Source organism: Streptomyces sp. NBC_01216, assembly GCF_035994945.1.
In the GTDB taxonomy this organism is placed as follows: domain Bacteria; phylum Actinomycetota; class Actinomycetes; order Streptomycetales; family Streptomycetaceae; genus Streptomyces.
Map to the genome: position 1 here is coordinate 5,193,451 of NZ_CP108677.1, position 55,873 is coordinate 5,249,323.

At 71.7% G+C, this 55,873-nt stretch carries 54 protein-coding genes, 1 tRNA gene and 1 pseudogene (2 of these 56 running past the window's edge); 32 read left to right on the top strand and 24 right to left on the bottom strand.

The genetic code is table 11. From position 1 onward, the window contains the following. The 3 genes in view from OG393_RS23225 to OG393_RS23235 are tightly spaced (at most 49 nt apart) and all read left to right on the top strand, a layout consistent with a single transcriptional unit that may run on beyond the window. Positions 1 to 170 carry the 3' end of a DUF6421 family protein gene (locus OG393_RS23225; protein ID WP_327376621.1) on the top strand. Its footprint begins 943 nt before the window's first position, so the window shows 170 of its 1,113 coding nt (coding positions 944-1,113); its start codon lies off the left edge, out of view; it ends in the stop codon at positions 168 to 170. 6 nt (positions 171 to 176) lie between these two features. Beyond that, positions 177 to 791: a GOLPH3/VPS74 family protein gene (locus tag OG393_RS23230; RefSeq protein ID WP_327376622.1), complete on the top strand. Its 615-nt coding sequence runs from the start codon at positions 177 to 179 to the stop codon at positions 789 to 791. A 49-nt stretch (positions 792 to 840) separates the two neighbouring features. Then, entirely contained in the window at positions 841 to 1,683 is an 843-nt protein-coding gene (locus tag OG393_RS23235) for an EI24 domain-containing protein (RefSeq protein WP_327376623.1), read from the top strand. A gap of 127 nt (positions 1,684 to 1,810) precedes the next feature. Here the strand turns inward: OG393_RS23235 and OG393_RS23240 are convergent, their stop codons facing one another. Next, positions 1,811 to 2,770 carry a LysR family transcriptional regulator gene (locus OG393_RS23240; RefSeq protein WP_327376624.1) on the bottom strand — a complete coding sequence of 320 codons (960 nt, stop codon included), beginning with the start codon at positions 2,768 to 2,770 and terminating at the stop codon, positions 1,811 to 1,813. A 166-nt stretch (positions 2,771 to 2,936) separates the two neighbouring features. Here OG393_RS23240 and OG393_RS23245 point away from each other — a divergent pair, with 166 nt between their 5' ends. Next, positions 2,937 to 5,093, top strand: a complete 2,157-nt coding sequence (locus OG393_RS23245) for a M4 family metallopeptidase (RefSeq protein ID WP_327376625.1) — start codon at positions 2,937 to 2,939, stop codon at positions 5,091 to 5,093. A gap of 136 nt (positions 5,094 to 5,229) precedes the next feature. On the opposite strand, the gene OG393_RS23250 is transcribed toward OG393_RS23245, so the two are convergent. Then, positions 5,230 to 5,946 carry a carbon-nitrogen hydrolase family protein gene (locus OG393_RS23250; protein WP_327376626.1) on the bottom strand — a complete coding sequence of 239 codons (717 nt, stop codon included), beginning with the start codon at positions 5,944 to 5,946 and terminating at the stop codon, positions 5,230 to 5,232. A gap of 108 nt (positions 5,947 to 6,054) precedes the next feature. After that, positions 6,055 to 6,690: a TetR/AcrR family transcriptional regulator gene (locus OG393_RS23255; RefSeq protein WP_327376627.1), complete on the bottom strand. Its 636-nt coding sequence runs from the start codon at positions 6,688 to 6,690 to the stop codon at positions 6,055 to 6,057. A gap of 154 nt (positions 6,691 to 6,844) precedes the next feature. Between OG393_RS23255 and OG393_RS23260 the strand changes: the two genes are divergently transcribed. Next, entirely contained in the window at positions 6,845 to 9,295 is a 2,451-nt protein-coding gene (locus tag OG393_RS23260; protein ID WP_442817348.1) for a beta-glucosidase, read from the top strand. Positions 9,296 to 9,366: 71 nt separating this feature from the next. Here the strand turns inward: OG393_RS23260 and OG393_RS23265 are convergent, their stop codons facing one another. After that, on the bottom strand, positions 9,367 to 10,266 hold the full coding sequence (locus OG393_RS23265) for an SGNH/GDSL hydrolase family protein (RefSeq protein ID WP_327376629.1): 900 nt from the start codon (positions 10,264 to 10,266) through the stop codon (positions 9,367 to 9,369). A 261-nt stretch (positions 10,267 to 10,527) separates the two neighbouring features. Between OG393_RS23265 and OG393_RS23270 the strand changes: the two genes are divergently transcribed. Then, on the top strand, positions 10,528 to 11,022 hold the full coding sequence (locus OG393_RS23270; RefSeq protein ID WP_327376630.1) for a DUF3145 domain-containing protein: 495 nt from the start codon (positions 10,528 to 10,530) through the stop codon (positions 11,020 to 11,022). A 167-nt stretch (positions 11,023 to 11,189) separates the two neighbouring features. On the opposite strand, the gene fabF is transcribed toward OG393_RS23270, so the two are convergent. The 5 genes from fabF to fasR form a co-directional block, all read right to left on the bottom strand. Next, positions 11,190 to 12,452, bottom strand: a complete 1,263-nt coding sequence (fabF, locus tag OG393_RS23275) for a beta-ketoacyl-ACP synthase II (RefSeq protein WP_327376631.1) — start codon at positions 12,450 to 12,452, stop codon at positions 11,190 to 11,192. A 79-nt stretch (positions 12,453 to 12,531) separates the two neighbouring features. Next, a complete protein-coding gene (locus OG393_RS23280) occupies positions 12,532 to 12,780 on the bottom strand; it encodes an acyl carrier protein (RefSeq protein ID WP_147977854.1) in 249 nt (82 codons plus the stop codon). 56 nt (positions 12,781 to 12,836) lie between these two features. Then, positions 12,837 to 13,868 (bottom strand): ketoacyl-ACP synthase III, encoded by a 1,032-nt coding sequence (locus tag OG393_RS23285; RefSeq protein WP_327376632.1) that lies wholly within the window; start codon positions 13,866 to 13,868, stop codon positions 12,837 to 12,839. Positions 13,869 to 13,886: 18 nt separating this feature from the next. Next, positions 13,887 to 14,804: an ACP S-malonyltransferase gene (locus OG393_RS23290; RefSeq protein ID WP_327376633.1), complete on the bottom strand. Its 918-nt coding sequence runs from the start codon at positions 14,802 to 14,804 to the stop codon at positions 13,887 to 13,889. An 89-nt stretch (positions 14,805 to 14,893) separates the two neighbouring features. Then, complete coding sequence (gene fasR / locus OG393_RS23295) at positions 14,894 to 16,075, bottom strand: fatty acid biosynthesis transcriptional regulator FasR (RefSeq protein WP_327376634.1); 1,182 nt, start codon at positions 16,073 to 16,075, stop codon at positions 14,894 to 14,896. Between the two features lie 142 nt (positions 16,076 to 16,217). Between fasR and OG393_RS23300 the strand changes: the two genes are divergently transcribed. Continuing rightward, complete coding sequence (locus OG393_RS23300; protein WP_442817430.1) at positions 16,218 to 16,874, top strand: pirin family protein; 657 nt, start codon at positions 16,218 to 16,220, stop codon at positions 16,872 to 16,874. A gap of 66 nt (positions 16,875 to 16,940) precedes the next feature. On the opposite strand, the gene OG393_RS23305 is transcribed toward OG393_RS23300, so the two are convergent. Next, a complete protein-coding gene (locus tag OG393_RS23305) occupies positions 16,941 to 18,086 on the bottom strand; it encodes a L,D-transpeptidase (RefSeq protein WP_327376636.1) in 1,146 nt (381 codons plus the stop codon). Positions 18,087 to 18,323: 237 nt separating this feature from the next. Here OG393_RS23305 and OG393_RS23310 point away from each other — a divergent pair, with 237 nt between their 5' ends. The 5 genes from OG393_RS23310 (at position 18,324) to OG393_RS23330 (ending at position 24,149) form a co-directional block, all read left to right on the top strand. Further along, complete coding sequence (locus tag OG393_RS23310; protein WP_327376637.1) at positions 18,324 to 19,499, top strand: lipid II:glycine glycyltransferase FemX; 1,176 nt, start codon at positions 18,324 to 18,326, stop codon at positions 19,497 to 19,499. Then, positions 19,496 to 21,142: a murein biosynthesis integral membrane protein MurJ gene (gene murJ, locus OG393_RS23315; RefSeq protein ID WP_327376638.1), complete on the top strand. Its 1,647-nt coding sequence runs from the start codon at positions 19,496 to 19,498 to the stop codon at positions 21,140 to 21,142. The genes OG393_RS23310 and murJ overlap by 4 nt, the downstream gene beginning before the upstream one ends. A 210-nt stretch (positions 21,143 to 21,352) precedes the next feature. Next, positions 21,353 to 22,036: a response regulator transcription factor gene (locus OG393_RS23320; RefSeq protein ID WP_327376639.1), complete on the top strand. Its 684-nt coding sequence runs from the start codon at positions 21,353 to 21,355 to the stop codon at positions 22,034 to 22,036. Then, a complete protein-coding gene (locus tag OG393_RS23325; protein ID WP_327376640.1) occupies positions 22,033 to 23,520 on the top strand; it encodes a HAMP domain-containing sensor histidine kinase in 1,488 nt (495 codons plus the stop codon). The genes OG393_RS23320 and OG393_RS23325 overlap by 4 nt, the downstream gene beginning before the upstream one ends. Then, positions 23,517 to 24,149 carry a hypothetical protein gene (locus tag OG393_RS23330; RefSeq protein WP_327376641.1) on the top strand — a complete coding sequence of 211 codons (633 nt, stop codon included), beginning with the start codon at positions 23,517 to 23,519 and terminating at the stop codon, positions 24,147 to 24,149. Before OG393_RS23325 ends, OG393_RS23330 begins: the two co-directional genes overlap by 4 nt. 69 nt (positions 24,150 to 24,218) lie before the next feature. Here OG393_RS23330 and OG393_RS23335 read toward each other — a convergent pair whose 3' ends face one another. Beyond that, positions 24,219 to 25,034 (bottom strand): serine hydrolase domain-containing protein, encoded by an 816-nt coding sequence (locus tag OG393_RS23335; RefSeq protein WP_327376642.1) that lies wholly within the window; start codon positions 25,032 to 25,034, stop codon positions 24,219 to 24,221. 69 nt (positions 25,035 to 25,103) lie between these two features. Here OG393_RS23335 and OG393_RS23340 point away from each other — a divergent pair, with 69 nt between their 5' ends. Both OG393_RS23340 and OG393_RS23345 read left to right on the top strand, forming a co-directional pair. Beyond that, entirely contained in the window at positions 25,104 to 25,508 is a 405-nt protein-coding gene (locus OG393_RS23340; RefSeq protein ID WP_327376643.1) for a MerR family transcriptional regulator, read from the top strand. A 4-nt stretch (positions 25,509 to 25,512) separates the two neighbouring features. After that, the gene (locus OG393_RS23345; protein ID WP_327376644.1) at positions 25,513 to 26,523 is read left to right on the top strand and encodes an aldo/keto reductase; all 1,011 of its coding nucleotides are present in this window, start codon (positions 25,513 to 25,515) and stop codon (positions 26,521 to 26,523) included. A gap of 72 nt (positions 26,524 to 26,595) precedes the next feature. Here OG393_RS23345 and OG393_RS23350 read toward each other — a convergent pair whose 3' ends face one another. From OG393_RS23350 to OG393_RS23360, 3 genes are all read right to left on the bottom strand, one after another. Next, a complete protein-coding gene (locus tag OG393_RS23350; protein ID WP_327376645.1) occupies positions 26,596 to 27,462 on the bottom strand; it encodes a DUF4429 domain-containing protein in 867 nt (288 codons plus the stop codon). 66 nt (positions 27,463 to 27,528) lie between these two features. Beyond that, positions 27,529 to 28,749: an alpha/beta hydrolase gene (locus OG393_RS23355; protein WP_327376646.1), complete on the bottom strand. Its 1,221-nt coding sequence runs from the start codon at positions 28,747 to 28,749 to the stop codon at positions 27,529 to 27,531. Positions 28,750 to 29,023: 274 nt separating this feature from the next. Next, complete coding sequence (locus OG393_RS23360; protein ID WP_327376647.1) at positions 29,024 to 29,653, bottom strand: TetR family transcriptional regulator; 630 nt, start codon at positions 29,651 to 29,653, stop codon at positions 29,024 to 29,026. A 125-nt stretch (positions 29,654 to 29,778) separates the two neighbouring features. On the opposite strand from OG393_RS23360, the gene OG393_RS23365 reads away from it, so the two are divergent. Continuing rightward, positions 29,779 to 31,401, top strand: a complete 1,623-nt coding sequence (locus OG393_RS23365) for an MFS transporter (protein WP_327376648.1) — start codon at positions 29,779 to 29,781, stop codon at positions 31,399 to 31,401. 234 nt (positions 31,402 to 31,635) lie between these two features. Next, positions 31,636 to 32,145, top strand: a complete 510-nt coding sequence (locus OG393_RS23370) for a peptidase inhibitor family I36 protein (protein ID WP_327376649.1) — start codon at positions 31,636 to 31,638, stop codon at positions 32,143 to 32,145. Here the strand turns inward: OG393_RS23370 and OG393_RS23375 are convergent. Both OG393_RS23375 and aceE read right to left on the bottom strand, forming a co-directional pair. Continuing rightward, entirely contained in the window at positions 32,126 to 32,914 is a 789-nt protein-coding gene (locus OG393_RS23375) for a potassium channel family protein (RefSeq protein ID WP_327376650.1), read from the bottom strand. The genes OG393_RS23370 and OG393_RS23375 overlap by 20 nt on opposite strands. A 309-nt stretch (positions 32,915 to 33,223) precedes the next feature. Next, positions 33,224 to 35,956: a pyruvate dehydrogenase (acetyl-transferring), homodimeric type gene (gene aceE / locus OG393_RS23380; protein WP_327376651.1), complete on the bottom strand. Its 2,733-nt coding sequence runs from the start codon at positions 35,954 to 35,956 to the stop codon at positions 33,224 to 33,226. A 400-nt stretch (positions 35,957 to 36,356) separates the two neighbouring features. Between aceE and OG393_RS23385 the strand changes: the two genes are divergently transcribed. The 6 genes from OG393_RS23385 (at position 36,357) to OG393_RS23410 (ending at position 40,787) form a co-directional block, all read left to right on the top strand. Then, positions 36,357 to 36,779, top strand: coding sequence for a DUF3052 domain-containing protein (locus tag OG393_RS23385; RefSeq protein ID WP_327376652.1), 423 nt, complete (start codon positions 36,357 to 36,359; stop codon positions 36,777 to 36,779). Between the two features lie 99 nt (positions 36,780 to 36,878). Next, entirely contained in the window at positions 36,879 to 37,337 is a 459-nt protein-coding gene (locus tag OG393_RS23390; protein ID WP_327376653.1) for a peroxiredoxin, read from the top strand. Positions 37,338 to 37,465: 128 nt separating this feature from the next. Further along, complete coding sequence (locus OG393_RS23395) at positions 37,466 to 38,041, top strand: TerD family protein (protein WP_327376654.1); 576 nt, start codon at positions 37,466 to 37,468, stop codon at positions 38,039 to 38,041. Positions 38,042 to 38,182: 141 nt separating this feature from the next. Next, positions 38,183 to 38,758, top strand: coding sequence for a TerD family protein (locus OG393_RS23400; RefSeq protein WP_327376655.1), 576 nt, complete (start codon positions 38,183 to 38,185; stop codon positions 38,756 to 38,758). A gap of 29 nt (positions 38,759 to 38,787) precedes the next feature. Further along, entirely contained in the window at positions 38,788 to 39,936 is a 1,149-nt protein-coding gene (locus OG393_RS23405) for a DUF475 domain-containing protein (RefSeq protein WP_327376656.1), read from the top strand. Positions 39,937 to 40,049: 113 nt separating this feature from the next. Then, entirely contained in the window at positions 40,050 to 40,787 is a 738-nt protein-coding gene (locus OG393_RS23410) for a TerD family protein (RefSeq protein ID WP_327376657.1), read from the top strand. Positions 40,788 to 40,796: 9 nt separating this feature from the next. On the opposite strand, the gene OG393_RS23415 is transcribed toward OG393_RS23410, so the two are convergent. Further along, positions 40,797 to 41,561: a TerD family protein gene (locus OG393_RS23415; RefSeq protein ID WP_327376658.1), complete on the bottom strand. Its 765-nt coding sequence runs from the start codon at positions 41,559 to 41,561 to the stop codon at positions 40,797 to 40,799. A 179-nt stretch (positions 41,562 to 41,740) separates the two neighbouring features. On the opposite strand from OG393_RS23415, the gene OG393_RS23420 reads away from it, so the two are divergent. The 3 genes from OG393_RS23420 to OG393_RS23430 are packed head-to-tail and all read left to right on the top strand — an operon-like array spanning position 41,741 to position 46,278. Continuing rightward, positions 41,741 to 42,916 carry an HpcH/HpaI aldolase/citrate lyase family protein gene (locus OG393_RS23420; protein ID WP_327376659.1) on the top strand — a complete coding sequence of 392 codons (1,176 nt, stop codon included), beginning with the start codon at positions 41,741 to 41,743 and terminating at the stop codon, positions 42,914 to 42,916. Positions 42,917 to 42,934: 18 nt separating this feature from the next. Next, complete coding sequence (locus tag OG393_RS23425; RefSeq protein WP_327376660.1) at positions 42,935 to 45,400, top strand: phosphoribosyltransferase; 2,466 nt, start codon at positions 42,935 to 42,937, stop codon at positions 45,398 to 45,400. 8 nt (positions 45,401 to 45,408) lie between these two features. Continuing rightward, positions 45,409 to 46,278: an HAD family hydrolase gene (locus OG393_RS23430; RefSeq protein ID WP_327378517.1), complete on the top strand. Its 870-nt coding sequence runs from the start codon at positions 45,409 to 45,411 to the stop codon at positions 46,276 to 46,278. A 231-nt stretch (positions 46,279 to 46,509) separates the two neighbouring features. On the opposite strand, the gene OG393_RS23435 is transcribed toward OG393_RS23430, so the two are convergent. From OG393_RS23435 to OG393_RS23445, 3 genes are all read right to left on the bottom strand, one after another. Further along, positions 46,510 to 46,725, bottom strand: coding sequence for an FmdB family zinc ribbon protein (locus OG393_RS23435; protein ID WP_327376661.1), 216 nt, complete (start codon positions 46,723 to 46,725; stop codon positions 46,510 to 46,512). A 229-nt stretch (positions 46,726 to 46,954) separates the two neighbouring features. Further along, positions 46,955 to 48,256: a hypothetical protein gene (locus OG393_RS23440; RefSeq protein ID WP_327376662.1), complete on the bottom strand. Its 1,302-nt coding sequence runs from the start codon at positions 48,254 to 48,256 to the stop codon at positions 46,955 to 46,957. A gap of 179 nt (positions 48,257 to 48,435) precedes the next feature. After that, the gene (locus OG393_RS23445; RefSeq protein ID WP_327376663.1) at positions 48,436 to 49,203 is read right to left on the bottom strand and encodes a DUF4097 family beta strand repeat-containing protein; all 768 of its coding nucleotides are present in this window, start codon (positions 49,201 to 49,203) and stop codon (positions 48,436 to 48,438) included. Positions 49,204 to 49,378: 175 nt separating this feature from the next. On the opposite strand from OG393_RS23445, the gene OG393_RS23450 reads away from it, so the two are divergent. The 5 genes and pseudogenes from OG393_RS23450 (at position 49,379) to OG393_RS23470 (ending at position 52,312) form a co-directional block, all read left to right on the top strand. Continuing rightward, a tRNA-Val gene (locus OG393_RS23450) sits at positions 49,379 to 49,453 on the top strand. 150 nt (positions 49,454 to 49,603) lie between these two features. After that, positions 49,604 to 50,084 (top strand): annotated as a pseudogene (locus tag OG393_RS23455) (transposase family protein); the annotation flags it as partial. A gap of 76 nt (positions 50,085 to 50,160) precedes the next feature. Beyond that, positions 50,161 to 50,568, top strand: a complete 408-nt coding sequence (locus OG393_RS23460) for a hypothetical protein (RefSeq protein WP_327376664.1) — start codon at positions 50,161 to 50,163, stop codon at positions 50,566 to 50,568. A 94-nt stretch (positions 50,569 to 50,662) separates the two neighbouring features. Next, positions 50,663 to 50,953, top strand: coding sequence for an Imm32 family immunity protein (locus OG393_RS23465; RefSeq protein ID WP_327376665.1), 291 nt, complete (start codon positions 50,663 to 50,665; stop codon positions 50,951 to 50,953). Positions 50,954 to 51,748: 795 nt separating this feature from the next. Beyond that, positions 51,749 to 52,312, top strand: a complete 564-nt coding sequence (locus OG393_RS23470) for a flavoprotein (RefSeq protein ID WP_327376666.1) — start codon at positions 51,749 to 51,751, stop codon at positions 52,310 to 52,312. A gap of 118 nt (positions 52,313 to 52,430) precedes the next feature. Here the strand turns inward: OG393_RS23470 and OG393_RS23475 are convergent, their stop codons facing one another. The 3 genes from OG393_RS23475 to OG393_RS23485 all read right to left on the bottom strand — a co-directional run bounded on the left by OG393_RS23475 (position 52,431) and on the right by OG393_RS23485 (position 54,871). Then, positions 52,431 to 52,943, bottom strand: coding sequence for a hypothetical protein (locus OG393_RS23475; protein ID WP_327376667.1), 513 nt, complete (start codon positions 52,941 to 52,943; stop codon positions 52,431 to 52,433). A gap of 627 nt (positions 52,944 to 53,570) precedes the next feature. After that, a complete protein-coding gene (locus OG393_RS23480; protein ID WP_327376668.1) occupies positions 53,571 to 53,795 on the bottom strand; it encodes a hypothetical protein in 225 nt (74 codons plus the stop codon). Positions 53,796 to 54,112: 317 nt separating this feature from the next. Then, positions 54,113 to 54,871, bottom strand: coding sequence for a GntR family transcriptional regulator (locus OG393_RS23485; protein WP_327376669.1), 759 nt, complete (start codon positions 54,869 to 54,871; stop codon positions 54,113 to 54,115). Positions 54,872 to 55,063: 192 nt separating this feature from the next. On the opposite strand from OG393_RS23485, the gene OG393_RS23490 reads away from it, so the two are divergent. Both OG393_RS23490 and OG393_RS23495 read left to right on the top strand, forming a co-directional pair. Then, positions 55,064 to 55,285, top strand: a complete 222-nt coding sequence (locus OG393_RS23490) for a hypothetical protein (protein WP_327376670.1) — start codon at positions 55,064 to 55,066, stop codon at positions 55,283 to 55,285. A 233-nt stretch (positions 55,286 to 55,518) separates the two neighbouring features. Further along, on the top strand, positions 55,519 to 55,767 hold the full coding sequence (locus tag OG393_RS23495) for a DUF2277 domain-containing protein (RefSeq protein WP_327376671.1): 249 nt from the start codon (positions 55,519 to 55,521) through the stop codon (positions 55,765 to 55,767). On the opposite strand, the gene OG393_RS23500 is transcribed toward OG393_RS23495, so the two are convergent. Next, positions 55,727 to 55,873 carry the final stretch of a DedA family protein gene (locus OG393_RS23500; protein WP_327378518.1) on the bottom strand. It continues 468 nt past the right edge of the window, so the window shows 147 of its 615 coding nt (coding positions 469-615); the start codon falls outside the window, past its right edge — the gene reads right to left on this strand; the stop codon is at positions 55,727 to 55,729. The two genes, OG393_RS23495 and OG393_RS23500, sit on opposite strands and share 41 nt — an antisense overlap.

Below are 55,873 nucleotides of genomic sequence, written 5' to 3' on the forward strand. Positions count from 1 at the left end.
TCCTGGCCGAGATCGAGGCCGTGGAACGGCGCATCCGTACCGAGTCCGTGGCGGACGTGAAGGCCGGACTGCTCGCCTTCACCAACGCGTACACCGACTACGACGAGGATGCCAGGGACTACCGTCACATCCCGTTCTTCGCCGATGTCAAGCAGCGGCTGGGCGTCTGAGCCTCCATGGCTCCCTCGCCCGCGACACCCCTTTCCCTGCCCGCCCGGCTGGTCCTGGCCGCCCACGCGGACCGGCGGCTGCGCTCCCGGATGTTCCGGACGGAGCTGGGGTACGGCGCGGCCGGCGCGGCCCTGCTGGAGCTCGCAGCGGAGGAGCGGATCAGCGTCTCGCACGAAGCGATCGTGGTGCGCGACGCGCGGCGGGACGCCGATCCGGTCGTCGACCGCGTCCTCGGACAGCTGCTCTTCGCCGACCGGGGACGCGGGCCGCGCCGCTGGGTGGAACGTCTGGGACCCACCGTCCTCGACGGGACCCGGGACCGGCTGATCGCCGACGGGCTGCTGGTGCCCGTACGACGCCGGATCCTCGGAGTGTTCCCGGTCCGGGGCGACATGCCCGCCGGCACCCCGGCCGCGCCCGACCACGCCGTCGTCCGGCTGCTCGACGCGCTGCGACGGCCCGGTGCGGCGTTCCGCCCGGAGTGCCCGGGTGCCCCCGCGTGTCCGGACGCCCCCGGCCGCGCGGACTGTCCGGCCTGCCCCGACCGCGTGGACCTGGTGGTGCCGGCGGTCCGGGCCGCCGTGGCCGCCGCGGCCCTCCCGTTCGCCTGCTCCGGCTGAAAGCGGGGGCCGTCCGGCCGGCCCGCCACCCCCGGATACGCTGATCCGCATGCGTGATTTCGGGGTGGGTTTCGGATACCTGATGCGTGGCCAGCGATGGGTCGGCCGCCATGGACGGTGGTTCGGTTTCGGGCTGCTGCCCGGTCTGGTGACGCTCGTGCTCTACGTGGGGGCGCTCATCGGCCTCGGCTACGGCGCCGACGACCTCACCGGCTGGGCCACTCCCTTCGCCGACGACTGGGGCTCGCCCTGGCAGGGGCTCCTGCGCGGCTTCCTGACCGTGCTGGTCTTCTGCCTCGGACTGTTCCTCGCGGTGATCACCTTCACCGCCGTGACCCTGCTGGTCGGCCAGCCCTTCTACGAGTCGCTCTCCGAGCAGGTCGACCGCGCCGAGGGCGGTGACGTACCCGAGTCCGGTCTGCCGCTCTGGCGCGACCTGTGGATCTCGGCGCGGGACAGTGTCCGGGTCCTGCTGCGGGTCGCGTTCTACGGAGTCCTGCTCTTCGCGTGCGGCTTCATCCCGGTGGCCGGGCAGACGGCTGTCCCGGTGATCGGCTTCTGCGTCTCCGGCTTCTTCCTCGCCGAGGAGCTGACGGCCGTCGCCCTCCAGCGCCGCGGCGTCGAACTGAGGGAGCGGCTGCGGATGCTGCGGGGCAGGCGTGTGATGGCCCTCGGCTTCGGGGTCCCGCTCACCCTCGCCTTCCTCGTTCCTTTCGTCGCCGTGTTCCTGATGCCGGGTGCGGTGGCGGGCGCCACCCTGATGGCTCGCGAGCTGACCGGGGAGAGCGCCGCGGAGGAGGGTTCCGACGGCGACGGTGACGGCGCCCGTTCCGGCGGCGCGGAGGCCGGCCGGACCACCTCCGCGCGCGGCGGGACGCAGTCCGCCGGCTGAGAGCCTGCCGGGCGGCCTCTGACCGGGCGGTCACGCCCAGGCACGCGCGCGCTGCCGGAGTTGCCGGCATGCCCCGGCAGCTCCGCTACAGCGGAGTCCCGCCCCGCGGGGATCGGCGGCACGGCTCTCAGTCCAGCACCGGATGCAGTTCGGTGCGCGCCTCCCACCAGGCGCGGTGGAAGGCGTTGCGGCCCACGTTCGCCAGATAGGCCAGGGCCGCGGCCCGGAACAGCAGCTCCGCGTCCGCCGACGGGACCGCCGCCCGGTTCCACGCCAGCCGGATCCGGCCGGTGATCGGTTCGCCGTCCAGCGGCCGGAGCACCGTGCCCGGCGTGGGCGGCGCCGTCGGCTGGCTGAGCGAGATGGCACGGCCTGAGGAGATCAGGTCGTAGTGCATCTTGCGGTCGGCGATCCGGTAGCGCAGCACGGGGGTGAACCCTGCCTTGGCGCAGGCGTCGACGAGTGCCTCCGGGCCGCCGTCGTCGTCCTCCACCAGGGTCATCCAGGTCTCGCCCGCCAGGTCCGCCAGCGTGATCCGCCGGCGCTCGGCCAGCCGGTGGGTGGCCGACATCCGCACGCAGAACGGTTCCTTCGGGACGAGTGTCCGTGCCAGCGTCCCCTCCGGCAGGGGCACTTCGTGGTCGTTGACCTCGCCGTAGACGATCGCGTCGTAGCGGCCCGCGCCGAGCATCCGGGTCAGCGTGGTCACCGAGTGCTCGACGCTGACGGCGATCTCCCGGCCCGCCATCACCGGCTCCAGCTGCTCGATCAGCCCGTCGACGAGCACGAGCAGGATGCATCCCAGCCGCAGCGAGGGATGCGGCGCGGCGGCCCGCGCCCCGGCCGCCAGCGCGTCCATCTCGCCGAGCACCCGGCGAGCCCGGGAGAGGACGAACTCACCGAGCGGGGTGGGCCGTACACCCTCCCTGCCACGGAAGAAGAGCTCGCCGCCGGCCGCCCGCTCGATGCGGCGCAGCTGCGCCGAGAGTCCGGGCTGGGAGACGCCGAGACGCACGGCAGCGCGCCCCAGGCTTCCCGCGTCGGCTATCCGGCAGACAGCCTCTAGATGCCTCAACTCCAGCTGCATCAGGGCAGCGTACGCAGGGTGCGGCGGCGGCACCATAACGCGGGACTTATGCCCGGTGGGATGTCCCGAACTGGCCATGTCCACGCCCATACTCGGCGCGACGATCCGTCTCCCCCACCCTGAAACGGAGCAGACGTTGCACCCCACCAGAGTTACGGCGGCCGTGATGGCCCTCGCGCTTTCGGCGAGCCTCGCGACCGCCCTCGCCGGCACCGCCACCGCGGCCCCGAAGGCCCAGCCCGCACCGCCCGGGCAGGGCAAGTCGCTCGCCCTCGCCGCCGCCGACAAGGCCGCGGACAGCGGCCTCGACGAGCTGCGCCACGGTGTCGACGAAGACCTCGTCCGCACCTCGGTCACCCCGTGGGCGAACGGGCTGTACTACGCCGCCTACCAGCGCACCTACCGCGGCCTTCCGGTCGTCGGCGGGGACGCGGTGGTCCTGTCCGACAGCAAGGGCAGGGTCCGGGACATCGCCGCCGCCCCGGCCCCCGCCATCAAGATCCCCACCAAGGCCAGGGTGAGGGCCGCCGCGGCCCTGGCCACCGCCCGCGGTCAGCTGGCCTCCGTCGAGAGCGCGAGCACCCCGGAGCTCACCGTGCTCCTCAAGGGGAAGAAGCCGGTGCTGACCTGGCATACCCGGGTCGTCGGACGGACCGCGGCGGACCGGCCGAGCGCGCTGGACACCTATGTGGACGCGCGGACCGGGAAGGTCACGCAGGCCACCGACAAGATCCTGCACGCCGAGGGACGCGGCTACCACAACGGCAACGTCACCATCGACACCGCCGCCTCCTCGATGACGGACCCCAACCGCTCGGGTTTCCGGTGTGGCGGACAGAACGGCAGTGCCTACACCGGTTCCTCGCCCTGGGGGAACGGCGGGGCCAACGACCTGGTCACCGCCTGCGTCGACATCATGTACGCGGCGCAGAAGGAACACTCCATGCTCAAGGAGTGGTTCGGCTACAACGGCCAGAACGGCCAGGGAGGCATGGTCCCGGCGCGGGCCGGCCTGAGCGAGGTCAACGCCTACTACGACGGCACGAAGACCACCTACGGCCGAAACCAGAACGGTACCAACCAGCTCACCGGCATCGACGTCGTGGCGCACGAGTACGGCCACGAGATCTTCGACCGGACCCCGGGCGGCTCCGGTTCGAGCAACGAGAACGGCGGGCTCAACGAGTCCACCGGCGACATCTTCGGCGCGCTCACCGAGCACTACGCCGACAACCCCAACGACACCCCGGACTACACGGTCGGCGAGAAGCTGAACTTCCTCGGCGACAACAAGCCGATCCGCTACATGTACAACCCGTCGCTGCACAACAACGACCCCAACTGCTACACCCAGTTGACCTCGGGCACCGAGGTGCACGCGGCGGCCGGACCGCAGAACCACTGGTTCTACCTGCTCGCCGAGGGCTCCAACCCGGGCGGCGGCAAGCCGAGCAGCCCCATATGCTCCGGCGGTCCGTCCTCCGTGACCGGCATCGGCATTCAGAAGGCCGGCAAGATCTTCATGGGTGCCCTGCTGAGCAAGACGTCCTCCTGGAATCACCGGGCCGCCCGCAAGGCGACCCTGGCCAGTGCGAAGAACACCTACGGCAGCGCCGAGTGCAACGCGGTGAAGGCGGCCTGGAACGCGGTCGCGGTCCCGGCCCAGTCCGGGGAGACCGACTGCGGCGGCACCGGCACCCCGGACTTCTCCCTCGCGTTGAACCCGTCCTCCGGGTCGGTCCAGGCGGGCGCCTCGGTGACCTCCACGGTCAACACCAGCACCACGGGCGGCAGCGCGCAGACGGTGCAGTTGTCCGCGAGCGGCGCCCCGAGCGGGGTCACGGTCTCCTTCAGCCCGTCCTCCGTGACCTCGGGCGGCTCCTCCACGATGACGGTCCAGGTCGCCGGCGGAACGGCCAACGGCACCTACCCCCTCACCGTGACGGGCACCGGTTCCGCCACGCACACGGTGACGTACCAGCTGAGCGTCGGCACCACCACGCCGCCGACCGGCTGCGCCGACACCGAGTACACCTACCGGGGCACCCTGAGCTCCGGCCAGGCCCAGGCACAGCCGGACGGTTCGTACTACTACTCGGCCACCTACGGCACCCACGTGGGCTGTCTGCGCGGCCCGGCGGGCACTGACTTCGACCTGTACCTGCAGAAGTGGAACGGTGCGGGCTGGGCGGACGTGGCCGTGGGCGGCACCCCGAGCGCCGACGAGGACATCCGCTACAACGGGAGCGCCGGCTACTACCGGTACGTGGTCCACGCGTACAGCGGTTCCGGCGCCTACACCCTGGGCCTGAGCGCCCCGTAGCGGCGCCCGGTCATCCGTCCACGGGCAGGGGGGTTCGTGACGGGTGACGCGGAGACCGCCTCCCCGCGGTCGAAGCCCCTGACCGGGCGGCCGGTTCCCCCGGCCGCCCGGTCTCGGCGTGCTCCCGGCGCCCGCGTCAGGCCGGTATCTCCATCAGGACGTACGCCGGACCCGCGTCGCCCGCGTCGGCGATCCGCGTGCCGTCCGGCCCCCAGCCGCCCGCGTGGCCTCCGCCGGCCCCGTCCTCGTTGCGGCCGAGGACGTTGCCCAGCACCATGTACAGCCCGAAGTCCCGCGCGCGCACGGGGTAGACCTCTTCGAAGGCGTCGCTGCCGACGGACACCACCGAGCTGGCGAGACAGGCCCGGCAGCCGTCCGCCGCCGCCCGCGCGGCGAGTTCCGGAAAGCGGTTGTCGTAGCAGGTGGTCAGGGCGAAGCGGACACCGTCCACCGTGAACCGGCCGTCCTCCGTGCCCGCCGCGAACACGTCCCGCTCGATGCCGTGCAGGTGCCGCTTGTCGTAGCGCGCGAGCAGGCCGCCGTCCGGGCCGACGACCAGGGTGGTGATGCCGGGCCGCCCGTCCGCCGTCCGTACCGGCCCGTTGACCACGGCCGCCACGCGCGCCGCGCGGCACGCCTCGCGGACCGGCTCGAGGCGGGGGTCGTCCTCGGTCAGGACGATGCCCGGGGTGTCCCGGACCAGGCTCGGCTCGTAGCCCGACAGGACGAGCTCGGCGAAGACGATCACACGGGCGCCGTCGGCGCCCGCGGCCCGGATCAGTTCCGCGACGGAGCGGACGTTGGCCTCGACGTCCCCGGCGGCCGGGGCGAACTGGGTAGCTGCGACGATCATGGTCCTCATCATCGCCGGTCGGGGTACCGGACGGAAACCCCGGGTGCCGCGCGGAGGCCGGGGTGGCGGTACACGCCCGGCGGGCCCGCGCCGTGGCCGCCGGCGGACTCAGCCGTTCGGCCGGCCCTCCGTGTCCCGGCTCCTGGTCTCGGGCCGTCCGCCGGCCCCGGCCCGTCCGCCCCCGTCGTGCGTGAGCAGCCGCAGGAAGTCCCGGAACGCCTCCGGCATGTCCACCGCCGCCGGGTCCAGCAGCCATTGGTACTGGAGCCCGTCCAACACCGCGGTGAGCAGCGGAGCCGCCTGTTCCGGCGTGAGCCCGCCGGGCAGCCGCTCGCCGAACTCGATCCGCAGGACCTTGGCCATCTCCTCGCGGACCTGGGTGTAGCGCTCGGTGAAGAAGTCGCGCGCCGGGTGCCCGTCGGTCACGCTCTCGCCGAGCAGCGCGGAGAAGGTCTGCACGATCCCCGGCCGCATCGCGTTGTACTCGACGAGGGAGTCGAGCAGGTCGAGGCGCCAGCCTTCGCGCCCTCGCCCGCCGCTCGTGTCCCACCGGTCGCGTTCCTGCAGCACCGCGACGAGCAGCGCCTCCTTCGTGGGGAAGTAGTGCAGCAGCCCCTGCTGGGTGAGGCCGACCCGTTCGGCCACCGCGCCGAGCGACGCACCCCGGTAGCCGCGCTCGGCGATCACCTCGAGGGCCGCCCGGACGATGTCCGCGCGACGCTCCTCGCTTCTGGCCCGCACCACCGCCGTGGCCCCCTTTCGCGCTTCCCGTCGGACGGGAATCCGTCGCACAGGACCGTACGTCATTGGAAGATAACGAATGTATTACGTATCCTACCTGTCTACAGGGGGCGGGGTCAGGATGGCTTTCCCGGTACTTCGACGAGGAGGTACGGCCGTGGCGGAGAACAGCGCGGAGAACGTGCGTGAACGGGCCGTCGAGGCGGCGCTCGCCCGGCTCGACCTGGACACCAGGGCCCGGCTGCTCGCCGGCCGGGACATGTGGTCGCTGCCGGGCCTGCCCGCCATCGGGCTGCGGCCCCTGGTCATGTCCGACGGGCCGATCGGTGTGCGAGGCGTGCGCTGGACCGCCGACGACCCCTCCGTCGCCCTGCCCTCCCCGACCGCGCTCGCCGCCTCCTGGGACCCCGCGCTGGCCCGCCGGGCCGGCCGTCTGCTCGCCCAGGAGGCCCGTCGCAAAGGCGTCCACGTCCTTCTCGCGCCGACGGTGAACCTGCACCGCTCGCCCCTGGGCGGACGACACTTCGAGGCATACAGCGAAGACCCCTTTCTCACCGGCGAGATCGGCACCGGATACGTCCTGGGCGTCCAGGACGGAGGTGTCGGCACCACGGTCAAGCACTTCGTCGCCAACGACGCCGAGACGGACCGTTTCACCGTCGACAACCGGATCACCCCGCGCGCGCTCCGCGAGGTGTACCTCGCACCCTTCGAAGCGATCGTCGAGAACGCCCGCCCCTGGGGTGTCATGACCGCGTACAACCAGGTCAACGGTGTGACGATGACCGAGCACCGCCATCTGGTGAACGAGGTCCTGCGAGGAGAATGGGGTTTCGACGGCGTCAACGTCTCCGACTGGATGGCGGCCCGTTCCACCCGTGGATGCGTCGAGGGCGGACTCGACCTCGCCATGCCCGGCCCGCACACGGTCTACGGTGAGGCGCTCGCCGCCGCCGTCCGCGCCGGCGAGGTCGAGGAGTCGGCCGTCGCCGCCGCCGTCCGCAACGTGCTGCGGCTCGCCGCACGCGTCGGAGCCCTCGAAAGCGCCCCGCCGGCCGTCACCGAGCTCCCCGCGCCCCTCGACGGAGTGGCGCTCGCCCGCGAGATCGCCGTCCGCGGTCTCGTGCTCGTCCGCAACGAGAAGGAGGCCCTGCCGCTCGCCGCGCACGGCACCGTCGCTCTCAGCGGAGCCGCCGCCCGCGACGCCCGCGTCCTCGGCGGCGGCTCCGCCCAGGTGTTCCCCGACTGTGTCGTCTCCCCGCTCGACGGCCTCGCCGCCGCCCTCCCCGAGGGCGCCCTGACGTTCGCGGTCGGCGCCGACCCAGGCGACGAACTCGCCGCCGCGGGGCAGGGCTTCACCCTGCGCGCGATCTGCCGCGACGCCGACGGGACGGTCCTCGGCGAGGGCACCCTGCCCAACGGCCAGGTCCAGTGGATCGGCGACGACCTGCCGGTCGGTGTCACCCACGAGGAGCTCGCCTCCGTCGAGGTCGTCGGCACCTTCACTCCGCGCGAGACCGGCGAACACGCCTTCGGAACCCGCGGCCTGGGAGCCTTCGTCCTCACCGTCGCCGGACGCACCGTCTTCGAGGGCGTGCAGGCGATGGGCACGGAGAGCGACCCCTTCGAGGCGTACTTCGGCGCCCCCGTCGAACGCGCCGCGGTCGGACTCGTCGCCGGGGAGACCGTCGAGGTGTCGCTGCTGCACCCGCTGGACGAGGAGTTCGCGCCCCCGCTGCCCGCCGTGATGTTCTCCTTCGTCCACCTCGGTCCGCGCCGTGACCCCTGCGAACTGATCGCCGAAGCCGTCGAGGCGGCCCGTGCCGCCGACACCGCCGTCGTGGTCGTCGCCACCACCGAGCGGGTCGAGTCCGAGGGCTTCGACCGTGAGCACCTGGCCCTGCCCGGCCACCAGGACGACCTCGTCCGGGCCGTCGCCGCCGCCAACCCGAACACGGTGGTCGTCGTCAACGCCGGTTCGCCGGTCGAGATGCCCTGGCGAGAGGAGGTCGCCGCGATCCTGCTCGCCTGGTTCCCCGGCCAGGAGGGCGGCACCGCGCTCGCCGAGGTGCTCAGCGGCGCCGCCGAACCGGGCGGACGGCTGCCCACCACGTGGCCCGTCGCCCTCGCCGGGGTCCCCGTCAGCGAGGTCATCCCGTCCGAAGGCGCTCTCCGCTACACCGAGGGCGTCTTCATCGGCTACCGCGCCTGGGACCGGTCCGGAGCCGCCCCCGCCTACGCCTTCGGGCACGGTCTCGGCTACACCACCTGGTCCTACGACTCCCTGGAGGTCACGGGGGACACCGCCCGCGTCCGGATCACCAACACCGGCGACCGCGCCGGCCGCGAGGTCGTCCAGGTCTACCTCGCCCCGCTGTACGACACGGCCGGGCGCCCCGCCCGCCGGCTGGCCGGCTTCGCCTCCGTGGAGGCGGAGGCGGGCGGCTCCGTCGAGGTCGTGGTCCGGTTGCCCCGCCGGGCCTTCGAGGTCTGGGACGAGGAGCGCTCCGCCTGGACCACGATCCCCGGAACGTACGAGGTCAGGGCCGCGCACGCGCTCGACGACACTCGCCTGACGGCCACTCTGGAGGTCCGGGACCCCGCGTGAACGGCCCTGGCACGGAATCCGACGACCGTTCCGGGAACCGCCCGATCCGGACCGCCCGTCAGCCGCCTCCCCTACGCGGGCGGTTCCACCGCCGTCACCTGGCGGTGGGCGATCTCCGCGAGCCGGGCCTGCCCGTCCCGGCTCGGGTGGAACCAGTCCCAGGGGCTCAGCTGCCCGCCGTCGAACCGGAAGTCGAAGACCGCCCCGCCGTCGTACCGGCAGCGCGGATCGTCGGCACAGACCTCCTTCAGGGCCCCGTTGTACGCCACCACGCGGTCGCGGACCGTGGCGCGCCGCCGTTCGGCGGGTGCGCTCAGGTCCTCCGCGCCGGCCAGCATCGAGGCACAGATCCCCAGCTTCCAGACCTGTCGCCCCATCGGGCTGACCCGGCCCGTCGACCACAGTCGGCGCAGGTCCGGCACGCTCGCCACGTACACCTGTGCCGTGGGCGCGGTCGCCCGCAGCCGGGCCATCGCCGTCGCGAACGAGGCGCGGAACTCCTCGACCGGGGTCATCAGCTCCGGGGACTCCCGGCAGGCGTCGTTCGCGCCCATCATGACCGTCACCAGCTCAGGCTTGTGGGCCGCCGCCCGTGTCATCTGCGCGGGCAGCTCCGCCATCCGCGCCCCGGACCGGGCCAGGTTCCAGCTGTTCGCCGCCATCCGCCGCGTACCGAGCAGCCGCAGGGCGAGGCTGTCGACCGCGGCGTCCGTGCCGGTCGCCCAGGACGCCTCCGGACAGTCCGTCAGAACACCGCAGGCGTCGAAGGCGCGGGTGATCGAGTCGCCGACCGCGGCCACCGAGGAGGGCGAGGCGTCCCAGACGGGGGCCGGGCTGGGCTCCGGGGCCGCCGGCCGGGACGGCGCGGAGGCCCCGCGGCTCCCCGACTCGCAGCCGGACAGCGCGCCCACGCACAGCAGAACCGCCGCCACGGCCGCGACGGCGGTTCGGCATCCCTGTCCGGCGCGCATCGCGCGGTCCCTCCTCCGGTGCCCGTAGGGCGTCCTGGCGAGTGAAAGCTTGGTGTCCGGCGGGGCTCGTACCGACCGTACGTCATCCCGAGGGTGGTGCGGCACGGTAGCTTTTTCCCCGTCGAACCAGAGGCAGCTCTGCCCATCGGCTCCGGTAAATTACATCACGTCACATACTGTCCCTTTTGCGGAGTTTTGCTCCGGATGCTGTTTACTGAGGCCGCTGGGCAAGGCGAACCTCGTCCCACACTGGAGGTCCCGGTGACGACACGTGGAGTCCTGTACGTTCACTCCGCACCGCGTGCGCTGTGCCCGCACGTCGAATGGGCGGTCGCGGGTGTCCTCGGTGCGAGGGTCCAGCTCGACTGGATCCGCCAGCCGGCGTCCCCGGGTACCTGGAGAGCCGAGTTCTCCTGGCGGGGCCAGACCGGCACCGCGTCCAGACTCGCCTCCGCGCTGCGCGGCTGGCAGATGCTCCGCTTCGAGGTCACGGCGGAGCCGTGCCCGACGGCCGAGGGCGAGCGCTACAGCGCCACGCCCGAACTCGGGATCTTCCACGCCGTCACCGGCATGCACGGCGACATCCTCATCCCGGAGGACCGGCTGCGCGCCGCGTTGGCCCGCTCCGCGCGCGGGGAGACGGAGCTGGAGGCGGAGGTCGCCAAACTGCTGGGCAAGCCCTGGGACGACGAACTGGAGCCCTTCCGTTACGCGGGCGAGGGCGCCCCGGTCCGCTGGCTCCACCAGGTGGTCTGAGGACCCCGCCGCGCGCCCACGGGGCTCGCGGCCGCTCCGCCGTCGACGGCCGCCCGCGCATGTCCGCGCACAGCCCGCGCGTTTCCGCGTACCGCCACCCCTGGACGCACATGGCCCCCGCCGGTGTCGGCGGGGGCCATGTGCCAGGCGTCGGGGACGTCCGCGGGTCAGACCGTGCGGAACGCCAGGACCACGTTGTGGCCGCCGAAACCGAAGGAGTTGTTGATCGCCGCGATCGTGCCCTGCGGCAGCTCGCGCGGCTCTCCGAGGACGACGTCCGCCTCGATCGCCGGGTCCAGCTCGTCGACGTTGATCGTCGGCGGTGCCGTGCGGTGGTACAGCGCCAGGACCGTCGCGACGGTCTCGATGCCACCCGCGCCGCCCAGCAGGTGACCGGTCATCGACTTGGTCGCGGAGATCGCGACGTGGTCGAGGTCGTCTCCCAGGATCTGGCGCAAGGCTTTGATCTCGGCGACGTCGCCCTGGGGCGTCGAGGTGGCGTGCGCGTTGAGGTGCACCACCTCGGACGGCTTGAGGTCGGTCGAGTCCAGCAGGTTCCGCATCGCGGCGGCGATGCCCCGGCCGGTCGGCTCGGGCTGCGCGATGTGGTGGCTGTCGGCCGACAGGCCCTGCCCCAGCACCTCGCAGTAGATCTTCGCGCCGCGTGCCTTCGCGTGCTCCTCGGACTCGAGGACCACGACGCCCGCGCCCTCGCCGAGGACGAATCCGTCACGGCCGGTGTCGTACGGACGCGATGCCTTGGTGGGCTCGTCGTTGTTCTTGGACATCGCCATCATGTTGGCGAAGGCCGCGATGGGCAGGGGGTGGATGGCCGCCTCGGTGCCGCCGGCCACGACCACGTCGGCCCGGCCGGTACGGATCATCTCGACGGCGTAGCCGATCGCCTCGGCACCCGACGCGCAGGCGGAGACCGGGGTGTGGACGCCCGCGCGGGCGTTCACCTCCAGGCCGACGTTGGCGGAGGGGCCGTTCGGCATCAGCATGGGGACGGTGTGCGGGGAGACGCGGCGGACGCCCTTCTCCTTCAGCACGTCGTACTGGTCCAGCAGCGTGGTGACACCACCGATGCCGGAGGCGATGACGGTGCCGAGTCGTTCGGGCACGATCGTTTCGTCGTCACCGGCGGGCGCGGTGTACCCCGCGTCGGCCCACGCCTCACGGGCCGCGATCAGCGCGAACTGCGCCGAACGGTCCAGCTTGCGGGCGAGCGGACGGGGGAGGACCTCGCCGGGATCGACCGCGGCGGGCGCGGCGATCCGCACGGGCAGTTCCGCGAAGCGGTCGCCCTCCAGGGGCTTGACGCCGGAGCGTCCCGCCATCAGACCTTCCCAGGTCGATGCGGAGTCGCCACCCAGCGGAGTGGTTGCGCCGAGACCGGTGACGACCACGGTGCGATTGGTCGAGCTCACAGGAATTCTTTCTCCACGTGTGTGATGGTCGAAAAACGGCGCCACCGCCGGGTGGCGAACCGAATCAGCAAGGACCGAATCAGCCCTGGTGCTTCAGGATGTAGTCGGCAGCGTCGCCGACCGTCTTGAGGTTCTTGACGTCCTCGTCCGGGATCTTGACGTCGAAGCGCTCTTCGGCGGCGACAACGACCTCGACCATGGACAGGGAGTCGACGTCCAGGTCGTCGGTGAACGACTTGCCGAGCTCGACGTCCTCGGCCGGGATGCCGGCGATCTCGTTCACGATCTCGGCGAGACCTTCGACGATCTCTTCCTGGGTGAAGGCCATGTTGGCGCTCCTTCTGTGATTGCTTCGGTAAGGGGCTTCCGGGAGATCCGGTGTGCCTAGGGGAGGGTAACGACCGTCGCGGCGTAGACGAGACCCGCCCCGAAGCCGATGACGAGCGCGGTGTCGCCGCTCTTCGCCTTCCCGGTCGCCAGCATCCGCTCCATGGCGAGCGGAATGGAGGCGGCCGAGGTGTTGCCGGTGGTCTCGACGTCACGGGCGACCGTGACGTGCTCCGGCAGCTTCAGGGTCTTCACCATCGAGTCGATGATCCGCATGTTCGCCTGGTGCGGGATGAAGACGTCCAGGTCCTCCGGCGCGATGCCGGCGGCGTCCAGCGCCTGCTGGGCGACCTTGGCCATCTCGAAGACGGCCCAGCGGAAGACCGCCTGGCCCTCCTGAGTGATGGCCGGGAACTTGATCTCGCCCTTCTCGTTGAGGGGCAGCTTCGACACGTCGCCGAGCTGGAACTCGTTCCACGGCACGGTCTGCTTGATGGTCTCCGACTTGTCGCCCTCGGAGCCCCAGACGGTGGGGCCGATGTGCGGCTCGTCGGAGGGGCCGACGACCACGGCGCCCGCGCCGTCGCCGAACAGGAAGGCCGTCGCACGGTCCTCCAGGTCGGTCAGGTCGCTCAGTCGCTCGACGCCGATGACCAGCACGTACTCGGCCGAACCCTCGACGATCATGCCCTTGGCGAGCGTCAGGCCGTAGCCGAAGCCCGCGCAGCCGGCGGAGATGTCGAAGGCGGCCGGCTTACCCGCGCCGATCTTGTCGGCGATCTCGGTCGCGACGGCCGGGGTCTGCTTGAAGTGCGACACCGTGGACACGACCACCGCGCCGACCTGCTCCGGGGTGATCCCGGCGTCGGCGATGGCCTTGCCCGCCGCCTCGACCGACATCGCGGTCACGGTCTCCTCGGGGGAGGCCCAGTGGCGGGTGGCGATGCCGGAGCGCGAGCGGATCCACTCGTCGGACGAGTCGATCGTCTCGAGGATCACCTCGTTCGGCACGACCCGGACGGGGCGGTAGCCGCCGACACCCAGGATCCGCGCGTACGGGGCGCCCTTGCTGGGCTTGATCTTCGACATGCTTCTCGACACTCCTTGTCAGGCTGCGGTGTGCTCGGCGACAAGCGTGCGGGCCGCGTCGAGGTCGTCGGGGGTCTTGAGGGCGACCGTGGCCACACCGGGCAGGGCGCGCTTGGCGAGCCCGGTCAGGGTGCCACCGGGGCACACCTCGACCAGCGCGGTGGCGCCCAGCGTCCGGAAGGTGTCCATGCACAGGTCCCAACGGACCGGGTTCGCCACCTGGCCGACGAGACGTGCGACGACCTCGGTGCCGCTGCCGACGGTCCGGCCGTCCTTGTTCGAGACGTAGGTGACAGCCGGGTCGGTCACGGCCGGCTCCCGGGCCGCCGACTCGAGCCGCTCGACCGCGGGGGCCATGTGGTGCGTGTGGAACGCGCCGGCCACCTTCAGCGCGACGACCCGACGGACGCCCTCGGGCTTGTCCGCCTCCAGTGCGGCCAGCTGTTCCAGGGTGCCGGCGGCCACGATCTGGCCCGCGCCGTTCATGTTGGCCGGGGTCAGGCCGAGCTTCTCCAGGTGCGGGACGGTCACCTCGGGGTCGCCGCCGAGCAGTGCCGACATGCCGGTCTCGGTGATCGCGGCGGCCTCGGCCATGGCCACGCCGCGGGTCCGTACGAGACGCAGTGCGGCGGTGTCGTCGAGGACGCCCGCGAGGGCGGCGGCGGTGAACTCGCCGACGCTGTGGCCCGCGACGGCGCCGGGGGTGACGTCACCGAGGGCGGCGGCCGAGAGCAGCCCCGCGGCCACCAGCAGGGGCTGGGCCACGGCGGTGTCGCGGATCTCGTCCGCGTCGGCCTTCGTGCCGTAGTGGGCGAGGTCGAGCCCGATGGCGTCGGACCAGGCCGCGATGCGGTCGGCGGCGCCGGGCAGTTCGAGCCAGGGAGTCAGGAAGCCGGGCGTCTGAGCGCCTTGGCCGGGAGCGACGAGTACGAGCACCCTCACACTCTCTCTTGTGGACGGTCCGCCGCGCCCGTGAGGACTGGGACGAAGAACCGTCGGGGGAATTGTCGGTGTTCGACAAAAGTCTAGGACTGCGGATCTCCGTCGGCCAAGCGCCCCAGGATGAGCGCGATTCGCAGGGTGAACGCGGATCGCACGTCGGAGGGTGACCAGCCGGTGACGTCTGTCACACGTCGGAGCCGGTAGCGCACGGTGTTGGGGTGAACGAACAACATCCGCGCCGCGCCTTCCAGGCTGCTCGCCTGTTCCAGATAGACACTGAGCGTTTCCAGGAGGGCCGAGCCCGCCTCCTCCAGCGGTCTGTAGATCTCCTCCACCAGCTGTTCGCGCGCCGAAGGGTCGGAGGCGATGGCCCGCTCCGGCAGGAGATCGTCCGCCAGGACCGGCCGCGGGGCGTCCTGCCAGGCAGAACACGCCTTGAGGCCGGCCGCGGCGGCCTGCGCGGAGCGGGTGGCGGCGAGGAGGTCGGGTACCACGGGCCCGGCGACCACCGGGCCCGCCGCGTACGGCCCGATCAGGGCCTTGGCGACCTGGAGCGGATTGTCGTTCCCGCCGGCGATCACCACCAGCCGGTCCCCGAGAACACCGGTGAGGACCTGGATCTTGGCGTGGCGGGCGGCGCGGCGGATCGCCTCGACGGTCAGCTCGCTGTCGCCGTCGGGGGCTGTGCCGAGGACGACGCAGACGTGCTCGGGGGAGTTCCAGCCGAGCGCGGCGGCCCGGGAGACGGCGCCCTCGTCCGCCTCGCCGGACAGGACCGCGTTGACGACCAGGGATTCCAGCCGGGCGTCCCAGGCGCCCCGCGCCTCCGCGGCCTGTGCGTAGACCTGCGCGGTCGCGAAGGCGATCTCGCGGGCGTAGACGAGCAGCGCCTCGCGCAGGATCGACTCGTCCCCGGGCGCGGCGACCTCGTCGATCGCCACTTCCATGACCTCGATGGTGGTGCGGACCATCTCGACGGTCTGGCGCAGGGTGATGGCCCGGGTCAGTTCGCGCGGCGCGGTCCCGAAGACGTCGGTGGAGATCGCCTGAGGGGTCTCCGGGTGCCGGAACCACTCGGTGAACGCGGCGATGCCGGCCTGGGCGACCAGGCCGATCCACGACCGGTTCTCGGGCGGCATCGCCCGGTACCACGGCAGCGTCTCGTCCATGCGGGCAATGGCGTTGGCGGCGAGCCGCCCGGAGGACTGTTCGAGGCGTTTCAGGGTCGCGGAGTGCGGGTGAGCGGCGTTCGTGGGTTCAGGCACGGGGACAAGACTGCCTTATCGGGACGGCGACGTGCGGGGTCGGGGCGGTCTGCCCGCCCGCGGGCCCGGCGGACGTCCCCCGACCGGGCCGCACGGCCGGCCTCCCCCGCCGCACGCCCCGGCGGCTACCGTTTACTCCGTGATGAGCATCCAGCGCGCCGGCGACCGCTACCCCGGCGGCGATCCCGAGGCCGGGATCGAGACCCGGCACGCGTTCTCCTTCGGCGCCTCCTACGACCCCGACAACCTGGGCTTCGGCGCGCTCCTCGCCTGCAACGAGGAGCGGCTCGCCCCCGGCGCCGGGTTCGCCGAGCACCCGCACAGTCACACCGAGATCGTCACCTGGGTCGTCGAGGGCGAGCTGACCCACCACGACTCGGCCGGACACACCACCGTCGTCCGCCCCGGGGACGTGCAGCGGCTCAGCTCGGCCCGGGGCGTCCGGCACGAGGAACGCAACGACGCGGACGTGCCCCTGATCTTCGTCCAGATGTGGCTGGCTCCGCTGGAGCCGGGCGGCGACCCCTCCTACGAGATCGTCCCCGGCATCGCCGACTCCACCCCGTACGCGCTGCCCGGCGCGGCCTCGATGCTCCACGTGCGGCGCCTGGCCGCGGGTGAGCGGACCGCCGTGCCCGACGCCGACCGCGTGTACGCGCACGTCGTCCGCGGCACCGTCCGCCTCGACGGCGAGGAACTCGCCCCCGGCGACGCCGCCCGGGTCACCGGCGCCGGGAACCTCGCACTGCTCGCCACCGCCGACGCGGAGGTCCTGCTATGGGAGATGCGGGCCCGCTGAGCGGCCGCCGGGACCTCGAACCGATCGAAGGCCACCGCACGGACACGGAGCCGCGCCCGTCCCGCGTCAGTGCGCCAGCGCGCTCTTCCCCCGCCACGCCTCCCAGCTCACGTTCCACGCGCCGTAGCCGTTGCCCTCGGCCACCGTCCCCTTGGTCTCCGCGCCCTTGATCTCGAACGGGTCGCCGACCTTCACCATGGCGTAGAACGACGCGGCGTCCTCCGTGCTCATCCCGACACAGCCCGAACTGTGGTTCGCCCGGCCGAAGTACGCCGCGTTCCACGGCGCCGCGTGCGCGTACATGCCCGACCAGGTCAGCCGCATCGAGTAGTCGACCATCTTGTCGTAGGCGTCGCCCAGCCCCACCGTCTCCGAGTTCATGTTGATCGTGCCCTCCTTGGCCATCAGCACCGCCGTGCCCCGCCAGGAACGCTTGTCACCGCCGGGCGTGCCGCCCGAGACCGGGATGGCGCGCACCACGCGCCCCTCCCGCTCCACCGTGAGCCGGTGGCTGTCCAGGTCGACCCGGACCACCTGCGCCTCCCCGACCGTGAACCCGGTCCGGTAGTCCCGGACGAACCAGCCGCCCCCCGAGTCCGTGCCGTTCAGCTCCGCGTCGAGCGTCACCTTCGTCCCCGGCTTCCAGTACGCCTCGGGCCGCCAGTCCACCCGGTCCTTGCCCGACCAGTCCTTCAGCCAGCCCCAGGACCCCACCGTGCCGTTGGAGGTGGTGACCTTCAACTGCTTCTCCACCTCGGCCTTGTGCGTCACCGGCCGGTCGAAGACGATCGACAGCGGATGCCCGATTCCGACCGTCGTGTTCTTCCCGGGAGCCAGCGTCAACTTGTTGACCCGTGCGGCCTTCTCCGTCGAGAACGTCGACCGGGTCGTCGTCTCCGCACCACCCGCGCCGCGCGCCGTCACCTCCACGGTGTAGGAGGCGCCCGGCACCGCCTTGCGGTCCGAGACCCACGAAGCGCCGCCGGGCGCCGTCCGCCCCGCGAGCACCCCGCCGTCCCCGTCCGCCACCTTCACGGACGTCAGCGTGCCGCCCCGCGCCGTCACCGTCACCGGCCGGCCGGCCGCCGGCGACACCACGGCCACTTTCGCCGGACGGCCGTCCCCGCCGCCTCCCGCCGCGTCCCGTGGCGCGCCGACCGCACCCGCCGTGCAGGCGGTGAGCGAGACACTGAGGGCAACGGCCGCGACCATGGGGCGTATTCGGGTGCGGACGGGAAGCGCGGAAATCACGGAAGCCTCCGGAATCGGGGTGGGATGCCCTGGACTCTAGGCCGCCCCACCGCCGCGCGGACCTGCCGCGGGTCCTGTGACGGCGGCTGTGGCGGAACGGTCATCGTCCGGTCACATGCGACGCGCGGAGCGGTCAAAGTCGGCTGTGAGCATCCTGTGCGCCCCCCGAACGAGGGGCGGAACAAGGAGGCTCCCGTTGTGTCAGCGCTGCTCGTGACGGCCGCACCCGATGTGCGGGGTACGCGACTCGGTCCCGTCACACCCGACGCCTACCGCTCCTTCCTCGCCGCCAGGTCCACCGGTGCGGACGGCCCCAGTTTCCTTCAACTCCCCTCCTGGGCAAGGGTGAAGGAGGGCTGGCGGCACCAGCTCGTCGGCTGGGAGGGGGAATCGGGAGAACTGGCCGGAGTCGCCCTCGTCCTGCTGCGCCCCTTCCCCGGTACCCGCAAGTCCTTCGCCTACCTCCCCGAAGGCCCGGTCGCCGACTGGGCCGACCCGGACCTCGACGGCTGGCTCACCCCGCTCCTGAACCACCTGCGCGCGGCCGGCGCCTTCGCGGTACGCATCGGCCCCACGCCCGCCTTCCGCCGCTGGAAGGCCGCCGCCCTCAAGGCCAACACCGGCCCCGGGCGGCGCCTGGCCGACGTGCTGGCCGGCGAGGTCGACCCGCTCGGCACCGCCGTCGCCGAACGACTGCGCAGCCGCGGCTGGCGCCGCTGCGGCGGCGACGCCGGCGACGGGGCCGATGCCCAGCCCCGCTTCGTCTACCAGGTCCCGCTCGCCGACCGCACCTCGGACGACCTGTGGAGCGGCCTCAACCAGGAATGGCGGCGCAACGTCCGCAAGGCCCGCAGGTCCGGGGTCGAGACCGTCGTCGGCTCGGCCGCCGACCTGCCCGTGTTCCACCGGCTGCTCAGGATCACCGAGGAACGCGACGGCTTCCGGCTCGGCCGTTCCCTGGCCTACTACCAACGCCAGTACGAAGCCCTCAACGCCGAGCACCCGGGCCGGATGAAGCTCTACCTCGCTCGCCACGACGGCGAGATCCTCGCCGCGCACACCATGATCAGCGTCGGCGGGCGGGCCTGGTACCAGACCGGCGCCTCCGCCGACCACCGCCGTGAGGTGCGCCCCTCCAACGCCCTTCAGTGGCGGATGATGCTCGACGCGCACGCCCACGGGGCCGAGGTCTACGACATGCGCGGGGTACCCTCCACCCTTGATCCGGACGAACGTTCCCACGGACTGCTGCGCTGGAAGCTCGGCACCGGCGGGCAGGTCGTCGAGACGTTGGGGGAATGGGAGACACCGTTGAACGGCACGGCCAACCACGCGCTGTACCGGGCCTTTCATGCCTATCTGGCCCGCCGATGACGGCGACCGCCCTCGCCCCGGCCCGGACCGGCACCTCCGCACTGCGCAGCGGCGCGCTCATGGCCGCCGGTTCCCTCGTCTCGCGCGCCACCGGATTCGTACGCTCCGCCGTCGTCGCGGCGGCCCTGGGCGTCGGCCTGGTGTCCGACGGGTACGCGGTCGGCAACTCCGTGCCCACGATCGTCTACACGCTGCTCCTGGGAGGCGCCCTCAACGCCGTCTTCGTACCGGAGTTGGTCAAGGCGGCCAAGGAGCACGAGGACGGCGGCGCCGCCTACACCGACCGGCTGCTCACGGTGTGCGTGCTGGCCCTGCTGCTCCTCACGGCGGTCGCGGTCCTCGCGGCGCCCGCGATCGTCGACGTGTACACCGACTACTCCGGCGCGCAGCGCTCCACGACGGTTGCCTTCGCCCGGTACTGCCTGCCGCAGATCTTCTTCCTCGGGCTCTTCACCCTGCTCGGACAGGTACTCAACGCGCGGGGCCGCTTCGGCGCGATGATGTGGACACCGGTCCTCAACAACCTCGTCGTCGTCGGGGTGTTCGCGCTCTACCTGGTGACGGCGGCCGACGGCGGCCGGCTCACCGAGGGCGAGACCGCGCTGCTCGGCTGGGGCACCTCCGCGGGCATCGCGCTCCAGGCCCTGGCCCTCGTGCCGTCCCTGCGCGCGGCCCGCTTCCGCTGGCGACCGCGCTTCGACTGGCGCGGCAGCGGGCTGACGGCACCCCTGCGCGCGGCCGGCTGGCTGGTGCTCCTGGTCCTCACCAACCAGGGCGCGTACTGGGTCACGACCCGGCTCGCCACGGCAGCGGGGCAGCGGGCGGGGGCCGGGGACGGCGCGGGGGGTTTCGGTTTCGCCGCGTACAACAACGCGTATCTGCTGTGGGCGGTGCCGCACGGCATCGTCACCGTCTCCCTGGTGACCGCGCTGCTGCCCCGGATGAGCGCGGCGGCGGCCGAAGGGGACCTGACGGGCGTGCGCCGGGACGTCTCCTACGCACTGCGGACGAGCGCGGCGGGCATCGTGCCGGCCGCCTGCCTGCTGTTCGCGCTCGCCGCCCCCCTGATGGCGACCGTCTTCCAGTACGGCCGGACCGGCGCTGCCGACGTCCGGGCGATGGCCTGGATCCTGATGGCCTTCGCCCCTGGCCTGGTCGCGCTGTCCGGCCAGTACGTCTGCACCCGCGCCTTCTACGCCCTCCGGGACACCCGCACCCCCTTCCTGCTGAACCTGGTGATCGCCGGGCTCAACGCGGCCCTTTCGGTGACCGCGTACGCGTTCCTCCCGGCACGCTGGGCGGTGGCCGGCATGGCCGCCGGCTACACGGTGGCCCTGTGGGCGGGCTGGGCCCTGACGGCCTGGGTACTCGGCCGGCGGCTGGGCGCCCCCGCCGGACGGGACCATCCGCGTGCCCTGCCCGCGCTGGCGCGACTGGGATGCGCCGCCGTCCCGGCCGCCGTGGCCGGCCTGCTGGTCGCCGACACGGTCGGCACCGCGGGCGTGGTCGCCGCGGACGCGGGCGGGACGCTCGCCGTCCTGGCGGTCTTCGCCGCGCTCGCCCACCCGCTCCGGCTCCTCGAACTGCGGGCGCTCCTGACCGGCGCGGCGGACCGGCTGCGCGGCCTCGTCCGCGGGGCGTGACCCCGGCCGCCTCCGCCGCCGGGCCCGGCCACGCCCGGCACCCCACCGCCCTCACGCCGGCGCGGGCCGTCCCCGGCCCACCTCGGGCGCTCCGATACCGCTCCGGCCCGGTGCGGGACGGTGCCGGACGGTCCGCCTCCCCACGGTGCCGACCGCCTCCCGGCGGGGACTCCGTCCGTACCAAGACCGGGATACGGGGATAATCGACGGATGCCTCGTGTGCTCCTCATAGAAGACGACCCTTCCGTGCGCGAGGGGGTGGAACTCGGCCTGCGCCGAAGAGGGCACGAGGTGCGGACCGCCGCCACCGGGGAGTCCGGGCTGGCCGCGCTCGACGAGTTCCGCCCCGACCTCGTGCTGCTCGATCTGATGCTGCCCGGCATGAACGGGGTACAGGTCTGCCGCCGGGTCCGGGAGACCAGCCAGCTCCCGATCATCATGCTCACCGCCCGGGGCGACGACTTCGACGTCGTCACCGGCCTGGAGACCGGCGCCGACGACTACATCGTCAAACCCGCGCGCACCGAGGTCATCGAAGCCCGCATCCGGGCCGTGCTGCGGAGGATCGAGGAACCGGGCGACGCGCGGCCCGCCGTCGAGTTCCACGGGGACCTCGCCGTCGACCGCTCCGGACTCACCGTCGCCAAGTCCGGCGAGCGACTCCCGCTCGCCCCCTCCGAACTGAAACTGCTGCTCCATCTGACGGCCGCCCCCGAGCAGGTCTTCAGCCGCCAGCAGTTGCTGGAACACGTCTGGGAACACAGCTACCACGGCGACGCCCGGCTCGTGGACGCCTGTGTCCGCCGGCTGCGCAACAAGATCGAGGACACCCCCGGGAACCCCCGCTACATCCAGACCCTGCGGGGCTTCGGCTACCGGTTCGGCCCCCTGTGAGGCGCGCCGAGAAGAGGGACACCGATCCGGCCGCCCCGCCCGCCCGACGCCGACGGTTCCGGCCGTTCGGGCTGCGGACCCGGCTCGTCATCGCCTTCCTCCTTGTCGCCGCCATCGGCTGCGGCACCACCGCCACCCTCACCTATCGGGCCGCCCGCAACGCGATCCTCGAACAGACCCAGGACACCGCGGTCTCCGCGTTCCGCGACCAGATCGGCCGCCTCATCACCCCGCTCCCCGTCAACCAGGACGGCCTGCGCGCCGCCGTGAACGAGGTCGCCAAGTGGGGCAAGCCCCGGCCCTGGCGCGTCTACGCCGAGTACGGCGACCTCTGGGCCTCCTCCACCACCTCCCGGACCATCGGCGCCACCGTCATCACTCCCGAACTCCGCGCCGGCGCCCAGGGCACGCCGTACGGCGCCTTCCAACGGGTCCTGCGCGACGGCGTCGCGTACCTCACCATCGCCATGCCCGCCGCCTTCCAGCCGCACGTGGCCACCGGCACCGTCCACCGCACCGGTCTGGTCTTCTACGCGGTCCTCGAACTCGACGTGGAGGAAGCCGACATCGAGGCGATGCTGGTCGCCGCCCGCGACGGTGTACTCCCCGCCCTGCTCGTCGCGCTCATCCCCGCCCTGCTCGCCGCCCGCAGCGTGCTGCGGCCCGTCCGGGAACTGCGCCGCGCCGCCCGCAATATGGGGCGCGGCGCGCTGGACACCCGCATCCCGGCCCGCGGGACCGGCGAACTCTCCGATCTCGCACGGACCTTCAACGAATCCGCCGCCGCCCTCGAGAGCTCCGTCGCCGAACTGCGGCGCGCCGAGGCCCGCGCCCGCCGTTTCGCCTCCGACGTCTCGCACGAGCTGCGCACCCCGCTGGCCGGGATGCTGGCGGTCACCGAGGTCCTCGACCAGGACGCGGGCGGCCTCGACTCCGACACCGCGCGTGCCGTGCGGCTCATCAGCGCGGAGACCGGGAAACTCGCCGTCCTCGTCGAGGACCTGATGGAGATCTCCCGGTTCGACGCGCGCGCCGCCGAACTCCACACCGACGAGGTCGACGTGGCCGACTCGATCCGCCGGACCCTTCAGAGCCGCCGCTGGACCGACGGCCCCGACGCGGTCGTCACCGAGCTCCCGGCCGGCATCCGCGCCCGCCTGGACCCGCGCCGCTTCGACGTCGTCGTCGCCAATCTGGTCGGCAACGCCCTGCGGCACGGCCGCCCACCCGTCACGGTCCGGCTGTTCGTCGACGGCTCCTGGCTGGTCACGGAGGTCGCCGACCGAGGGCCGGGTATTCCGGACGAGGTCCTGCCGCACGTCTTCGACCGCTTCTTCAAGGCCGACCAGGCCCGCACGCGCTCGTCCGGCAGCGGACTCGGACTCGCCATCACCCAGGAGAACGTACGGCTGCACGGCGGCACCGTGGAGGCGGCCGACCGGTCCGACGGCGGGGCCGTGTTCACCCTGAGGATGCCCCTGTGATCCGTGGCCGGGCGGTGGCCGCCGCGGTCGGGCTGGTGCTGGTCACCGCCGGTCTCGGGGGCTGCGGCGTGCGCAGGACCGACGTCATCGAGGCCGGCGCCCCGGCGACGATCGGCGTCGACACGCCTCCTCCGGACCGGATGCTGCTGTTCTTCGTCGACGCGCACGGCGGACTGATGCCCGTGGCCCGCCGCCTGGACGCGCCTCTTCCGGACGAGTCGTCCCCCGGCGACACGTCGGGGGACACGGGCGGGCGATCACCGGTCCCGGGCACCTCGGGCGGGTCCGGTGCGGCCTCGGACCGCCGCGGAAGGGTCGCCACCGAGAAGGTGCTCACCGTGCTCCAGTACGGTCCCGACTCCCGGGAACGGGCCGTCGGGATCACGTCCCGGCTCTCCCCGCCGCGCGCGGAGGCACCCGAGTTCACCGTCGAGGTCCCCCCCTCAGGGGACCGGGCCGACGGTGAGCGGACGGTGCTGGTCAGGACCCAGCGGCGCGTCCTGGACCTGGACGAGACCGCCGTGGAACAGCTCGTCTGCACGACCGCCTACGCGGAGGACCCCAGGGGAGGAACGCTCGTCCGCCTCGTCGGCGTCGACGGTTCGCTGCCCGCCGCCGCCTGCGACTGAGGACGGCGCGACCGGGCGCGGCCGACAGGCTCCCCGGAGCCTGTCGGGTGGCCTTCGGCCGACAGCCTCTCAGCCGCGCAGCTCCGCCAGCACCGCGTCGGTGAACGGCGGCCAGGCTTCCACCGCCCAGGGCCCGAAGTCCCGGTCGGTCAGGGCCACGCACGCGGCGCCCGCGTCCGGGTCGACCCACAGGAAGGTGCCCGACTGGCCGAAATGCCCGAAGGTACGCGGCGAGGACGAAGCGCCCGTCCAGTGCGGCGACTTGGAGTCCCGGATCTCGAAGCCGAGCCCCCAGTCGTTGGGCTTCTGGTGCCCGTAGCCGGGAAGGATGCCGGTGAGGCCGGGATGGGTGACGGTCATCGCGTCGAGCACCGTGCGCGCGTCCAGCAGCCGGGGTGCCTGCAACTCCGCGGCGAACCGCAGAAGGTCGTCGACGGTCGACACCGCGTCCTTGGCGGGCGAGCCGTCCAGCGCGGTCGCCGTCATGCCCAGCGGGGCCAGGACCGCCTGGTGCAGATAGTCGGTGAAGGGAATGTCCGTGGCCTTGGCGACATGGTCTCCGAGCGCCTCGAAACCGGTGTTGGAGTAGATCCTGCGCGCGCCCGGGGCGGCCATCACCCTCGGCTCGTCGAAGGCCAGGCCGGACGTGTGGGCCAGCAGGTGGCGGACGGTCGCGCCCTCGGGCCCGGCCTGCTCGTCGAGGTCGATCGCGCCCTCCTCGTACGCGACGAGGACGGCGTAGGCCGCCAGCGGCTTGGTGACCGAAGCCAGCGGGAACCGCCGTCCGGTGGGGCCGTGGGTCCCGGCCACGGTGCCGTCCGCGCGGACGACGGCTGCCGCCGCGGTGGGCACGGGCCAGTTCTCGATCATCGCCAGGCTCTGCATGACCCCGAGCCTACTGGGCGGACGAAGTCACTTGCCTGGAGTGCACTCGAAGTCCGTAGCGTAGAGGTCATGAGCGTGATCGAGGGCACCACTCCGACGCATCCGCGCCCGGACGGCCGGGACCGCTACACGATCAGTGAGGTAGCCGCCATGACCGGTCTGACGGCGCACACCCTGCGCTGGTACGAGCGGATCGGACTGATGCCGCACGTGGACCGCTCACACACCGGCCAGCGACGCTTCAGCGACCATGACCTCCAGTGGCTGGCCTTCGTCGGCAAGCTGCGGCTGACCGGTATGCCGGTCGCCTCGATGGTGCGCTACGCGGAGCTCGTGCGGGAGGGCGATCGCACCGTCGCCGCGCGGCGCGAGCTGCTGGAGGACACGCGACGGGACGTGGCGTCCCGGATCGCCGAGCTCCGGGACGCGCTGGCCGTGCTGGACGTCAAGATCAGTCACTACGGGGAGGCATGACCCGATGAGCAGGATTTCCACGGTCCGACTGGGCACGGACGGACCGCAGATCGGTGTCCAGGGCTTCGGCGCCATGGGCATCAGCGAGTTCTACGGCGACACCGACGAGGCCGCCGCCCGCGACACCCTCGACGCGGCCCTGGAGGCCGGCGTCACGCTGATCGACACGGCGGACGTGTACGGGCAGGGCGCCAACGAGGAGTTCCTCGCGCCGTTCGTCGCCGCCCACCGCGACGAGATCACCCTCGCGACCAAGTTCGCCATCGAGCGGCGGCCCGACGACCCCCACTACCGGGGCGTCCGCAACGACCCCACCTACATCCGGCGGGCCGCCGAGGGCAGCCTGCGCCGCCTCGGTGTGGAGACCATCGACCTGTACTACATGCACCGCCGCGACCCGGCCGTGCCGCTCGCCGAATCGGTCGGCGCGATGGCCGAACTGGTACGGGAGGGCAAGGTGCGGCACCTGGGCCTGAGCGAGGTCACCGGCGCGGAGCTGCGCGAGGCGTACGCGGTCCACCCCATCGCCGCCCTCCAGTCGGAGTGGTCGCTCTTCTCCCGTGACGTGGAACGCAGCGCGGTCGGCGCGGCGGCCGCGCTCGGGGTGACCTTCGTGCCGTACTCACCGCTGGGCCGCGGCTTCCTGACGGGTGCGTTCAAGGACGCCGCGCGGGACCTGTCGGGCAGCGACTATCGGCGGCACCAGCCGCGCTTCACCGGCGAGAACGCCGAGCGGAACGCGGCACTCCTGGAGCCGGTACTGAAGATCGCCGCGGCGCACGGGGCCTCGGCGGCCCAGATCGCGCTGGCCTGGGTCCAGCGGCGGTCGGCCGTGCACGGCCTGTCGGTCGTCCCCATCCCGGGCACCCGCAAGCGGTCCCGGCTCCTGGAGAACGCCGCGGCCACCACGATCACGCTCTCCGAGACCGAGCTGGCCGCCCTGGAGCCGATCGCCGCCGAGGTGGCGGGGGACCGGTACCCGGACATGACCTTCACCTCGGCGGCCCGGGAGTAACGCGCGGGGCGGGCGGCTCGTCGCCGCCGGGCCGGGCGGTGTCACCCCTCTCCCGGCTCCGTCCCGCCCCGCTCACAGCTCCGCCAGCAGATCCGCCTTCTTCGCCGTGAACTCCTCGTCCGTCACCAGCCCCGCCCGGTGCAGTTCCCCCAGGTGCCGGATGCGCTCCGCGACCCCCGCCGGGTCGCGCCGCTCCGCCGCGAGGGGCGCCGCCGCCCGTCCCGCGCCCCGGATCGCCGCGAGGACGGAGGCCGCGAACGGCAGCGACTCGTGGACCGGTCCGTATCCGAGGCCGAAGACGACCGCCGCCGGGTCCTGGTCCGCCTGCGCGGGGCGCGGTTCACCCTTGCGCGGCAGCAGACGCAGGTATCCGTCGAAGACGTCGGGGGACCGCCACTCGACACCGCTGAGGTCCCGCACCGCGAACGTCTGGTCACCGGCCTTCCACTTCTCCGAGGACGCGCCCGTCCAGAACCAGCGGAACGCGATCTCCGACCTGCCGTCGAACGTCGCCTTCCCGTCATACGCCTTGAAGGACTGCGGCCCCTCCGGCGCCGCGACCAGGAAGCCGTCGGACGGTTCGCCGTCCGCGCCGCCCGGACGGCCCGCGAGCACCCTCCGCAGTTCGTCCCGGTAGTACTCGGCGAGCGTCTCCTGCTCGGCCGGAAGCACCAGCCGGTACGGGTCGCAGACGTCCTTGAGCTGCCCCGCCGCCGCTTCCACCAGAGGGTCGGCGCCCGGCCGTGGTACGGCGTGCAGCACGACGGTGCCCCGCTTGCCCGGGGCGAGCGTCACCGACGCCAACGCCTCGTGCGGGACACGCCGTTCGCGCAGCGCCTGGAACAGCCTCGGTGTGCGGATCCCCCGTTCGAAGCGGATGACGACGGCGTCGTTCTCGAACTCCCAGGTGGCATGAATTCCGGCCAGCACATCACCCATGTGCCATATCGTATGCGGCCGACGCCCGCGCGTCGCCCCTGTGAGAGCGCCCCGGTTCGGCGTGCTCTACGCGCGTATGTTCCCCTCGGCGCCGGAGATTCCACGGCGGCAGCCGCCGTCGGCGCCCGCGCAGGTCAGATCCTGGTACGCCCCCACCCCTATCGCGGCGAAGTTGTCGAGGCTCTCGGTACCCGGCTCGAAGTATCCGGCGTGGCCGGCCGCCCCGGCGGCCGAGAGCAGGCGCGCCCCGAACTCGGGCGCCACCGGGTCCGCTCCGTGCCCGACCCCGCCGACCTCCAGGTTGGGCACGTCCCGGATCCAGTCGTCCGCGTCCCGCATCGCCCACACCCGGGCGCGGGTGGACAGTTCGGCCGCGCTGTCCACCCGCATACCGGGAGATCCGGCCACCGCCATGTCCGTCACCCGGGCGGGCAGCCGGTGCGCGGCGACCCCGCAGAGCACCGAGCCGTAGCTGTGGCAGAACAGGGCGATGCGCGAGGTGCCCGGCAGGGCGTCGGTCATCTCCACGAGGCGTACCGCGCCGTTCTCGGCGAGCCGGCCCAGGGCGGCGTCGATGCCGAGCCCGACGGGCGCGGTGTAGTCGGCCCAGGCGATGACGGCGGTGCCGGAGGCCGGTGCCGCGCTGCGCTCCGCCGCGTACAAGGATTCGGCCATTCCGGCGGGGGCCGTGTACCTGCCGTGGGTCTTCTGGAAGGTCAGGAGGTTGGTGTCGACCCCTGGCACGATCACCGACACCCTTCGCGCCCGGTCCAGATCGCCCAGAACCTCGGCCGTCCGGCCCGGGCCGGTCGGATCGAAGGCCAGGATCTGGCGGCCACGCCGCATCAGCGACATGAAGCGGTGCACCCGGCGCAGGGCCTCGTGCCGTCCGGCGGTGTTCAGCCGCGGGTCGTCGACCCGGCCCCGCTCGGCGGCGAGCGCGCGGGCGAGGGAGAGGCGGTTGGCCCGGTAACGCAAGGTGACGGGCGCTCCGTTGAGGTTGCCGACGACCAGTGGGTGCGCGTCGGCGAGCCGGGTCCCCGAGGAGGGGCCTATGGAGTCGAAGAACGCGGCGATCCTCGGGGCGGGGGAAGCCGGGTCGGGGAGCGCCCGCTGACCGATCCGCCCGTGCGCCCACGCATTGAGCGCACGGGCCCGGAGGTCCCCTGGCCCGCGGTGATGCCGGACCGTCGTCCAGCCGGTGGTCGCCAGAAGCACGAACACGACGGCCAGCGCGAGCAGCGCGCGCCCGACCGGAAGAGTGGGGGAGGAGTCGAAGGAAGTCACTCCGGCACACCCTAGGAGACCCGCCCGGCGCGCCGGACGGGTGGGTGACGGGGATCACATGACGATCGGCGGCGAGGTCACGTTCCGTGTGTACGGGCACACGCCTCGCGCGCCCCGGTTCACCGTCGCCGAGGCCGTTGGACCGGCGATGTCGGCCTGTGGAGCGCGGGTGAGCCGGCACTCGCCCCGGCGTAGCGCGGAGAGGCGGGAACCCGCTGAGACGGTCAGGCGACCGTGGCGGGAATTCCCGGGCCTTGATCCGGGGATTCGGAAGTCAAGAGCGCCAGTCGGCCACCAGCGCCGGACCCAGCTGGTCCAGGTGACGTCCCGTGAGTTCGCGCATCGCTTCGAGAGTCGGGTCGCCGCCCCGTCCCCACAGTTGGCCGGTCACCCGCATCACGCCGCTGAACGCCGCCACGGCGACCCGTGGGCGCGGGTCCTCGTCCACGTCCAGGCCCTCGCGCTCGGCGATGAGCCGGGCGATGCTCTCCTCCATCTCGGCGGAGCGTCGCAGGTGGGTGGCGAGGAGCGCCGGAGTCGACTCGATCATCCGGAAGGTCCGCAGGTACAGGTCGACCGGCACGACCTCCATGACCGCCTCGCCGATGGTGTTCCAGGCGCAGAGCACCGCGTTGCGCATCGCGTCGAGCGGGCCTTCCTCGGCGGGACGCTCGGCCAGGGCCCGGACGAAGCGTTCCTCCACCATCTGCTGGACGGCGAAGGCGACCTCCTCCTTGGAGGCGAAGTACCGGAAGAAGGTGCGCTGCGAGACCTCGACCGCCTCGGTGATCTCGTCCACGGTGGTCTGCTCGTACCCCTGGGACGTGAACAGTTCGAGAGCCACCCGCAGCAGTGCGTCCCTGGTGCGCTGCTTCTTCCGTTCCCGCAGGCCGGAAACCGTCACGGCATGGTCCTCTTTCCGCCTTTTCCCGACGCCTCGTGCGACTCAGCGTACCTCCGGGATACATGGCAGTTACCGGCGAGTGAATCCCTTTGTCAATTGTCAGTGGCTGACATTACCCTTCCGGTATGACTCGTCAGATCACCATGGAAAAGGCCCCGCAGGGTCAGGGGGGCGACCAGGGCCCCGCTCCGGCCGCGGCGAAGGGACTGCGCGGCCACCCCTGGCTGACTCTGTTCGCCGTCGCGATCGGCGTCATGATGGTGGCCCTCGACGGCACCATCGTCGCCATCGCCAACCCCGCCATCCAGAAGGACCTGGGCGCCTCGCTCGCCGACGTCCAGTGGATCACCAACGGCTATCTGCTCGCCCTCGCCGTCGCCCTGATCACGGCCGGCAAGCTGGGTGACCGCTTCGGCCACCGGCAGACCTTCCTGATCGGCATCGCCGGCTTCGCCGCCGCGTCCGGCGCGATCGGCATGTCCGGTTCGATCAGCCTCGTGATCGCGTTCCGGGTGCTCCAGGGGCTCTTCGGCGCCCTGCTGATGCCCGCCGCGCTGGGCTTGCTGCGCGCCACCTTCCCGGCCGAGGAGCTGAACATGGCGATCGGTATCTGGGGCATGGTGATCGGCGCCTCCACGGCCGGCGGACCGATCGTCGGCGGCCTGCTCGTCGAGCACGTCAGCTGGCAGTCCGTCTTCTTCGTCAACGTGCCCGTCGGGGTGATCGCGCTCCTCTTCGGCCTGGTGATCCTCAGGGACCACCGTGCCGAGAACGCTCCGCGCTCCTTCGACATCCTCGGCATCGTGCTGCTCTCGGCCGCGATGGGGTCCCTCATCTGGGGCATCATCAAGGCCGGTGACTCCTGGGGCTGGGACAGCGGCAAGACCTGGGGCTTCCTGATCGGCGCGGTCGTGCTCTTCGGCCTCTTCGCCCTGTGGGAGACCAAGGTCGCGGAACCGCTCATCCCGCTGGGCATGTTCCGCTCCGTGCCGCTGTCCGCCGGTGTGGTCCTGATGGTCCTGATGGCCTTCGCGTTCATGGGCGGCCTGTTCTTCGTGACCTTCTACCTCCAGGGTGTGAAGGGGCTCAGCCCCGTGGACAGCGGGCTGCACCTGCTCCCGCTGACCGCGATGATGATCGTCTCCTCGCCGCTGGCCGGCGCCCTGATCACCAAGTTCGGTCCCCGCATCCCGCTGGTCGGCGGGATGGTCTGCACCGCCACAGCCATGTTCGGCATGCTCACCCTGACCTCCGGGACGGGCACACTCGCCATGTCCCTCTGGTTCGCCCTGCTGGGCCTCGGCCTCGCCCCCGTCATGGTCGGTGCCACCGAGGTCATCGTCGGCAACGCTCCGCTGGAGCTCTCCGGTGTGGCGGGCGGCCTCCAGCAAGCCGCGATGCAGGTCGGCGGCGCGCTCGGCACGGCCGTCCTCGGGGCGGTGATGTCCTCCAAGGTCGCCGGCGCCTTCGCGGAGAACTGGAAGGACGCCGGCATCCCGGTCCCGGCCGACCCCCGGCTGGAGCAGGCCGCCGAGTTCGGCATGGTCCCGCCGGAGCTGGGCGAGGCGCCCGGCATGACCCCCCAGCTGGTCGACAGCATCACCGGCGTCATCCACGACACGTTCATGGACGGTATGGGGCTGGCCTTCACCGTCGCCGGTGTCGTCGCGGTCGTCGCCGCGCTGGTCGCCACGCTCACCAAGCGGGGCGAGAACGCGGAGGCCGGTGCGGGCGCCGCCCACATCTGACCCGCGCCGCATCCGGGCCTCCGCCGCATCCGGCCCCTCGCGCGGGAGACGAGGGCCGGTGCGCGATGTCCGCACCGCCGCGTCAACACGGCGTGAACACGGCCCCGCCGGACCCGGTCCGGCGGGGCCGTCACCTATCCGGGTGATCCCGCTCGAACCCTCTTCCCATCGGGGGATCGCTCCCACAGAGTTGTGGTTACAGAGAGTGACGAAAAGTGATGGGGGTTCACCGACATGCGTACACAGACCGTTCTCACCGCCGCCGCCCTGGCGGCCACCCTCCTGAGCGCCCTGCCCGCGACGACCATGGCGGCCACTCCGGCGTCCGCCACCGCCACCGCCACCGCCACCGCCACCGCCACCGCCACCGCCACCGCCACCGCCACCGCCACCGCCGGGCCGACGGCGAGGGCCGGGACCCAGGCGCCGCCGTCCGCCGCCGCGGCCGGCCCGCGGACCAGGCTCGGCGCCTGCGGCCCCGGCCAGCTGTGTCTGTGGCCCAAACCCGATTTCGGGGGCAAGGCGCGGACTCATGAGCTGTCCGACACCGATATCGACAGCTGCGTGCCGCTCCCGCCGGGCGCCACGGCCCTGGCGCTCGCCAACCGCACCGGGAGGCCGGTCACCACCTACCAGTCGGCCGAATGCGCGGAGACCGGCGCCTTCGAGACCTATCCGGGCGACGGTACGTGGGTGCCGCAGTCACCCCACCAGGTGCGCGCCTTCAAGATCTGGGAGCGGTAGCGGTGTCCTCCAGCGCGTCGCTCGCGGCATCGTTCTGCGAGGGCACCCCGGGCGCCGACGACAGGCGCGCGACGTCCGCCCGCAGCTCCTTGACCTCACGGGTGAGTGCGTCGAGCAGTTCGGCGTGGCGGCGCTCGGCCTCGTCGTCCCGGTCGAAGCGGGAGATGAACCAGGCGGCGATATTGGCGGTCACCACACCCAGCAGGGCGATGCCCGAGAGCATCAGGCCCACGGCGAGGAAGCGGCCGAGACCCGTGGTCGGGGAGAGGTCCCCGTACCCCACGGTCGTCATCGTGGCGAACGACCACCACACGGCGTCACCCAGTGTCTTGATGTTGCCGCCCGGCGCGTCCCGCTCCACCTGCAGTACCGCCAGCGAACCGAACATCATCAGTCCGACCACCGCACCGGCCACATATGTCGTGAGCGTGATCTGCGGGGTCATACGGGCCCGTCGGCCCACCAGGAGGAGTGTCGCGACCAGACGCAGCAGCCGCAGCGGCTGAACGAGGGGCAGCAGGACCGCGAGCAGATCGAGCGGATGGCTCCGCACGAAGTCCCATCTGGCCGGCGCCAGGGCAAGCCGTACGAGGTAGTCCAGCGCGAAGGCGGACCAGACGACCCACTCGGTGAGCGAACAGACCAGATGGACCCAGGGAGCCGCGTCGGGCAGCACGATCCGTACGGCGTAGGCGATGCCGAACGCGATCGCGAGCCCCAGCAGGGGTGTCTGACTCCGCGCCTCCCAGTGTTCCCTCATGCAGGGCATCGTAGGGAACGCCGCGGGGCGGCAGGACCAGCGGTCGCACCGTGCCTCACCGTAGGGACGGGCGCCGTCCGACCGTACGGGCCGTCTCCCGGGGACCGTGGCCCGAACCGGGCCACTTCACGGCGTGGCCGAAATCACCCTCCCGCGCCGGACGAGAGGGTGACGCGTCCGCGCCATGTCACCTTCGGGTGTCTCCGGACGCCGCCCCTGCCGGACGCGGCGGCGTCCATCGGGTCACCGGTGCCGCATCAGGCGCCGGTCGCCTGTGGCCGGGCGTCGCGACGCCCGGCACGGCGACTCGTGGTGCCTCTAGGCGTCGCCGCCGGCGGCACCGGGTTCCGCCGCTGCCACGTCCAGCAGCTGGTAGCGGTCCACGGCCTGCTTCAGGACCGAACGGTCGACCTTGCCGTCCCTGGCGAGCTCGGTGAGCACCGCCAGCACGATCGACTGGGCGTCGATGTGGAAGTAGCGGCGGGCCGCGCCACGCGTGTCCGCGAAACCGAACCCGTCCGCGCCCAGCGAGGTGTAGGAGCCGGGGACCCAGCGGGAGATCTGGTCCGGCACCGAGCGCATCCAGTCCGAGACGGCCACGAAGGGCCCCTGCGCGGCGGACAGCTTCCGGGTCACGTACGGGACGCGCTGCTCCTCGTCGGGGTGGAGCAGGTTGTGCCGGTCGACCTCCACGGCCTCGCGACGCAGCTCGTTCCAGGACGTGGCGGACCAGACGTCGGCCCGTACGTTCCACTCCTCGGCGAGGATCCGCTGCGCCTCGATCGCCCACGGCACTCCGACACCGGAGGCCATGATCTGAGCCGGGATCGTGCCCGCCTCACCGCGCCGGAAGAGGTGGATGCCCTTGAGGATGCCCTCGACGTCCACGTTCTCCGGCTCGGCCGGGTGCTGGATCGGCTCGTTGTAGACGGTCAGGTAGTAGAAGACGTCCTCGGCGTCGGGGCCGTACATCCTCCGCAGGCCGTCCTGGACGATGTGCGCGATCTCGAAGCCGAAGGCCGGGTCGTAGGCGACGCAGGCCGGGTTGGTCGAGGCAAGCAGCTGGGAGTGGCCGTCCGCGTGCTGCAGGCCCTCCCCGGTCAGGGTCGTGCGACCGGCCGTCGCGCCGAGGACGAAGCCGCGGGCGAGCTGGTCGGCCATCTGCCAGAACTGGTCGCCGGTCCGCTGGAAGCCGAACATCGAGTAGAAGACGTAGACCGGGATCAGAGGCTCGCCGTGGGTGGCGTACGCCGATCCGGCGGCGATCAGCGAGGCGGTGCAGCCCGCCTCGGAGATGCCGTCGTGCAGCATCTGGCCGGTCGGGGACTCCTTGTACGCCAGGAGCAGCTCGCGGTCCACGGCCTCGTACTGCTGCCCGAGCGGGTTGTAGATCTTGGCGCTCGGGAAGAACGCGTCCATGCCGAAGGTGCGGTACTCGTCGGGGGCGATCAGCACGAAGCGCTTGCCGATCTCCTTGTCCCGCATGAGGTCCTTCAGGATGCGGACGAAGGCCATCGTGGTGGCGATCGACTGCTGGCCCGAACCCTTCTTGGCCGCCGCGTAGGTCTTGTCCTCGGGCAGGGCCAGGGGCTTCGCCCGGACGACCCGGGTGGGGACGTACCCGCCGAGCGCCTTGCGGCGGTCGTGCATGTACTGGATCTCCTCGGAGTTCCGCCCCGGGTGGTAGTACGGCGGGTAGCCCTCGTCCAGCTGCTTGTCCGTGATCGGGATGTGCAGCCGGTCGCGGAAGCGCTTGAGGTCGTCGACCGTCAGCTTCTTCATCTGGTGGGTCGCGTTGCGTCCCTCGAAGTTCGGGCCGAGCGTCCAGCCCTTGACCGTCTGGGCGAGGACCACGGTCGGCTGGCCCTTGTGGGCCTTGGCCGCCGCGAAGGCCGCGAAGATCTTCCGGTGGTCGTGGCCGCCACGGCCCAGGTGCAGGATCTGGTGGTCCGACATGTTCTCGACCATCGACCGCAGCCGCTGGTCGTCGCCGAAGAAGTGTTCGCGGATGTAGGCGCCGGTCTCCGTCGCGTACGTCTGGAACTGGCCGTCCGGGGTGGAGTTGAGCTTGTTCACCAGGATGCCGTCGCGGTCCTGCGCGAGCAGCGGGTCCCAGGTGCGGTCCCAGACCAGTTTGATGACGTTCCAGCCGGCGCCCCGGAACTGCGATTCGAGCTCCTGGATGATCTTGCCGTTGCCGCGCACCGGGCCGTCGAGCCGCTGCAGGTTGCAGTTGACGACGAAGGTCAGGTTGTCCAGGCCCTCGCGGGCGGCGATGGACAGCTGGCCGAGCGACTCCGGCTCGTCCATCTCGCCGTCGCCGAGGAATGCCCAGACGTGCGACGCGGAGGTGTCGGCGATGCCGCGCGCCTCCATGTAGCGGTTCATCCGGGCCTGGTAGATCGCGCCGAGGGGGCCCAGGCCCATGGAGACGGTCGGGAACTCCCAGAAGTCCGGCATCAGCCGCGGGTGCGGGTAGGAGGAGAGGCCGTTCGGGTACTTCGACTTCTCCTGGCGGAAGGCGTCGAGCTGTGTCTCGTTCAGCCGGTCGAGGAGGTAGGCGCGGGCGTAGATGCCGGGGGAGGCATGGCCCTGGAAGAAGATCTGGTCCCCGCCGTCGCCCTCGTCCTTGCCGCGGAAGAAGTGGTTGAAGCCGACGTCGTACAGCGACGCGGAGGAGGCGAAGGTGGCGATGTGGCCGCCGACCCCGATCCCCGGACGCTGGGCCCGCGAGACCATCACGGCCGCGTTCCAGCGGGTCGCGTTGAGGATCTTGCGCTCGATCTCCTCGTTGCCGGGGAAGAAGGGCTCGTCCCGGGTGGCGATCGTGTTCACGTAGTCCGTGCTGCGCATCTCGGGCACGGCGACGCGCTTCTCGCGTGCCCGCTCGATCAGGCGGAGCATCAGGTAGCGGGCCCGCTCCCGGCCGCGCTCGTCGACGGCGGCGTCCAGGGAGTCGAGCCATTCCCGGGTCTCTTCGGGATCGAAGTCCGGGACCTGGCTGGGAAGGCCGCCAATGATGATCGGGTTGCGATCGGATCCGGAAGCCACGCTGTTCCTTCGCTGTTCGGTGGAGCCCACGGGGAGGCCGGGAAGTCCATCGTGTACCCCGGCGGTGTCAGACGTCATCTTTACCGGGGGGTAACCCTCGTGGGGCGCCCGGTGGGGTCAAATCGCAACCTTACGCCCAAGCCGCGCATGCGTTTCGTCCGACTGTTCGGCAGACTGAAGCCGCACAAGAGAGCAAATCAGGGCGAAGAGTGTGTGCCGCGTCACGGAGTGGAGTGGAACAGGACCGGAAGTTGCGGCGAGACGGCCCCAAACGTCACCGTTTCGGCGGTCTCGACGGCCGGGTACTTGCGCGATCCGCCCAGCCCGTGTGGACTACGGCCAGCGCCGCGCGTACGCGCGTGGCCCAAGCATTTTCCGATACATGATCAGGAGGCAAGCCGTGAGCGCGACCGCGGACCACGCGGAGGAGCGGACCAACCCGGCAGCGAGGCTGGGGTTCGAGCCCGGACAGGTGGTCCAGGAGATCGGTTACGACGAAGACGTCGACTTCGATCTCCGAGAAGGCATCGAGTCCATCATCGGGTCGGATCTTGTGGACGAGGAATACGACGACGTCGCCGACGCCGTCGTGCTCTGGTTCCGTGACGAGGACGGAGACCTCACCGATGCCCTGGTGGACACCATCGGTCTTCTGGAGGACGGCGGCGTGATCTGGCTGCTGACACCGAAGACGGGCCGCGACGGCTACATCGAGCCGAGCGACATCAGCGATGCCGCGCAGACCGCCGGTCTCTCCCAGACCAAGAGCGTCAGTGTCGCCAAGGACTGGGCGGGCAGCCGCCTGGTGGCGCCCAAGCGCTGATCCCCCATGCAGCAGGAACCCCCGCCGGCCCCGCCTGCGGGGGTTCCTTGCGTAGGCTGGCCCTCACCTGTTCGGTCCAGTGAAGGGAACCCGTACGTCATGGCGATCGAGGTCGGCATCAAGGCCCCTGAGTTCGAGCTCAAGGACAACCACGGCCGCACCGTGAGGCTCTCCGACTACCGGGGCGAGAAGAACGTCGTGCTGCTCTTCTACCCCTTCGCCTTCACCGGCGTGTGCACCGGCGAGCTGTGCGAGCTGCGCGACAACCTGCCGAAGTTCGTCAACGACGACACCCAGCTGCTCGCCGTCTCCAACGACTCCATCCACACCCTGCGCGTCTTCGCCGAGCAGGAGGGCCTGGAGTACCCGCTGCTCTCCGATTTCTGGAAGCACGGCGACGCCTCCCGCGCCTACGGCGTCTTCGACGAGGAGAAGGGCTGCGCCGTGCGCGGCACCTTCATCATCGACAAGGAGGGCGTCGTCCGCTGGACCGTCGTCAACGCCCTGCCGGACGCCCGCGACCTGGGCGAGTACCTCAAGGCGCTCGACGTCCTCTGAACCCGACACTCGCGGGACACCGGGGTGAATCGCCTGTTCAGGCCGGGAACCCGTCACTAGGATCCAGACGTTGATCCGATGCCAACGCACGACGGGGGCGCTGCCCCTGGAAACCAATGGAGGGACTCGTGGGAGTCAGCCTCAGCAAGGGCGGCAACGTCTCGCTGACCAAGGAGGCCCCTGGCCTGACCGCCGTGACCGTCGGTCTGGGCTGGGACGTCCGCACCACCACCGGGACGGACTTCGATCTCGACGCCAGCGCCATTCTGGTCAGCGCGGAGGGCAAGGTCCGCAACGACCAGGACTTCGTGTTCTTCAACAACCTGAAGAGCGCCGACGGCTCGGTCGAGCACACCGGTGACAACCTCACGGGCGAGGGCGAGGGCGACGACGAGCAGGTCAAGGTCAACCTGGCCGGTGTCCCCGCGGACGTCGCCAAGATCGTCTTCCCGGTGTCCATCTACGACGCCGAGAACCGCCAGCAGTCCTTCGGGCAGGTCCGCAACGCGTTCATTCGCGTCGTGAACCAGGCCGGCGGCACGGAGATCGCCCGCTACGACCTCTCCGAGGACGCCTCGACCGAGACCGCCATGGTCTTCGGTGAGCTGTACCGCAACGGTGCCGAGTGGAAGTTCCGCGCCGTGGGCCAGGGATACGCCTCGGGGCTCCGCGGTATCGCGCAGGACTTCGGCGTCAACGTCTGAGTCACGCTCGACCTCGTCCGGCGCCGCACGCTCCGTGCGGCGCCGGACGTGCCTCATCAGCCGTACGCGCGTGGCCCGCCGGGCCGTGAGGACGCGGTACGGCTTCGCACGCAGCAGTTCTCACCGGGGAGGAACCACATCATGGGCGTCACGCTCGCCAAGGGAGGCAACGTCTCCCTCTCCAAGGCCGCACCCAACCTGACCCAGGTGCTGGTCGGTCTGGGCTGGGACGCGCGCTCCACCACCGGCGCGCCCTTCGACCTGGACGCCAGCGCGCTGCTGTGTCAGGCGGGCCGGGTGCTCGGGGACGAGTTCTTCGTCTTCTACAACAACCTCAAGAGCCCCGAGGGCTCCGTCGAACACACCGGCGACAACCTCACCGGTGAGGGTGAAGGCGACGACGAGTCGCTCATCGTGGACCTCGGCCGGGTGCCGGCCCACTGCGACAAGATCATTTTTCCGGTCTCGATCCACGATGCCGACAACCGCGGCCAGGCATTCGGTCAGGTCGCCAACGCTTTCATTCGCGTGGTGAATCAGGCGGACGGTCAGGAACTCGCCCGCTACGACCTCTCCGAGGACGCCTCCACAGAGACCGCGATGATCTTCGGCGAGCTGTACCGGTACGGGGGCGAATGGAAGTTCCGTGCGGTAGGGCAGGGGTACGCGTCCGGGCTTCGGGGCATCGCTCTAGACTTCGGGGTCAACGTTTCGTAAAACCGCGTACTTACACGATGGGGTAGACAGTGGTTCTGAAAACCTTCGGCTGGTCGTTCGCCATTACGGCGCTCGGCCTGGTCGCAGCGGTGCTCTACGGGGGGTGGGAAGCGTTCGGGATCGTGGCGATCCTCTGCGTCCTCGAGATCTCGCTGTCCTTCGACAACGCGGTGGTCAACGCCGGAATCCTGAAGAAGATGAACGCCTTCTGGCAAAGGATCTTCCTCACGATCGGTGTGCTCATCGCCGTCTTCGGCATGCGGCTGGTCTTCCCCGTCGTGATCGTCGCCGTCAGCGCCAAGATCGGGCCCGTCGAGGCCGTCGATCTCGCCCTCAACGACGCGGACCGCTATCAGGAGCTCGTGACCGACGCCCATCCGTCGATCGCGGCCTTCGGCGGCATGTTCCTGTTGATGATCTTCCTCGACTTCATTTTCGAGGACCGTGACATCCAGTGGCTGCGCTGGATCGAGCGCCCGCTCGCCAAGCTCGGCAAGGTCGACATGCTGTCGGTCTGCATCGCCCTGATCGTCCTGCTGATCAGCGCGATGACCTTCGCGACCCACGCGCACCAGCATGGCGGCACGCAGGTGGACAAGGCGCAGACGGTCCTCATCTCCGGCATCGCGGGCCTCATCACCTACCTCGTCGTCGGTGGTCTCTCCGGCTACTTCGAGAACAAACTGGAGGAGGAAGAGGAACGCGAGCACGAGGCCGAGGAGGAAGCCAAGCGCGCCGGCAAGAAGGTCTCCGTCGTGCAGCTGGCCGGCAAGGCCGCCTTCTTCATGTTCCTCTACCTCGAGGTCCTCGACGCGTCGTTCTCCTTCGACGGCGTCATCGGCGCCTTCGCCATCACCAACGACATCGTCCTCATGGCGCTCGGCCTGGGCGTCGGCGCCATGTACGTCCGTTCGCTCACGGTCTACCTCGTGCGCCAGGGCACCCTGGACGACTACGTCTACCTGGAGCACGGCGCCCACTACGCCATCGGCGCGCTCGCCGTGATCCTCATGGTCACCATCCAGTACGAGATCCCCGAGGTCATCACCGGCCTCGTCGGTGTCGCGCTGATCGCCTGGTCCTTCTGGTCCTCCGTCCGCCGCAACCGGGCCCTCGCGGCCGACGAGGGGGAAGCCGACTCCTCGGACGACAAGACCCAGGTGCCGTCCGGGGTGTGACACCCCGGACAATGAGGAACGCTTCACAGCGGGGCGGCCGGTGCACCCGGCCGCCCCGCAGCGTGCCCCCGTCCCGCCGGCGGGGGCCGGCCGACGAGTGGGGGGTGGGAGGCATGGCCTTCTGGGACGGTCTGTTTCCAGGAAGGGCGGCGCAGTTCGACTCGGGCAGCGCCGCGACCAACGCGATCGAACTGACCAGACGCCGCCCGACGGTCTCGCTCACCAAACAGGGCGCGGCCACCGGCAACCTCCGCGTCAACCTCTCCTGGCGGATGCGCACCTCGGACATCGAGGGACGCTCCAGCCAGAGCGGGCGACTCCTGCGCCACCCCTCGAAGCTCTTCAAGCCCGAGGTGGTCCAGGCCCACACCCAGGGCGTCGTCAACGTCGACCTCGACCTCGGCTGCATGTACGAGCTCGCGGACGGCAGCAAGGGCGTCATCCAGCCGCTCGGCAACTTCTTCGGGTCGTTGAACACACCGCCGTACGTCAACCTCAGCGGCGACGACCGGTTCGGCGGGTCGACAGGCGAGACGATCTTCGTCAACCTCGATCACCGGGACGAGATCAGACGGCTGCTGTTCTTCGTCTACATCTATGACCAGACCCCCGCCTTCGACCGCACCCACGCCAAGGTCACGCTCTACCCCAGCAACGGGCCACGCGTCGAGATCGAACTGGAGGAGCGCGCCCCGCAGGCCCGCTCCTGCGCCGTCTTCACCGTGGACAACGTCAAGGACGAGCTGGTCGTCCGCCGCGAGGTGAGGTTCGTCTACGGCTTCCAGGCCGAACTGGACCGGTTGTACGGCTGGGGCCTCCAGTGGGGACGCGGCTACAAGTCGAAGGCATGAACCGTGTTCTTACGGACGGACGAACTGGGGACCCATCGGCGGCAGCCGGAAGTTCGGGTCCGGAGCCGGTGCGGCGGCCGCCGCCGGCTGCGGGTATCCGTACGCGGGGGGCGCGGACGGCCTGGGCGGCACCCCGGCCGGACCCGGCGCGTGCGCCACGGTCGCGTCCGGTTCCGGGACGGACGCGGGAGCCGGGTCCGGCTCCTGAGCCTCCGCCTCCGCCGCCTCGTCGACCGAGATCCCGAAATCGGTGGCGAGCCCCACGAGCCCCGTCGGGTACCCCTGCCCCACCGCGCGGAACTTCCAGCCCTCACCCCGCCGGTACAGCTCGCCGCAGATCACGGCCGTCTCCTCACCCGTCTCCGCCGTCACGTCGAACACGGCGAGCGGGTCCTGACCGGCCGGGACCGCGTCGAACAGCAGAATCCGCAGGTCGGTGACCGAACGGAAGGTGCCGCCGTCCGAGGAGGCGGCGATCACCACCCGGTCGACTGACGGGTCGAGCCCGCCCAGATCGGCCTCCACAGTGTCGGTCAGCCCCTCGGCCACCCGCTTCTTCGGCAGCCGCCGCACCAGCCCCGAGGGATGGCGCGGCTGGTTGTAGAAGACGAAGTCCTCGTCCGAACGCACCCGGCCGTCGGAGCCCAGGAGCAGGGCGGAGGCGTCCACGTCGGGGACCCCGGGGCCCGGGGTCCAACGGAGCACGGCCCGTACGGCCGCGGTGTCGAGAGGGACGTTGGAGCCCTTCAGCATCGCGTGCGTCATGGGCGTCATCCTGCCTCCCCGGCCCGGTCAGGGACAACGCGGGGGTCGCACCGGTCCACGGAGGACTCCGTGTATGCGGACGGGTTACCTGGATTTCATACCTGGAGGGAACTAAGGACACCCACACCTACGTACTATTACCGGCCACACGTCGTCAGGGCCCCACAGAGGTAGTCGGGAGAGTTACATTGCGTCATTTCGGACACATCCCGTCCGCTTCGCGGGCCGGGCTGTTCCACCAGGAGCCGGCCGAGTTCACGGCCGACTCGCCCGCGAGCACCCTCGCCGCCGCCCTCGGCGCCACCCTCTACAGCCCGGCGACCCGGCCACAGCTCGCCGACGACGTACGCAAACAGGCCGCCCGCGGGGTCGTCTCCATGGTCCTGTGCCTGGAGGACTCCATCGCGGACGCCGAGGTCGAGGCCGCCGAGACCAACCTCGTCGAGCAGTTCACCCGGCTCGCCGAAACCGCTCCGGTGGCCCCCCGGGACCTGCCCCTGCTCTTCATGCGGGTCCGCGAGCCCGCCCAGATACCGGACCTCACCGCTCGGCTCGGCGACACCGTCCGTCTGTTGTCCGGCTTCGTCCTGCCCAAGTTCGACGCGCCCCGCGGACGCGCCTTCCTCGACGCGCTCACCGCCGCCGAGAACGCCTCCGGACGACGACTTTTCGCCATGCCCGTCCTCGAATCGCCCGAGCTCCTCCATCTGGAGACCCGTGCCCGGACCCTCACCGGCATCGCGACGCTCGTCAACGAACACCGCGACCGGGTCCTCGCCCTCCGTCTCGGCGTCACCGACTTCTGCTCCGCGTACGGACTGCGCCGCCCGCCCGACATGACCGCCTACGACGTCCAGCTCGTCGCCCACGTCATCGCCGACGTGGTCAACGTCCTCGGCCGCTCCGACGGCACCGGCTTCACGATCACCGGCCCCGTCTGGGAGTACTTCCGCCTCGGCGAGCGCATGTTCAAACCCCAGCTGCGCCGCAGCCCCTTCCTGGAGGGCCGCGCCGAAGACCTGCGCACCGCGCTCATCGAGCACGACCTCGACGGGCTGCTGCGCGAGATCGAACTCGACCGGGCCAACGGCCTGCTCGGCAAGACCTGTATCCACCCCAGTCACGTCGTTCCGGTCCACGCACTCTCCGTGGTCAGCCACGAGGAGTTCAGTGACGCCCAGGACATCCTCCGCCCGGAGCGGGGCGGCGGCGGAGTGCTGCGCTCCGCCTATACGAACAAAATGAATGAAGTGAAGCCGCATCGTGCGTGGGCCGAGCGGACCCTCCTGCGCGCCGAGGTCTTCGGCGTCGCAAGGGAGGACGTCGGCTTCGTCGATCTGCTCACCGCCGGACTGTCCGGCTGACGGAAGGTGAATCAAGACGTGGTCTGGTCGGGAACATGGGTCGCCGAGCGACTCGGCGTCGAACTGGACGGCGACGAGCGGCTCCCGGGCCTGCTGGGCCTCGCACTGCGCCGCAACCCCAGACGAGCCCATCTGCTCGTCTCCAACGTGCTGGGCAAACACGTGCCCCAGCGCCCCGCCGTGGTCCGCGACGCGGGCCACGCCCTGGGCGTACGAGTACGGGAACTGCTCGGAGACCGGGACGCGGCGCGGTCCGTCGTCCTCGGCTACGCGGAGACCGCGACCGGCCTCGGCCACAGCGTCGCCGACGGCCTGGCACTCGCGCCCTACCTCCACTCCACCCGCCGGCCCGTACCCGGCGTCACCCCCGCCGGCGGCTTCGAGGAATCCCACTCGCACGCCACCTCGCACCTGCTGCTCCCCGAGGACCCCGACCTGCTCGCCGGCGACGGACCGCTGATCCTCGTCGACGACGAGTTCTCCACCGGCAACACCGTCGTCAACACCATCCGCGACCTGCACGCCCGCCACCCCCGCGACCGGTACGTGATCGTGGCCCTCGTCGACATGCGCGCCCCCGCCGACCGGGACCGGCTCACCGCCTTCGCCGCCGAGATCGGCGCCCGGGTGGACCTCGTCACCACCGCCGCGGGCACCGTCGCCCTGCCCGAGGGCGTACTGGAGAAGGGCCGGGAACTCGTGGCCCGCCACGAGACCGCCCCCGCCCCCTCCCCGGCCCCCCGCACCACCCCCGTACGCGTCGACCTGGACTGGCCCGTCGGCGTCCCGGACGGCGGCAGGCACGGCTTCACACCCGAGCACCGCACCCGCCTGGAAGCGGCCCTGCCGACCATGGCCGACCAGCTCGCCGACGCCCTCACGGACGCCCCCGGCACCCCGCCCCGCGTCCTCGTCCTCGGCTTCGAAGAGCTGATGTACGCGCCACTGCGCCTCGGCACCGAGCTGGAGCGGGCCGGACACGACGTCGCGTACTCCACGACCACCCGCTCGCCCGTCCTCGCCGTCGACGACCCCGGCTACGCCATACGCACCCGGCTCGTGTTCCCCGCCCACGACACGCCCGCCGACGGCCCCGGCGAGCGCTACGCCTACAACGTCGCCGGCGCCGGTTTCGACGCCGTCGTCGCCGTCGTCGACTCGCCCGCCGACACTCCCGCCCTGCACGCTCCCGACGGCCTGCTGGCCCAGCTCGCGGCGCACGTCCCGCACGTGGTCCTCGCCGTCACCCCCTCGTACGTCCCCGCTCCCGCCACCGAAGCTCCCGAAAGGAGCTCCATGCTGCCCGAGCCCCTCCGCGGCCCCGCCTTCTCCTCGTACGCGCCCGACGAGGTCGGCTGGCTGCTCCAGGACCTGTCGGAGGTGGAGCTGGAGGCCCCGACCGAGGAGCGCGAGGAGGCCGTCCAGAGCGGCGGAGCCCACTACGCCGAGTCGCTGCCCGTCGAGTACCAGCCCAGCGCCCGGTACCAGGAGCTCTTCCAGACCGCCCTGGAGACCTCCGCCGCCCGGATCGCCCGCGCCGTCGGTACCGTCACCGAGACCGTCCTCGCCGAGCACGCCCAGCGTCACCGGCCCGGGAGCGGCCCGCGCCACCCCGTCCTCGTCTCGCTCGCCCGTGCCGGCACCCCGGTCGGCGTCCTGATGCGCCGCTGGGCCCAGGCACGCCACGGCCTGGACCTGCCCCACTACGCCGTCTCCATCGTGCGCGGACGCGGCATCGACACCAACGCGCTGCGCTGGCTCGCCGCCCATCACGACCCCGCCGACGTCGTCTTCGTCGACGGCTGGACCGGCAAGGGCGCCATCACCCGCGAGCTCGCCGAGGCACTACGCGCCCACCACCGGCGCCACGGCGGCCCCGCCTTCCACCCGGAGATCGCGGTCCTCGCCGACCCCGGCTCCTGCGTGCGCACCTACGGAACCCGCGAGGACTTCCTCATCCCGTCCGCCTGCCTCAACTCCACCGTCTCCGGGCTGATATCACGCACCGTCCTGCGCGACGACCTCGTCGGACCCGACGACTACCACGGCGGAAAGTTCTACCGAGAACTCGTCGGCGCCGATGTGTCGAACGACTTCCTGGACGCCGTCACCGAACATTTCGACGAGGTCTCCGCCGCCGTCGACATCGAGGTGAAGGAACTCCTGAGCGCCGACCGGACCCCCACCTGGGAGGGCTGGGCGGCCGTCGAGAGGATCAGCGAGAAGTACGGCATCCACGACGTCAACCTGGTCAAGCCGGGCGTCGGCGAGACCACCCGGGTCCTGCTGCGCCGCGTCCCCTGGAAGATCCTCGCCCAGCGCGGCGCGGACACCGACCTCGCCCACGTACGCCTTCTCGCCGAGCAACGCGGCGTACCGGTCGAGGAGGTCGACCACCTGCCCTACACCTGCGTGGGACTGATCCACCCCCAGTACACGCGGGGTGCGACGGGCACCGACGGGAAGGCGGTGGCCTCCCGGTGAACACCACCATGGTCGCCAGCGACCTCGACCGGACGCTCATCTACTCCGTGGCGGCCCTCGCGCTCGCCATGCCCGACGCCCAGGCACCCCGGCTGCTCACCGTCGAGGTCCACGAGAGCAAGCCGCTCTCCTTCATGACCGAGGACGCCGCCGCGCTCCTGGCGCGGCTGGCCACCGAGACCGTGTTCGTCCCCACCACGACTCGCACCCGCAAGCAGTACCAGCGCATCCGGCTTCCCGGCCCGGCACCCCGGTACGCGATCTGCGCCAACGGCGGGCACATCCTCGTCGACGGCGCCTGCGACCGCGACTGGAACGACGAGGTGGTCCGCCGCCTCGCCGACGAGTGCGCGCCGCTCTCCGAGATCCGCGCCTACCTGACCGCCACCGCGGACCTCTCCTGGGTGCGCAAGCACCGGGTGGCCGAGGACCTCTTCGCCTACCTCGTCGTCGAGCGGGAGCGGCTTCCCGCGGAGTGGCTGGAACGCTTCGGGGAATGGGCCGGCGACCGGGGCTGGACCGTCTCCCTCCAGGGCCGCAAGGTCTACGCGGTACCCAAACCGCTCACCAAGAGCGCCGCGATGCGCGAGGTCGCGCGCCGCACCGGCGCCACCCTCACCCTGGCCGCGGGCGACTCGCTCCTCGACGCCGACCTCCTGAGCGCCGCCGACCGGTCCTGGCGACCGGGCCACGGAGAACTCGCCGACACCCGGTGGACCGCCCCGCACCTCGACGCGCTCACCGAAAGCGGAGTCGCGGCCGGCGAGGAGATCCTCCGCCGCTTCCTGGCGGCGGCCCGCTCCCACCGGTCCCTCGTGCCCCCGCAGACCGTCACCCCGCCGGACGGTACCGGCGCCCCGCTCCCCGACCGGGCCTGACCGTCACCCAGGCAGCCAGGCAGCCAGGCACGGCGCCCGCCGCGTTCCGGGGCGAGCGGGCGCCGCCCTTCCGGCCACCCGCGGGCGCCGAGGGACCGCGGGCCCGGTGCGCCATGCGCCGGCGCCCCGCTCGGCAGCGGAACGCCACGACGGTGGGCCGCGCCACACACCGGCCGAAGCCCCGGCGGACAGCCCGCTCCGCGGTGGGACGCCCGGACCGGGCCTCGGAGATCAGCCGCAGCAGCCACCACCGCAGCAGCCCCCGCCGCCACCGCCGGACGGCGCGGCACCACCCTTCGCGGTGCCGCCGACGGCGACGGCCGAGAGCAGTTTGACGGTGTCGTCGTGCCCCTGCGGGCAGGAGGCGGGAGCGGACGACTCGGCCATCGGCCGGTTCAGTTCGAACGTGTCGCCACAGGTCCGGCAGCGGTATTCATAACGAGGCATGGGCCCAGGCTAGCGGCCGGTGACGGCTGCCACGCCGGTCCGGCGCCAAGCGGACCGTCGACGGCCCACACCACCGCGCCCGCCCCTTCCTCCGCTGCCTCTTCCCCCGTCCCGTCCAAGGTTCCCGTCCCGGCCCACGGGAACAAGGCCCGTGCGGTGGCAGGCCCGGGGGAAGGCGACGGACGGGCGAGGGACCGACGGTGGCGGCCCACGGCGGGCCCGCCTTCGCTCAGGGATGACCGGCGCCCCGGTCCTCCCGGATCTGTTCGACGACGCGGGCGGCGGTCGCGCGGACAGCCTCCAACTCGGTCAGGAAGTGCCAGTAGTCCGGGTGCCGGCCGCTGTCCAGACCCGCTACGGCCCGGTCGAGACGGTCGACGGCGTCGTCGAGAGGGCGGGCATGACGCGGGTCTGGGGTGTTCCGTCCCGCCATGGCGAGACGCTGGGCGTCCCGCACCGCGAACCGCGTGCGGTCGATCTCCCGCTGCGGGTTCCTGGCCACCTCGTCGAGCCGCCGCAGCCGGTCACCGGCGGCGGACACGGCCTCGTCGGTGCTGTTGAGCAGGGCCCGTGCGGTGGCCAGCAGACTCGTGGTGTCCGGCCAACGCTGCTCCGCCCGCGCCGTGGCCGCCTCCCGGAGCTTCTCCTCGGCCTGGCGGACGGTCGTGGCGGCCTGCTCGGGAACGTGCTGCAGGTCCTGCCAGCATGCGGCGGAGAACCGACGCCGTAGCTCCGAGAGCACCGGCTCGACCGCACCGGCCCGAGTGGTGAGGGCCTGCGCACGGGTACGGAGCGAGACCAGGCGCTTGTCGGCCTCGGCGGCCCGCTCGGGCAGCCGTTCGGCCTCGGTGCGGACGGCCTCGGCGTCGCGCAGGACGCGGCCTGCGCGCTCGAGGGTGTCCGCGACACCGTGACGCCCGGCGCCCTCGTTGAGCCGGGTGAGCTCGGGGCCGAGGGTGGCGAGCCGGGCGGCGAGGTCGTCGGCGCGCAGCCCCGACTCCCGTACCGCGTCCAGAGCGGTGCTCGCGCCGCGCAACGCCTGACGGGCCCGCTCGACAGCGGGAGCGAGGCGGGCGAGCTGCGTCTCGGCCCGGTCGAGCAACGGGCCGAGCCCTTGCTCGAAACGGTCAAGTTCGGCCTTGACCCGCACGAGTTCGTCCTTGGCGCGGGTCAGTTCCGTACGGGCCCGTTGTGCGGTCGCCGAGTCCAGTTCGTCCCGGTCGAGGTCGTGGCTGTCGACAGCGGTGATGTAGGCGTGACTGACCTCGTCGATCCGCTGCCCCAGCGCGGCGAAGCCCTCGACGGCGCGCCGGGCGCCAGGCGAGTCGTCGACGGCGGTGATCGTCTCGATGGAGATCCGCAGATCACGCTGAGCGGTGTCGAGTTCGTAGAACGCGGCGGCCGCGGCGTCCTTGGCGGCCTGTGCCTCGGCCCGCTGGCTCTCCCCGCGGCCCCCGAACCAGCGGCGCGTACCGCCGCCCGCGAAGGCGGCGGGCAGCAGGGCGAGACCGATCAGCGGTAGCGCGATCATGAGTCGCGGTCCGCTGAGACCCGCCCCGGCCGGGTCCGCCACCGGGACAGCCCCCGATTCGGCGCTCGTCGCACTGGCCCCCGCGTGAGTCGCCGCCACGTGTTCCTCTCCCGTGCTGTGTCCGCCGCTTCCGGTCCGGGTTCATTCTCCCACCGGGTAAGGACGAACACACGGGCCGGTCAGTTCGCCTCGCGGACGGTGACTCCTCCGTTGTCGTTGCGCGCCGTCACGGCGTGCCCACTGCCCTTCGCGGTCGGGACACCGATCCGCACCGTTCCGTTGTTGCTGTGGCCGTCGACGTCGTACGAGGCACGGGGCAGCGCGATGTCGATGTCGCCGTTCTCTCCGACGACTTCGACCCGACGCGGCACGGCGCTCAGAGCCAGCCGCACGTCGCCGTTGCCGGAGCGCGCGACGACATCGGTCGAGGTGGAGGATTCCCCGACGATGACCCGGCCGTTGTCGCTCCCCAGGTCGAGCGGGCCGGCGGCGCGCCGCACCACCACGTCGCCGTTGTCGGTGCGGACCCTCAGCGAGGTGGCGAACCCGTCGGCCGCCACGTTCCCGTTGTCGTCCCGCACGCTCACGGAGACCCCCCGCGGCACCTCGACCCGGTGGAGCGCCGAACAGGCGGCGGCGAGGGCCTCGCACTTCAGCCGGAGGCTGAGCCGCCCGTCGTCCATCCGCCACGTCGCCTCGGGTCCGTTCCCCAGGAACACCCATCCGTCGACCTGCCGGCTGACGCGGACGTCCTCGACGTCGGCGGGCACGATCTCCAGGTCGGAGTTGTCGGAATCGATGGTGAGGGAGGTCCCCGAGAGGGCGAAGCTCCTGGTCTCCACGGGTGCCCCCGCGGCGTCCGCGGAGCCGCAGCCGCCCACCCCGAGAGCGACCACGACGGCTCCGCCGGCGGCGAGAAGCACACGGACGTGGCGGCGAACTGCCATGACGATCGAACCCCCTGGTGAAGCGCTGACTGTCCCCTCACGGTAGGCGCCCCCCGAGCGCGCCTCGATCCGGCGTCCCACCCTCCAGGGGTGGGGATATCCCCCGGGCCCCGGCCACGCACGATCGGTTTGCGGGACCCACCCGTGGTCCATGTACGCTGTTGCTTCCTTCCACGGGTGCGTAGCTCAGGGGTAGAGCGCTGCTCTTACAAAGCAGATGTCGGCGGTTCGAAACCGTCCGCGCCCACCAGCAGGTAGCACGACAAAGGCCCAGGTCACCGGTACTGAGCCTTTTCCAAGCTGGTTTCGTTGACCGCGAGCTGGACAGTCCTGCGCAACGACGAAGCTCCTGGTAGACGGGTTCTCGACCAAGATCACCCGTGTCTGCCAGGAGCTTCGCGTGCTTGTCTATCCGTCTTCGATCGATCTGTCCAGCCGCACCTTGCGGTTCCTGACCGGGCGGCTGACCGCCAGACGGCAGGACGGCCGGTTTCGGCATCGCGACCGCCTTCCGCTACATACGCGAGGCCGTCGACATCCTGGCCGCTCTGGCCCCGTCCCTGGCCGAGGCGATGAGGACGATCCGGACGAAGGCGTTCGTCATCCTCGACGGCACTCTGCTGCCGATTGACCGCATCGCCGCTGACACCCCCTACTACTCGGGGAAGCACAAGCGCCATGGCATGAACGTCCAGGTCCTCACCGACCCGTTCGGACGGTTGCTCTGGGCCTCGCCGGCGCTGCCCGGATCGACTCACGACCTCACCGCCGCACGACAGCACGGCATCATCGAAGCCCTCACCGAAGCAGGACTCGAATGCTGGGCCGACAAGGCGTATCAAGGCGCCGGCGGACCCGTCCGGGTACCGTTTCGCGGCCGTCGCCTCAAGCGATGGAAGCGCCGCCGAGGATGCACAACCGACATGGGTCGTCAGCGCTCCGGCGTACCTTCTCGGCATGGCGAATAGACCCCCTGAGAACTGGCGTGCCTGGATGGCGGAGGTGGCCCGCGATGTCGAGGCCGGGATCTTGGCGCCCGAGTGTGCCGGGACGGCGGAGATGTACCCCGAGTCCTTGCTGAGGGCGACGGACTCGGCGCTAGAGGCGTTCGAGGCGGAGATGCGGGTGCTCGTGGAGCCTTCTGACGAAGCGCTCTTCGGGGTGATCGAGAAGGTTGTTCTCGCGCTCAATGCTGTCGACGCCGACGCTAGCCACGGTGGCGCCGGCTACTGCACCGAAGAGCGGGAGCAACTGTGCGAGTACATCGATCGCACCTTGGGCGAGCACGGTGTGGACGTGGCCGCTCTGGCGGCGAGGAGGGGCATCAATCGTGCCGAGATCACGGACGCGTGGCGCGACTGGTGACCGCAACCTCCTGAGCTTCCGCCGGCTTGCTGCGTGTGAGGGGCAAGCCCCCCGGGCTCCGGAGACCGGTCCGAGCGGCGGCATCATGGGTTCCATGACTTCCGGATACGGCCCAGCGCCGATCGAGAGCACTCATGTCACGGCCGCCGTTGAGAGCACTGCGCTCCGCTTTTCCTGGGATGCCGATGCCCGAATCGAGGTGCGCAATCTCGGGAGCGAGATCGTCATCGAGGCGAATGCTGCGGGTCTCAGGACGCTTGCCAGGCATCTTCTGGTGTTGGCCGGCGAAGGAGTTCCGGATGGGACCCATCTGCACCTCGATGACGGCAACGGGCTGGAGGAGGGGTCCGCCGGCCTTGTCCTGGAGCGCAGCGACGAAGAGTGACCGTGCTCCTCGCGGTTGTCTCGGGGGCTGACATCCGAACTGGCATCAACTACGGCAGATGACGGCCGTCGTACGCGGTCTGCCGGGGCAGGGGTGACAGCGGCCCGCTGCTGATCGGGGCACGGTGGACGAAGTCACGAGGCAGGTGTCGGTGCCAGGGCCCGTGCCAGAACCGTGCCAGATCGAGCAGTCAGCCACGGTCAATCGGGGTCCGCAGCGGGGCAAGCAAGAGCGGGGCGCCGAGCAGCGCTGTACGCCCGTTGACCAGCCAAGACCGCTCTGTGATCAGCGCCAGGCTTACAAAGCAGATGTCGGCGGTTCGAAACCGTCCGCGCCCACCGGTACGAAGGCCCCGGACCGATCATGGTCCGGGGCCTTTGACATCTACTTCTGACACCAACGGGGACGGTCGATCACGACCGGGCCTCCTCGTGAGCAGCCGGTCCACGCGACTCACGGCCGCGCACCGTGTGGACGTGGCCGCTCTGGCGGTGAGGAGAGCCATCAACCGCGACGAGATCACCGACGCCTGGCGCGACTGGTGACCACGGCTTCCCGTATTTCCCGCGGCGTTCTGTGTGCGAGGACACGTCCCCCGGCTGATGCCAACGACGGCGGATGGCGGCGGTCGCACCCGGGTTGCCGTGTCGGAGAGGGTCCCGGTCCGCGATGCCGCCGGGGTCCGCCACAACGGGTTCTCGCGTCCGGGCCATGCGCGTTCCGGTGCCGACTCCGGGTGGAGCGGGAGTGGTTGGGTGAGAACACGAGGTGATCTGTATGTGATCGGATAGGGCCATGAGCAACCGGACCCTGTATCTGTTCTCCAGCGCCGCACCGCCGTTGTTCGACGTCGCACGCGTCATCGAGGACGCGCAGGCCGACGGCTGGGACGTCTGCCTCGGTCTCACCCCCGCGGCCGCCCGGTGGCTGGAGGGCTCCCTCGACGGCCTCGCCGCGCTCACCGGCCACCCGGTCCGGTGGGAGTACGAGCCGCCCGGCCGGCCGGACCCGTGGCCGCAGGCGGACGCGATCCTCGTCGCGCCGGCCACGTTTGACACGGTGAACGCCTGGGCGCTCGGGCTGACCGACAACTTCGTGGTCGGGGTGGTCGCCGAGGGCATCGGAAAGGGTGTGCCGATGGCGGTGATGCCGTGTGTGAGTGACGCTCACGTGCGGCACCCGCAGTTCGAGAGGTCGTTGGAGATCCTGCAGAGTGCCGGGGTGAGCGTGCTGTACGGCGAGGGCGGGTTCCTGCCGGCCCGGCCCGGCCCGGACGACCCGGCCGCGTACCCGTGGCGGGCGGCGCTGGACGCCGCGCTGAGGCTGCGTGTGCGGCGCCCCGAGCCGGAGGGCGTCTGACCCCGGGGCCGGCGGGCCGACCCCTGCCGGGTACCCGCCCCACGATGTGGGAGCCCGCGCTCGCTCGGGGGCGGGGTGGCGGTGACCTTTCGGTGGATTCCTGCCGAGGGGCTCGCGGTCAGTCGGCCACGCCCAGGTCCTCACGCATGATCCGGCGCATGGCGGTGAGCGCGGGCTCCGCCGCCTTCAGGGCCTCGAGCGCCCGGGCGGCGCTCTCTCCTTCCCTGGAGATGCCGCGGTCGATGCGCTTGGCGGTGGCGTCGACGGCGGCAAGGACGGTGTTCACCTCCCGAGAGGCGCTGAGCACGACCTCGGGGACGATCATCTGGGCCTCGGCGTAGCGGTCCCGGTAGTCGCGCCGTGCCTGCTCGACCTGGGCGCGGTCCTCGTCCGTGTAGACGTCGTCCCGCAGGCGGTGAAGAGCGTCCTTCAACAGGGTGTGGAAGTGGCGGGAGGCGCGATTCATCCCGGTGTACGCGTTGCGCCGCTCCTCGAAGAGCCTTCGCTCGTGTTCGGCCCGGCTCTCCTCGGTCCGCTGGCGTTTCGTCATCCACCTCGTGACCACCGGCGCGAGGAGCGTGCCCAGCACTCCGACGACGGCGGTCACCATGGCGGCGGTCGTGGCACCCATGCGCGTGACCCTAGCGGTGGTCCGTCGCCGTCGGCTCGCTCATGAGGGAGAGAGCGGAGACGGCTGCCCCCCGGGGCCGGCGCGGGTGGACGGCGACGGTGGCGATGTACGGTCGGCCGCGCGGAGGGAGCCCCGCGGCGGTGTCCGCCCGGTATCGCGGTCCACGGTTTTTCCGTGACCTGTCCGGGGAGGTTTCGTACGTGGCTCGGGGAACTCCGGCAGGGCTCCGGGTGTCCCGCCTACCGTCCGCGGGGCCCCGCGATCAGGGGGCGGGGCGCAGCGCCCACGGCATCGGCCGGCTCCCGTGCGAGCCTCGTCCGGGCATGCGTGTGCAGGAGGAGTGGAAGGGTGCCTGTCGCCCAGGATCTCCAGAGCCACCCGTCGGAAGGTCGTGCCCAGCCGTCGGCGGGCACACGCGACGGCCTCGCCGAGCCGTCACGCCACCGGCCCGCGCCTGCGGTCGAGTCGCCCTTCCCTCGCCTCGCAGGGGCAGCCGGGACCCCGTCGGAGGCCATGAGCCGACCCGGCGGCTGGGGTACCGGGCCTGGACCCGCGTGTTTCGGCGGGAGTCGCCGGGGTGTGCGCATCCGGCCACGGTGGAGCGGTCCACCGCGGCCGAGTCGCTGTTCAGAGGCGGTGCGTCCCCGAGTAGGGGGTGACGATCCGGGTCTGGTGGGAACCGAAGTCGACGAGGATGGCTTCTGCCGCCGCCTCCACGGCGACGATCCTGCCGAGGCCGTGCCGGTCGTGAGAGACGCGGTCCCCGAGAGCGAAGTGCCTGACCGGTGGCTCGACGGGAGCCTTGAAGGGGCTGGTGGGCATGTGGCGCCGGGGCGCGGGTCTCTTTGTCATTGCTGCCAGTATGCGCCGTGCCGCACCCGTCGCATAGTGCCGAATATGTGCACGGCCGTCCGAGGGGCCCCTGCGCGGCACCCGGTGGTCCCCTGTTCGGGATGCCCGTAGGGGGTATCGGCGGCGGTTTCGGAGCGTGCGGGGCCGGAACGGCCGCTCGAAACCGCCAGGGGCCCCGGGGCCGGCCGGGGCCGCTCGGCGCCGGACCGGGGGTCCGGCTCTCCGGTGTGGGCGGACGCGGTGAGGACACCGGGCGGACGCCCGGGGGCGGCGCCGGGTGGGCGCGTGCCCCTGACCCGGCGCTGACCGCCTCGTCCTCACGCGCCGAAGTCGTACTCCAGGACGTAGGACGCCGAGTCCAGGGTCATCTCGTTGAGCTCCACCGCGACTCCGTCGGCGGCGAAGGCCGTGCGGCCGATCAGGATCACCGGGGTGCCGAACCCCAGCGCGAGGCGTGCGGATTCGTCCGCCGTGGGCATCCGGCATCGGATCTCCTCGCGGAAGTGCACGGGCTGGTGGCCGAGTTCGGCCAGCCGGGCATAGGTGCCGCCGGGGCCCGTGTCGGGAGACGCGATCGGGGTGCCCCGCGTGAGGCGGGCCGGCAGGTACGACACCGACAGCAGCACCGGCTTGCCGTCCAGTACGAAGCGGCGACTGCGCACGCAGACCCGTTCGTCCGGCCGCAGGCCCAGCGCCGCGGCGGCCCGAGCACCGGGCGTCGCCTCGGACACCTCGATCTGGTCCACCAGCAGGGCACGGTCCTCGATGTCCGCCGACCAGACCGAGCGGCCCATGCCCCAGTGCTCCTGGGCGAGCCGGGGGATGCCCCGCCGGCGCAGCGGGCGGAAGGCGCGGACGAAGACGCCGGCGCCCTTGCGGGCCTCCGCGAGGCCCTCGTTGCGCAGGACGGACAACGCCTGCCGGGCCGTCATCCGGGCCACCTCGTAGGTGGTCATGAGGTCGTTCTCGCCGGGGAGGCGGTCGCCCGGGGCGAAGGCGCCTGACTGGATGGCGGTTCTCAACTCGTCGGCGATGCGCTGGTACTTGGGCCGACGACCGCTGTCCTGGTCAGTCATGGGTGGACCACTCCCTTCGTCTGCGGGACACCCTACGGCGCGCTCCTTTGCGTTGGTGCACGCCTATGCGCCGTCCCGTGCCGCCGATCCATCCAACGGGGGACATCTCTAGAGATACGTTGACAGTGAGGGGTCTCCGGGTTTCTCTGGGTGTATCTCTGGAGATCCGCAACTCCGGGACGGAGGGGATTCGTGCCATCACTGCCCGAGGCCGGTGACCTCGTACGTGACATCGCCACCGGGCGGGTCGGCTTCTATGTGGACAGCGTCGCCGGCCGCTTCCTGATCCGGCCGGTGAGCGGCGGGTCCGTGTGGGAGGCCGCACCGGAGGACGTGCAGCTCGCCACCCCGATGAGGGAGCTGCGGGCGCGGGCCGCGGAGATCAACGCACGCAGCAGGCGTGGTCTCAGCTGAGCCCCGTGCGGCGTGGCGCCGCGTACCGGCCGCCCGGACGCCGGGCGGTCCGGCCGTCGGTCGTGAGGCCGGGGTCCGGTCCGCGTGTCGCGGCGTCCCCGCCCGACGGGTCGCTGACTCTGCGTGCGCGCCCGCGAAGATCCTTCGCGCGGTGCGCGGATGTGGCGCGCGGGACGCGGGAACGGAGAAGGACGAGGTTCGTCGATGTCAGTGGGACGCGCCACACTGGAATCATGTGCCGCAGCATCAAGACTCTCCGCCCGCCCGCCCTTCCCGAAGAGGCCACCGAGGAGGACATGAGGGCCGCCGCTCTTCAGTACGTGCGCAAGGTCTCCGGCTTCCACCATCCCGCCCCGCACAACCGCGAGGTCTTCGACAGCGCCGTGGACGAGATCGCCGAGGCGACCGCCCGGCTCCTCGGCGGGCTCGAGGTGCGCGGGGTCAGGAAGCCGCGACCGGAGCCCCAGCCGGACGCCGTATGACGTAGCCGGCGAGCGCGCCCGCGAGGAGGAGCGCGGCGACCGAGACCCCCGCGCTGATCCAGGTCGGGCCGAGCCACAGGCCGCCGAACCAGCCGAGCGCCACGCT

What these genes read in the sequence shown, in the direction of transcription:
- OG393_RS23230 (WP_327376622.1), top strand. Translation starts at nt 177, where the DNA reads ATGGCTCCCTCGCCCGCGACACCCCTTTCCCTGCCCGCCCGGCTGGTC.
- OG393_RS23235 (WP_327376623.1), top strand. Translation starts at nt 841, where the DNA reads ATGCGTGATTTCGGGGTGGGTTTCGGATACCTGATGCGTGGCCAGCGA.
- OG393_RS23240 (WP_327376624.1), bottom strand. Translation starts at nt 2,770, where the DNA reads ATGCAGCTGGAGTTGAGGCATCTAGAGGCTGTCTGCCGGATAGCCGAC.
- OG393_RS23245 (WP_327376625.1), top strand. Translation starts at nt 2,937, where the DNA reads ATGGCCCTCGCGCTTTCGGCGAGCCTCGCGACCGCCCTCGCCGGCACC.
- OG393_RS23250 (WP_327376626.1), bottom strand. Translation starts at nt 5,946, where the DNA reads ATGATCGTCGCAGCTACCCAGTTCGCCCCGGCCGCCGGGGACGTCGAG.
- OG393_RS23265 (WP_327376629.1), bottom strand. Translation starts at nt 10,266, where the DNA reads ATGCGCGCCGGACAGGGATGCCGAACCGCCGTCGCGGCCGTGGCGGCG.
- OG393_RS23280 (WP_147977854.1), bottom strand. Translation starts at nt 12,780, where the DNA reads ATGGCCTTCACCCAGGAAGAGATCGTCGAAGGTCTCGCCGAGATCGTG.
- OG393_RS23285 (WP_327376632.1), bottom strand. Translation starts at nt 13,868, where the DNA reads ATGTCGAAGATCAAGCCCAGCAAGGGCGCCCCGTACGCGCGGATCCTG.
- OG393_RS23300 (WP_442817430.1), top strand. Translation starts at nt 16,218, where the DNA reads ATGAGCATCCAGCGCGCCGGCGACCGCTACCCCGGCGGCGATCCCGAG.
- OG393_RS23305 (WP_327376636.1), bottom strand. Translation starts at nt 18,086, where the DNA reads ATGGTCGCGGCCGTTGCCCTCAGTGTCTCGCTCACCGCCTGCACGGCG.
- murJ (WP_327376638.1), top strand. Translation starts at nt 19,496, where the DNA reads ATGACGGCGACCGCCCTCGCCCCGGCCCGGACCGGCACCTCCGCACTG.
- OG393_RS23320 (WP_327376639.1), top strand. Translation starts at nt 21,353, where the DNA reads ATGCCTCGTGTGCTCCTCATAGAAGACGACCCTTCCGTGCGCGAGGGG.
- OG393_RS23335 (WP_327376642.1), bottom strand. Translation starts at nt 25,034, where the DNA reads ATGCAGAGCCTGGCGATGATCGAGAACTGGCCCGTGCCCACCGCGGCG.
- OG393_RS23340 (WP_327376643.1), top strand. Translation starts at nt 25,104, where the DNA reads ATGAGCGTGATCGAGGGCACCACTCCGACGCATCCGCGCCCGGACGGC.
- OG393_RS23345 (WP_327376644.1), top strand. Translation starts at nt 25,513, where the DNA reads ATGAGCAGGATTTCCACGGTCCGACTGGGCACGGACGGACCGCAGATC.
- OG393_RS23350 (WP_327376645.1), bottom strand. Translation starts at nt 27,462, where the DNA reads ATGGGTGATGTGCTGGCCGGAATTCATGCCACCTGGGAGTTCGAGAAC.
- OG393_RS23365 (WP_327376648.1), top strand. Translation starts at nt 29,779, where the DNA reads ATGACTCGTCAGATCACCATGGAAAAGGCCCCGCAGGGTCAGGGGGGC.
- OG393_RS23370 (WP_327376649.1), top strand. Translation starts at nt 31,636, where the DNA reads ATGCGTACACAGACCGTTCTCACCGCCGCCGCCCTGGCGGCCACCCTC.
- OG393_RS23375 (WP_327376650.1), bottom strand. Translation starts at nt 32,914, where the DNA reads ATGCCCTGCATGAGGGAACACTGGGAGGCGCGGAGTCAGACACCCCTG.
- OG393_RS23390 (WP_327376653.1), top strand. Translation starts at nt 36,879, where the DNA reads ATGGCGATCGAGGTCGGCATCAAGGCCCCTGAGTTCGAGCTCAAGGAC.
- OG393_RS23400 (WP_327376655.1), top strand. Translation starts at nt 38,183, where the DNA reads ATGGGCGTCACGCTCGCCAAGGGAGGCAACGTCTCCCTCTCCAAGGCC.
- OG393_RS23410 (WP_327376657.1), top strand. Translation starts at nt 40,050, where the DNA reads ATGGCCTTCTGGGACGGTCTGTTTCCAGGAAGGGCGGCGCAGTTCGAC.
- OG393_RS23415 (WP_327376658.1), bottom strand. Translation starts at nt 41,561, where the DNA reads ATGACGCCCATGACGCACGCGATGCTGAAGGGCTCCAACGTCCCTCTC.
- OG393_RS23430 (WP_327378517.1), top strand. Translation starts at nt 45,409, where the DNA reads ATGGTCGCCAGCGACCTCGACCGGACGCTCATCTACTCCGTGGCGGCC.
- OG393_RS23435 (WP_327376661.1), bottom strand. Translation starts at nt 46,725, where the DNA reads ATGCCTCGTTATGAATACCGCTGCCGGACCTGTGGCGACACGTTCGAA.
- OG393_RS23440 (WP_327376662.1), bottom strand. Translation starts at nt 48,256, where the DNA reads ATGATCGCGCTACCGCTGATCGGTCTCGCCCTGCTGCCCGCCGCCTTC.
- OG393_RS23445 (WP_327376663.1), bottom strand. Translation starts at nt 49,203, where the DNA reads ATGGCAGTTCGCCGCCACGTCCGTGTGCTTCTCGCCGCCGGCGGAGCC.
- OG393_RS23460 (WP_327376664.1), top strand. Translation starts at nt 50,161, where the DNA reads ATGGCGAATAGACCCCCTGAGAACTGGCGTGCCTGGATGGCGGAGGTG.
- OG393_RS23465 (WP_327376665.1), top strand. Translation starts at nt 50,663, where the DNA reads ATGACTTCCGGATACGGCCCAGCGCCGATCGAGAGCACTCATGTCACG.
- OG393_RS23470 (WP_327376666.1), top strand. Translation starts at nt 51,749, where the DNA reads ATGAGCAACCGGACCCTGTATCTGTTCTCCAGCGCCGCACCGCCGTTG.
- OG393_RS23475 (WP_327376667.1), bottom strand. Translation starts at nt 52,943, where the DNA reads ATGGGTGCCACGACCGCCGCCATGGTGACCGCCGTCGTCGGAGTGCTG.
- OG393_RS23480 (WP_327376668.1), bottom strand. Translation starts at nt 53,795, where the DNA reads ATGACAAAGAGACCCGCGCCCCGGCGCCACATGCCCACCAGCCCCTTC.
- OG393_RS23485 (WP_327376669.1), bottom strand. Translation starts at nt 54,871, where the DNA reads ATGACTGACCAGGACAGCGGTCGTCGGCCCAAGTACCAGCGCATCGCC.
- OG393_RS23495 (WP_327376671.1), top strand. Translation starts at nt 55,519, where the DNA reads ATGTGCCGCAGCATCAAGACTCTCCGCCCGCCCGCCCTTCCCGAAGAG.